Raw genomic sequence first — 47,300 nt, 5'->3', positions numbered from 1 at the left:
AAACGCTCAAGATCGAATCGGCTCATTCGCTAAGGGAATCAGCGATTTCCTTGCGTGGCAAGGGCCTGGGTAATTACGATTGTGTTTTCTTGAACTGGAATGCCGTCATTGCGCAAAGCGCTGGACGGCGGAGGTCAGTATGCCGGCCGACGAGGATTTCGAGCTGGCCAAACGCCATCCGGATCTGTCTCCGCCCAGCTGGCGGCTCGTCGAGATTGTCCCGGCGCGCATGCAGGCCGCAGTGTAGCCCAAAGCCAACCGGAGGTGGTCGCAGGCAGTCCGGGCGTCACCAGGCTACCCGGTTAGCCACCTCCGTGCCACGCAGATGAGAAGGAGGATGGAACCGCCTCCCGTGGTCCGATCCCGCTTCCCCAGCTTCTATTCCGCGGCGAGCGCCGTCACGCGGGCCGAAAGGGCATCGCAAACGTCATCGACGACGCTTTCGACGAGGGACCTGTCATCGCCCTCGCCCATCACCCGAATGAGAGGTTCCGTACCGGAAGGGCGGATCACCAGCCGGCCGTTCGCGCCGATCCGCTCACGTGCGGCCTCGATCACTTTCGTCATCCGGTCTTGCGCCAGGGGACTTGCCCCGGCGAAACGCACATTCTTCAAGATCTGCGGCACGGGCTCGAAGCGGTGACACACCTCGCTCACTCGTTTGCCCTGCTTCTGAACAGAGGCCAGAACCTGCAGCGCCGCCACGAGGCCGTCGCCGGTGGTCGAATGATCCGAAAGGATGATGTGACCGGATTGTTCGCCGCCGAGGTTGTAGCCGTGCTCCCGCATGTGTTCGAGCACGTAGCGGTCGCCCACCGCCGTCCGCACCATGCCGAGGCCGATGCTTTCGAGGTGCCGTTCGAGACCGAGGTTGGACATGATGGTGGTGACCAGGCCCGGCTTGGCCAAGCGTCCGTCGTCCTGAAGACTGGCGGCGATGACGGCCATCAATTGATCGCCGTCGATGATCTCGCCGCGCTCGTCCACCATGATCAGGCGGTCCGCGTCGCCGTCGAGCGCGATGCCGACATCCGCCCGCATTTCGCGGACCTTGTTCACGAGGGTCGCGGGCGCGGTCGAGCCGCAGTCGCGATTGATGTTGAGGCCGTCCGGTTCGACTCCGATCGAGAAGACTTCGGCGCCGAGTTCCCAGAGCGCTTCCGGCGCCACTTTATAGGCCGCGCCATTGGCGCAATCGACGACGATCCGCAGGCCGTCGAGCGAAAGGTTGCGGGGCAGGGTGCGCTTGGCGAATTCGATGTAGCGGGCGTGAACGCTCTCGATGCGCTTGGCCCGGCCGAGATCGGGCGATTTCGACAGCTTCGTGCCGAGCGGCGTGTCCAGCAGCCGTTCGATTTCGGCCTCCACCTCGTCGGACAATTTGAAACCGTCGGGACCGAACAGCTTGATGCCGTTGTCCTCGTAGGAATTGTGCGAGGCCGAGATCATGACGCCGATATCGGCGCGCATCGATCGGGTCAGCATCGCGACTGCCGGCGTCGGCACCGGGCCGAGCAGCATAACGTCCATGCCGACCGAGGTGAAGCCCGCCACCATGGCATATTCGATCATGTAGCCGGACAACCGCGTGTCCTTGCCGATCACCACGCGGTGCCGGTGATGTCCGCGTTGGAACAGGAGCCCGGTCGCCTGGCCGACCTTCATGGCGAGGTCTGGCGTGATCACGCCATTGGCGCGTCCGCGGATGCCATCCGTTCCGAAATACTTGCGACCCATCGTGTCGGCGTCCCTCAAATCAGGTGAGGCCTTCACCCTTTGCGAAAGATAGCAAGCGGTTCCGGCATCGGCCATTCACGATGCGTTACGGTGTTTAACAAGATCTTTCCACCCTTGATCACAAACGCCTGACCGCTCACATGGGGCTCAACCGCCCCATGGAGCCACCGATGTCGGATCATGCCATTCACCGCTTCTTCGGCGGTTCGCCTGCGGCCGTGCTGGCGCGGCTGATGTTTCTGTCGCTGGTCGTGGGTGCGGTCCTGATCTGGCTCGACATCAATCCCATGGCGCTATGGGATGCGGTGGAGCGTCTCGGCCGCCGCGTCTGGGCAATGGGCTTCGATGCCGTGCGCGACCTTGGCCGTTACTTTATGGCCGGTGCTCTGGTGGTTGTCCCGATCTGGCTTCTGACGCGCCTGTTCAGCTTCGGTAGCGGGCGCTGATCAGAACCGGAACGTGAGGTTCACCTGGCCGAAATGATCCGCCTGGGCTTGGGTCTTGAATTCCTTGCTGCGCTCGGTGAACGAGGCATCGAGCTTGACCCAATCCCGGTAGAACACGGAGCCGCCCGCCGACACATCCCCGACCCCGATATTCTTCTCGACCGAGCGGCTGTTCGTGAAGGAGTTGCCGTCCAGGAAGATGTTGTGGACGACCGCGCGTCCCTCGACCCCCGCGAACAGATACCAGCCGAAATCCTGTTCGAGGCGCGATGCGTCGAACCAGGCCGTCCCGCTCAAGGCCGGCCGAATACGGGCGATGCCGTAGTCGACGTTGAGGTTTTGCCCGATCCGGAAGGTCGCACCGGCCGAGACATAGGTCATGACATTGCCGGCCGTGAGGCCTGCCTCGGGGATGACCTCCGCCTCGACGCCTGCGAATCGTGTCTGCCAGATGCGCCACTTGCGCTCGTAGGTCACCATGAAGCCCGGCTCGTTGCGCAGCTGGTAGCGATAGCCGAGATCGAGGTTCTTGTTGTTGAAGCCGGCGATCGAGTGAAAGCTCTCCTGCGCCTCCTTGGCCAGCGAGTCGGGACCCACCACGCCGGCCAGGACCTCGAAATTCTCGAGCATCGTCCCGTTCGTGTCCTGCAGCAGGCTGCCGCCGGTGAACAGATAGCCCGCGAAGGGCCGGTCACGCGGATCGGGAACCGGATCATGGTACCGCGTCGGCGTGAAGATCGTCTGGCCGACCACCACGTCGAACTTCCGCTGCACGCCGGCGCCGGGCTGGAAGAAGGGAAGCACGCCCGAAAGGCCGTCGAACAGATGAGTGGTGAAATCCTCCGGCCGCACGGTCGGCGACAGATAGGTGATCATCGCGCCCTGCGTATAGTGACGGTCGAGACCGTCGGGCAGCAGGCCATCGTTCTCCTCGGTGAGCGTCAGCCGCCCATACTCATCCGCATGGGCCTGAGTCACAACAGCAAACAGGCCGCACGCCACGGCAGCCGCAAGGCTAAGCAGTATAGTCCTGCGGACGCGCGGCATCGAAGGAGAGGTTCTCTCAGCGCCGTCGTGCAACGCCGTCAACATCAAATCGAACATGGCGCGATGGTGGCGAAACAACGGCTTACTGGCAAGGCGAGCAAGGGTCTCACATCCCCCTCCCGGTGACGTTTTCGCAGAAGTGTGGGTTTGCAGCACTGGACGGGCGATCGCGCCCTCGGTGCTCCGCTTAGCGGGCCTGAATGGCGTAGATCGCCTCACGTCCGGTTCCTGCCGCCGAAATGACCAGGATCTTGACGCGGTCGACGCCCATGAAGCCCTTTTCGGACCGGTAGAACAGCTTGACGCCCATCACGCGACGCTTGTTGCAGGCCGAGCGGACGTTGCCGCGCGCGAAGGTCATGAAATCCCGGCCCTTGTCGGTCGTGACGGTGCCCCGGCTCGGGCCTTCGACGAGCCGCACGGTGGGCAATCCGGGTGTCGAACAATCGGGATTGACGCTGGCGAAGAAGTCGATCTGCTGATTGACGCCCGAGGGAACGATCCGGGCCTCCTCGGCACGAAGGGCGCCGCAGCCGAGCCACGCAAAGGCAACGAAGAAGACGGGACGATACAAATGTCGCGGAAACCGCATGAAACGCTCACTCGAACAAGAGGGTGCCGCGGCACCGATCATGCGCAAGCTTCTCATGATTCGGCCGCAGCCGCATGGCTTTTGACCTCGCTTCATGCCTCTGCGGCGGTGCCCAAGCCGCTCCAGCGCGTGGGCGATCTTTCGTCGAGCCCTCTTTGAGAACAGGCTTTCGCTGACCGAAGTCTCCCGTTATGAAGCAGGGCATCATAACGCGAACTTCACCGCCGTGACCATCGAGGCCGTTCTCTCTCTAAAAGGCGATGCGTTGCCGGCGGTCGGGCGCGAGCGCATTCGGCTGCTCGAAGCGATCGCACGGCATGGCAGCATTTCGGCGGGCGCCAAGGCGCGAGGCCTCACCTACCGGGCCGCCTGGCAAGCTCTTGACGGTATGGCGTCGCTCTTCGGCCGACCACTGCTGGCCACCCGGGCCGGCGGTGCGCGGGGCGGCGGATCGGTGCTGACCGACACGGGACGCAACGTCATTCTGGCCTACCACTGGCTCGATGCCGAGCTCGCGCAGCTGACGCGCCGGCTTGGCCGGGAATGCCCCGGGATCGGCATCGCGGCGCCGCGGCACGCCGCCATGCTGGTCAAGACAAGCGCCCGCAACGCATTGCCGGGCCGCATCGTGACGATCGACACCGACGGTTTCGTGGCCGAGGTCGTCACCGAACTCTCACCGACGGCCCAGGTCAGGGCGCGTGTAACGACCGACAGCCTGCACGATCTCGGCCTCCGCGCCGGCCGCGATGTGATCGTCATGATCAAGGCGACGCTCGTCGCATTGCGGTCCTGTCCGGAACCGCTCCGCGCGGGCCTGAACTGCGTGGCCGGGACGATCGCGCCTCAAGCCCACGGTGCAAACACCGCGCAGATCCGTCTCGATATCGGCGCCGGACTGCATCTGTCGGGCTCGCCCGGCACAGCGGCGGCGCGCGACCATGAGTTCGCCGAAGGCCATCCAGCCTGGGCGGTGTTCGAGGCCGCCCATGTCATCCTTGCCATCGACCATGTGGAAGACGACGCATGATATTCAGGATCCTCGCCGCCCTTGCCGTGGTGACCTTTGTGGCCGGCCCGGTTGACGCGGCGGAGACGAAAGTCGCGGTCGCGGCCAATTTCACCGAAGCCGCCAAGGAGATCGGGGTCGCGTTCAAACGCAAGACGGGAGACGATGCTCTCTTCAGCTTTGGCGCCACCGGCCAGCTCTACACCCAGATCACCCAGGATGCGCCCTTCGAGATCCTGCTGTCCGCCGACGACGAGCGGCCCAAGAAGGCGGTCGCGGACGGTTTCGGCGTCCCCGGTAGCGTCTTCACCTATGCGATCGGTAAGCTTGTCCTGTGGAGCAAGAGCCCCGATGTGGTGAAGGGCGAAGACACCCTGAAGACCGCGGGTTTCACCAAGCTGTCGATCTGCAACCCGGTGGCGGCCCCCTACGGGGCGGCGGCTGTCGAAACCATGAAGGCGCTCAAGCTCTACGACACGCTACAGCCCAAACTCGTTGTCGGCGCCAACATCACCCAGGCGTTCCAGTTCGTCGATAGCGGCAATGCGGAACTCGGCTTCGTGGCCCTCTCGCAGCTCAAGGGCAATGCGGGGGGATCACGCTGGATGGTGCCGCAGGATCTCTACAAGCCCATTCGCCAGGATGCGGTGCTGCTCAAGAAGGGCGCCGGCAACACGGCGGCGACCGGCTTCATGGATTTTCTGAAAGGGCCGGAGGCGCGCGCCATCATCGAGAAATACGGCTACGTGTTCGGGTCCGAGACCTGATCGCCCAATGGAGGGGTTGGCGCCGGACCTCTGGCCGCCGATCCGGCTGACCATCGAACTCGCGACCACGACGACGATCGTCCTCCTGATCGTCGGAACACCGATCGCCTGGTGGCTGGCACGCTCGCAAGCCTGGTGGAAGGAAGCCGTCGCGACCGTCGTGGCGATGCCGATCGTGTTGCCGCCGACGGTACTCGGATTCTACCTGCTGGTCGCGCTCGGACCTGAGGGTCTCGGCGGGGCTTTGTCGGGACTCACGGGCCGGCGAACCTTGGCGTTCACCTTCGAAGGACTGGTGATCGGCTCGGTGATCTATTCCATGCCCTTCGTGGTCCAGCCGATCCGCAATGCCTTCGAGGCCATGGGATCGCGGCCGCTGGAGGTGGCCGCAACCCTGCGGGCATCGCCGCTCCGCGCGTTCTGGACTGTCGTTGTGCCGCTGGCCCGGCCGGGGTTCCTCACAGCTGCGGTGCTTGGTTTTGCCCATACAGTGGGTGAGTTCGGCGTGGTGCTGATGATCGGCGGGAGTGTGCCGGGGCAGACCAAGGTGCTGTCGATCGCCATCTACGATTATGTCGAGACCATGCAGTGGCGCGAGGCGAGCCTGCTCTCCGGTGGAATGGCGCTCTTTGCCTTCGTGGTCCTGCTCGCCATGGCCCTGATCGAGAAGCGCGTGGCGCGGGTTGGCGTTTGAGCGATCCCGGAACGATCGCGGTGGGGTTTCGTGGAACCTTGGGCCGCTTCAGGCTCGATGCACGGTTCGAAACCCCGGCGCGAGGCGTCACGGCCCTGTTCGGGCCATCGGGGTGCGGTAAGACGACAGTCTTGCGCAGCATGGCCGGATTGCAGCGCTTTGCTGACGGGATGTGCCGGGTCAATGGCGAGACGTGGCAGGATGGCGCCCTGTTCCGTCCTCCTCACACACGGCCGATCGGCTATGTGTTTCAGGAGGCCAGCCTCTTCGCCCATTTGTCGGTGCGCGGAAATCTGCGCTTCGGCGCGCGCGGATCGGCGCGGTCCGGGGCCGGTCTCGCCTTCGACGAGGTCGTCGACCTGCTCGGCCTCGCGCCTTTGCTGGATCGCGCCCCACGGCACCTGTCGGGTGGGGAACGCCAGCGAGTGGCGATCGGCCGGGCCTTGCTGTCGCACCCGCGCCTTCTCCTGATGGACGAGCCGCTCTCGGCGCTCGATCGATCCTCGCGTGACGAGATCCTGCCCTTTCTCGAACGCTTGACCGCCCGTCTCGCCCTCCCGGTGATCTATGTCACGCATGACATGACGGAGGTGGAGCGGCTCGCCGAAACGCTGGTCGCGATGCGAGACGGCAGGGTTCAATCCGTCGGTCCTCTTCGCCAGTTGCAGAGCGACCCGGCACTGCCCTTCGCGCTCGCTCGCGACGCAGCGGTAACGCTCGACGCGGTCGTCGAAAGCTATGATGCCGAATACGGGCTCGCGACCCTGGTCGAAGGCGGACTGCGTCTTGTGGTTCCGTGCTCCGCCTTGCCGCTGGGGCAACGGCAGCGCCTGCGCATCGCGGCCGCGGATGTCAGTCTGGCACGGGTGCCGCCTCAGGGAAGTACCATCCTGAATATTCTTCCGGCCGAAATCCTATCGATCACGCCTGCCGGGGAACAGGCCATGCTGGTCGTCCTGCAACCTTCGTTGAATGGTCCCACCCTGCTGGCGCGGATCACCCGCTTGTCTTGGAAGCGTCTTGATCTCGTGCCCGGCGACCAATTGCAGGCTCTGATCAAGAGCGTCGCGCTCGCGCCGCGCTAGGACATGCCGGGTCTCGGCTCTAAAATTCGTCCCAGGTTTCGGGCGCGGGCGCCGCTTCGGCTTTGCGAACCGCGCCGGCTCGCCCCGTTCGCTTCAGCATCGGCGCTCCGGTTGGCAGGCTGTTCCGCGTCCTCATGACAGGCTCTTCGAACGATCGCCCTGACGGACCTTTCTCCCCTGGGACGACCCGGAAGCGGTCGATCAAACGACCGAGTTCTTCCGTTTCCCGGGCGAGGCCGTGGCTGGCGGCGGTGGTTTCCTCGACCATCGCGGCATTCTGCTGCGTGACCTGATCCATCTGGTTGACGGCCGTATTGACCTCCTGCAGAGCCGTGGCCTGCTCCTGGGTACTGACGGCGATCTCGGTCACCACAGTGTTGATCTCATTCACCTGGGCGATGATGCGCTCGAGCGCCTTTCCGGTTTCACCAACGAGGGTGACGCCCTGCCCGACCTGCTGGCTCGAAACCGAGATCAACGTCTTGATTTCCTTGGCGGCCTCAGCCGAACGCTGCGCCAGCCCCCGTACTTCGGACGCGACCACTGCGAAACCACGACCCGCATCGCCGGCACGCGCGGCCTCGACGCCCGCGTTCAAGGCCAGAAGATTGGTCTGAAACGCAATTTCGTCGATCACTCCGATGATCTGGCCGATCTGACGGGAGGAGGCTTCGATGGCGTCCATGGCTCCGACAGCTTGCGTCACGACGGCACCGGAATGTTCGGCATCGGCCTTTGCGGCGGCCACGACCTTTTGCGCGTGTTTCGAACCGTCCGATGTCTTGTTCACAGTGGCGGTGATCTCGTCGAGCGCTGCCGCTGTTTCCTCAAGACTGGCCGCCTGCTGCTCGGTGCGCCGCGAGAGATCGTCCGAGGCGGTCGAAATTTCAGTGCTGCCCGCCTTGATGGCGGATGCGTTGGCTATGACGATCTTCATGGCCTCCTGGAGTTCGGACAGGGCCGAATTGAAATCCGCACGCAAGGCTTCGTATTCGGGAGGGAAAGGTTCTCGGAGACGCTGAACGAGGTCGCCGCCCGCGAGCGCGCTGAGGCCCGCGGCAAGGTCGGCCACCACCTTCCCCTGCTGTTGCGCGGTTTTCAGGCGAGCGGCCTCGTTCTCGGCGCGGACCGCTTCGACCTGTCGACGACTTTCGTCGGCGTTCCGTTCGAGTTCCAGCTTCTCGGCCGCAGCTTCCTTGAAGACTTGGACGGCTTGCGCCATCTGTCCGATCTCGTCCTTTTGGTTGCGTGCCGGAACCTCCACGGTGTTCTCGCCAGCCGCCAACCGATGCATGACGTTCGTCATGGACGTGATCGGCCGGCTCACGGCCCGCATGATCAGCCAGGCCATCCCAAATCCAATGAGAACCGACAGAATACCGCTTGCCACAACGATGAACTGGATCTGGTCCATGGCTCGATAGCCCGCCGTGGTCGAGGCGTCCGACCAGGCCCCGAGCTTTCCGCGCAGTTTGTCATAGGACAGGTCCATCGGGCCCGTGTAGGCCGCATTGGCCGATGAACTCAGGGTTGCTGCGACCTGCGCCCGAGCGCTCGTGTCCGAGGCTAACTCGGCTTGCGGCAGCACAGCCTTGTGGATGTAGACGTCGATCTTGTCTTGATAGTCGACGAGATCTGGCAAGAGCGCAGGAGCGTCCTTGACCACAATGTCTTTCGCATGCTGCAGCCTTTGCTCGAGTGCTTCGACGCTGGCGATAATCTTGGGTTTGTCGGCCGCATTGCCTGTCATCACGAAGCGTCGAAGATTGGTCCGCGCCGCGTTTAGGTTTCCCCAAGCCAAGTCCAGATCATTGAGCGCGGTTCCGGACGTATCGTTGACGCGCTCGATCTCCGCCACCTGCCCGATCTTGAGATAGACAAAGGCAGAACTGGTCGCCACGACGACCAGGACGGCACCGAAACCGAACCCCAGCTTGCGGGCGAGGGGAAGATCTTTGAATGTCATCCGCGACGAGCCCTCGGATACCCAACACCTCGGATCAAGAAGACAAAGTGTTCTTGGAAAGTTGAGGGTCGTTCTCTGGCGTTGAACAAGGGGATTTGGATTGCAGTTTTCGCTGAATTTGCTTAACGCGACCTAGACACCGCGTGCGCCTGAAGCTTTCGGGGACCGGCGGAACCCGTTCCGGCCTCCTGTTCGCGGATCCCGCTAAGGCTTTGGCGCGACCTGAGCCGCCTTCACGAAACCGTCGAGGAAGCGTTGCGTGTCGATGGCCTGGACGATGGTGACCCTCTGCAGATCCATATTCTTCGGCGCGAGCGCCTCCGACCAGACATGGGCATGGCCGTAGTTGACGTCGGTGGACAAATCGACATCCATCATGGCGTCGACCGACTTCGTGACCAGCGTCGGGTCAAGCGCGATGGCTCCCGCCATCTCGTCCCAGAGCGGTAGCTCGATGAAATATTTGGACAGGTAGTCGGTCAGCGGCGTCTTTACGGATGCCACCTTGTCCATCAGGGCACGTGTCATCATCACGCCATTCGACACATTGCCGACCGCGATCATCTTGGGCCAGGGCGCCGTCAGCGTGATATGGGCGGCCTCGGGATCGAAGATGAAGTTGAAGTCCGAGGCATAATCGGCATTGCCGGTCACCGCCATCATGTTGGTGTCGATCAGCGCACCCATGAAGACAAGCGCTTTGGCGTCCGCCGCGAAGGTCGGGTCCATGCGGATGGCCAGAGCCAGATTGGTCAAGGGGCCGGCCGCGATGATCGTGACTTCGTGGGGATGCGCATGCACCTGGTGGATCAGGAAGGCCGCGGCCATTTCGGCCGAGGCTTTCAGGGTCGGGGCGCCTTCGGGCAGCGTCGGTACGGGGGGCTGCTCGGCCGACACTTTGTCGATGGAGCCGAGCGCGCCCCAGGCGCCCTTCCAGGGGATGGTCCCATAATGCTGTTCCCAGAGCCGCATGCGCCCGACGCTGTTGATCAGCGGATAAACGGCACCATCGACAACCGGCACATCGGTCCGCCCGGCGATTTCCAGAAGCCGACGCAGATGCGCCGATTCCTCGTTCTCCCATCCATCCCCCGTCACTACCGTCAGGCCGAGCACGGTGACGTTCGGTGCGGCCAGAAGCGGTAGCACCGCCTGCATATCGGTGGCGCCCGGACCTGCGAAATCATTGTCCATGATGACGAATTGCGTCGCGGCATCGGCGGCTCGTACGGCGCCGACCGAGACCGCAAAGCCGATCAGCACACCCGCAACCCATCCGTGTCGCCGCCATCGTGAAGAGATCTTGCGGCGCATGCGGTCGGGTCCTTCGTGGTTTCGCTTGGCCGATATTCGGCCGAATTCACGCCGGCCTGGCAAGCTTTTTTCCAGCGGAGGCCGCCCGGCTGCGGAGGAAATACACGCCGACAGGTTCGAACCGATCGATGAATCTCCCCGACTGCCGCTTACAATTGTCGCAGTCCGATGCCATATAAGGCTCAGGTCAAGATAAGCTCGCCCGTGTCGACAGCATCTGCCTCGATTGAGGCTCTGCAAAAAGACCGGAAATGAGCACCATGAAATTCCGTCCGTTGCACGACCGGGTCGCTATTCGCCGGCTTGAAGGCGAAGAAAAGTCCAAAGGCGGCATCATTATCCCCGACACCGTGAAGGAGAAGCCCCAGGAGGGCGAGATCGTCGCGGTTGGCCCTGGTGCACGTGACGAGACGGGCAAGATCAATCCGCTCGACGTCAGGACTGGCGACAAGGTGCTGTTCGGCAAATGGTCCGGCACCGAGGTCAAGATCGATGGCCAGGATCTCCTCATCATGAAGGAGAGCGACATCATGGGCGTCGTGGCCTGAGCCTGCGGTTCGATTCGATTTCCCTTTGAACTTCGGTTCAGGAGTACAACATGTCAGCTAAACTCGTCCGCTTTTCCGCCGATGCTCGTGATCGCATGCTGCACGGCGTCGATATTCTCAACAATGCCGTCAAGGTGACGCTCGGCCCGAAGGGCCGCAATGTCATTCTCGACAAATCCTACGGCGCGCCCCGCATCACCAAGGACGGTGTGACGGTCGCCAAGGAAATCGAACTCGACGACAAGTTCGAGAACATGGGCGCCCAGATGGTGCGCGAAGTGGCCTCGAAGACCAACGACACCGCAGGCGACGGCACCACAACCGCGACCGTTCTGGCGCATGCCATGATCAAGGAAGGCGTGAAATACGTCTCCGCCGGCATGAACCCGATGGATCTGAAGCGCGGCATCGATCTGGCCGTAACGGCGGCCCTCGACGATATCAAGTCCCGCTCGAAGAAGATCAAGTCTTCCGATGAGGTCGCCCAGGTCGGCACGATCTCGGCGAATGGCGATAAGTCGATCGGCGAGATGATCGCCAAAGCCATGCAGAAGGTCGGCAACGAAGGTGTCATCACCGTCGAGGAAGCCAAGACGGCCGAGACCGAGCTCGACGTCGTCGAGGGCATGCAGTTCGACCGTGGCTATCTCAGCCCTTATTTCATCACCAATGCCGAGAAGATGGTCGTCGAACTCGACGAGCCCTACATCCTGATCCACGAGAAGAAGCTCTCGTCGCTGCAGGCGATGCTTCCGGTGCTTGAAGCCGTCGTTCAGACCGGCAAGCCGCTGCTGATCGTCGCCGAGGATATCGAAGGCGAAGCGCTCGCGACACTCGTGGTCAACAAGCTGCGCGGTGGCCTCAAGGTCGCGGCCGTCAAGGCCCCGGGCTTCGGCGATCGCCGCAAGGCGATGCTGGAAGACATCGCGATCCTGACCAAAGGCCAGATGATCTCGGAAGAACTCGGCATCAAGCTCGAATCCGTGACCCTGGAGATGCTCGGCCGCGCCAAGCGGGTCCGCATCGAAAAGGAAAACACCACCGTCATCGACGGCTATGGCGAGAAGGCCGACATCGAGGGCCGCATCGCCCAGATCAAGGCGCAGATCGAGGAGACGACCTCGGATTACGACAAGGAAAAGCTCCAGGAGCGTCTGGCGAAGCTCGCGGGCGGTGTCGCGGTGATCCGCGTCGGCGGCTCGACGGAAGTCGAAGTGAAGGAAAAGAAGGACCGCGTCGACGACGCCCTGAACGCGACCCGCGCGGCCGTGGAAGAAGGCATCGTTCCTGGCGGTGGCACGGCGCTTCTGCGCGCCAAGCTCGCGGTCGCCAAGCTCAAGAGCGATGTTGCCGACGTGCAGGCCGGCATCAACATCGTGTCGAAGGCGCTTGAGGCCCCGATCCGCCAAATCGCCGAGAACGCCGGCGTGGAAGGCTCGATCGTGGTTGGCAAGATCGCCGAGAACGGTTCCGCGACGTTCGGCTACAACGCCCAGACGGAGCAATATGTCGACATGATCGAAGCCGGCATCGTCGATCCGGCGAAGGTGGTCCGCACCGCACTCCAGAATGCAGGCTCGGTCGCCGGTCTCTTGATCATGACCGAGAGCATGATCGCGGATGCGCCGTCCAAGGATAAGGCCGGTAGCGCGATGGGTGGCGGCGGTGGCATGGGCGGTATGGGCGGCATGGATTACTGATCAAACGTCGCCGGGGTGAGTTCTGCAAGCGAGGTGATCCATGGCAAGCCATCTGTATGAAGTCGGGGATGTCGTGTCCCTGAACTTCCACGAGGGACAATTCTTCTCGAAATTGAACCCCTTCACGGTGGAGGCCCAAATGCCTCACCTCGGCACCGACTTGCAATATCGCATCAAGAGCAAATCCGAGGCCTATCGCCGGGTTGTGGCCGAGCATCAGCTGAGTTCCTTCGGGTCTCAGCCCGGAACGATGCCCATCATCCTCATGGGCACGTCGCCGGCCGGACCGGCCGGCGCATGCGACGACGACCTCTCCGCCGCAGGGAGGCCGTAGTCGTGGCACTACTCAGGCGCTTCGGGCGAAAGCTCGCGATCCCGTCGACCCGTCAGATCCTGCATGAGTTTCATGTGTTTTCCGCCCAGGAAGACGCACGTCTCTCGGCTTTGAAAACCAAACGTCTTGCCGAGGCGCCGGAAGTGCTGCCGTCCTCCGGCGCGGCGCCTGACTGAGCCGCAACACGGAAACAAGGATCAAGAAAAGGAAAAAGCCGAAGGCAACTTCGGCTTTTTCGTCATGTCTCATCGAGTCCCAGGAAGCGCGCGTCACGGTGCGTGACGCTGCCGACCCTCAATGGGCCGCGAGAGCTTCCGGTGCCGCGGGCGTGATCGCGACGCTCTCACCGCAGCCGCAGGCTGATGTCTGGTTCGGATTCTCGAACACGAATCCCGACGACAGCTTGTCGCGCCGGAAGTCCATGCGGGTGCCGAGCAGGAACAGGATTGCCTTAGGGTCGATCAGCACACGTGCGCCCTTGTCTTCGACCACTTCGTCGTGCTTCTGCGGGGCGTCGGCGAATTCCATCGTATAGGACATGCCGGCGCAGCCGCCGTTCTTCACTCCCACCCGGAGGCCGAACAAGGGCTTGTCGGCATCTCCCACGATCTCGCGTATCCGATCCGCCGCTGCGTCCGACAGCGTCATGACCTTGAAGGATGACTTGCCAGCGGCCATTCCATTCTCCTCTTGGTGCCTGGCGATCACCGCCGGCATCTGTGATGTGGGTTGTCAGACACGACAGTGCCAGACTCGGACCGATTTCGCCACTGCCTCGCATCAAGTGACCGTCGATCATCGTCATGGGGTGGCTTATCCTCAACCATCAGCCGCTGCGAACCGGATCCGCGACCACCATCTCTGTATTAAAGCTTGGCAAGAAGCTTGCTTTGAAGCATGGCAAGCCAAATGTCCCTCACGAGAGGGCGGGGGAGCGATCGGCGCTTCCCACACAAAGGAGTTCGAGGCGGAGCGGGCTATGCAAGAGCGCAAAGCGAAATTCGGCATCGGCCAAGTCGTTCGGCACCGCCGCTACCCCTTCCGGGGCGTGATCTACGATGTCGATCCCGTCTTCGCCAACACCGAAGAATGGTGGCTTGCCATTCCTGAAAACCTGCGGCCCTCGAAGGATCAGCCCTTTTATCATCTCTTCGCGGAGAACAGCGACACCGAATACATCGCCTATGTCTCCGAGCAGAACCTGCTTCCGGACCGGTCGAGCGAACCTTTGCGGCATCCCCAGATCGACGACGTGTTCAACCGGTTGGATGATGGGTCGTACCGGGTGAAGACGGTCCCGGGCCATTGAAAACGGCGGCCCGAACGCCGCCGCCGATCTCGTCAAGATTGATGATTATTGCGCGGGAGCCGCGGGCTTGGCCGCAGGTGCGGCAGGTGCGGCGCCATTCTGCTGCTCAAGTTGCTGGCGTTGCGTCTTGGCCTTGTCCTCGAGCTGCTTCTGCAGTTCCTGCTGCATCTGCGCCTGCTTCTCCTGCAGCACCTTGGGGTCGATGGCGGGGCCGTCGAAGGCCTTGCCGAACCCGGACAGCGGCATGGTGAAGGTGAGTTCGTTGTTGGCCGAGTTCTTGAAGGAAACGTTGAGCGTCGTGCCCTTCTTCATGCTGTCGATCGTGGGTTGCTTGACCTTGGCTTCCGCGAAGCAGCCGTTGGGCATGCAGATCTCGAACGATCCCTCCAACTGGGCTCCCTTGTCGACCGAGAACCGGAAGCCCGGCCGGATCAGCAGGCCGACCGGCGTCAGGAGGCGAAACACCTTCTGGTCGTCGCCCTGGATGTCATAGACCGCCAGCGCGATGGCCGGGGGTTGATCCGCGGCCGTCGAGAAGTCGCGCGTCGTGTAGCAGATCTTCTTGCCGTTGCCCTGATCCTGTCCGCAGACCTTCACCCAATCCGAACCGGTCGATATCAGGTCGAGTTTGACGGGGCCCTGAGGCTGCTGGGCCGGCGCCTGGCCGGCAGCCGGCGCAGTCGCCGGTTTGCCCTGAGCGAGCGCCTGGCCCGTCATCCCGGCGAGAGCTAGGGCCGCGGTCAACCCCAAGCACGTTGAACGAAAATGCATTCTCGATCCTTCCTAGAAACTAAGGTGGCCAGCCAGGCGCGGCAGCCCCGTATCGGCCCCGATGATGCGGTCCACGCGGACACGCTGGGGAAATCGCGTGCTCATCAGCCGCCAATGCGGCGACAAGGTGGCGTTTCTCATAGCCTTTTGCCCACGGGCTGGCCAGAGCCCCGCAAAAGGCTTGCGCGAGCGCCCGGGGCGCGCCATGAGCATCCGGGATATGGCGAATCGCGGCTTCCCTGGCGTCTGGCTATTGGCCGCTCTGGCGCTTTCTTTCGGGTCGGCGAAGGCCGATGAGGCGATCGCGTCGCATGGCGCGCCGGCGCTGAGCGTGCCGTTTCCGGCTTTTCCCTTCATCAACGCCGAGGCGCCGAAGGGTGGGCATCTGTCGCTGTGCTTCCTCGGCACGTTCGACAGCCTCAATCCCTTCAACCTCAAGGCGGGCTCGACCGCGCAGGGGCTCATCGTGAACGTCTACGAGAGCCTGATGACGCGCTCGCCCGATGAGCCTTTCACGCTCTACGGCCTGATCGCATCGTCGCTCGACACGGATGAGGCGCGCAGTTTCGTGACCTTCCATCTCGATCCCGCGGCGCATTTCTCGGATGGGACGCCGATCCGGGCCGAGGACGTCCTGTTCACCTTCGAGCTTCTGAAGACGAAAGGCCGTCCGCAGCAGCGCGCGGCCTTCTCGCTGATCCATGCCGCGCAGGCGCTGGATCCGCTCACGGTGCGTTTCGATCTTCAGGGTCTCGATGATCGGGAAATGCCGCTGACGCTGGGGCTCATGCCGGTCTTGTCCAAGGCCCATACCGATCCTGCCCATTTCGACGACACGACGCTCGCACCGCCTGTGTCGAGTGGCCCCTACACGATCGCGTCGGTCGAACCGGGACAGAAGCTTCAACTGCGGCGTGACCCGAATTACTGGGCGAGGGATCGCGCGGTGCGGCGAGGCATGTTCAATTTCGACACGGTCGACCTCACCTATTATCGCGACGCCAATGGTCTGTTCGAAGCCTTCAAGGCGGGGCTTTGCGATTACCGCATCGAGACCGATCCCACCCGCTGGCTCACCGGCTACGACAGCCCGGCCGTGCGCGATGGCCGTATCGTCAAGCAGGCGATTCCCTCAGGGCTCCCGAAAGGCATGGAGGGTTTTGCGTTCAACACGCGGCGCCCGCTCTTCGCCGACATCCGTGTGCGCGAGGCGCTCGGCGAGATGTTCGACTTCGCGTGGTTGAACGGCAATCTGTTCGGCGGGCTCTACACGCGCACCGACAGCTTCTTCGCCGACAGCGAGCTCTCCTCGACGGGCCGCCCGGCCGACGCGCGTGAACGCGCGCTGTTGGCGCCGTTTCCCGACGCCGTCAGGCCCGACATCATGGCCGGGACATGGCGGCCACCGACGAGCGACGGGTCGGGACGCGACCGGCGCGCCGCCGAACGCGCCTTGGCGCTGCTCGGTCAGGCCGGCTATCGCCTCGATGGCAACAGGCTCGTCGGCAAGAGTGGCCAGCCGTTCAGCTTCGAGATCATGGTGGTCGACCGCCACCAGGAACGTCTCGCCTTGCTTTATGCCGACGATCTCAAGCGGATCGGCATCACCCTGACGGTGCGCACCGTCGACGAGGTGCAATACCAGCGACGGCGTCAGGCCTTCGATTTCGACATGATGTTCGGCACCTGGACGGCGTCGCCCTCGCCCGGCATGGAACAGAGGTCCCGCTGGGGCTCGGCCAGCGCCGCCCAGCAGGCCTCCTTCAATCTGGCAGGCGCACGTTCCCCCGCGATCGACGCGATGATCGGCGCCATGCTGGCCGCCCGAACCCATGAGGATTTCGTCGCGGCCGTGCGGGCTTACGACCGCGTCCTCCTGTCCGGCTTCTACATCATCCCGCTTTATCATACGAATGCGCAGTGGATCGCCTATGCGAGCAGACTGGGGCACCCCGATCGTTTTCCTCTGTTCGGCGTGAACAACGTCACCCCGAGCGAAACCTGGTGGAGGCGTCCATGAGGGCGGAACCTGATGATTCCCCGGCCCGGCAGGCGCTCGAACGCGGCGTCGTTACGGTCGATGTCGTGTCCGATGTCGTGTGTCCCTGGTGCTTCCTCGGCAAACGGCGCCTCGAAGCGGCGATCGCGCAAAGTGGGGAGCCGGTGGACATCCGCTGGCGACCCTTTCAACTCGACCCGACGATCCCGCCCGCCGGCCTTGACCGGGGCGCCTATGTCTCGGCCAAGTTCGGCAGTCTTGCGGCGCTCGATGCAGCACATGAGAAGTTGTCCGCATCCGGCGCCGAGGAGGGGATCGCCTTCGCGTTCGATCGCATCGCGCGTGCCCCCAATACGATCGATGCCCACCGGCTGATCCGCTGGGCGCTCTCGGCCGATCTGCAAGATGCCGTCGTGGAAGCCCTGTTCCAGGCCTATTTCGTCGAGGGCCGGGACATCGGCGACCGAAAGATGCTGGTGGGACTCGCGGAGGCGGCCGGTATGGATGCGACCCTGGTGCATCGGCTTCTTGCGAGCGGCGCCGATGAAGCTGATGTGCGCGACGAGATCGCGACGGCCGTCCGGCTCGGCGTATCCGGCGTCCCGTTCTTCATCTTCGCCGGCCGCTATGCCGTGCCGGGCGCGCAGACCGCCGAGGTGCTCGCCGCAGCCATCGCCAAGGCCCGCAGCGAGGGCCCCATGCGGGAAGGCGCATGACCGAACCGGGCGTCATGCGGTCCAGATCTCCGGGCTTCGACGAAGACATCACGCGGGCGGATCTGACGATGCGGAACGAGGTGGATTGATGGGACATGACCACGGTTCCCACGATCAAGATCACCACGAGGGGCACGATCACGCTTCCCATGATCACGCCGCCCACGGCCACGCGCATGGCGGACATGGTCACAGTCACGCACCGGCCGATTTCGGACGCGCCTTCGCGATCGGTGTGAGCCTCAACCTCGGTTATGTGGTGATCGAAGCGTTCTTCGGCGTCGCCTCGGGATCGATGGCGCTGCTGGCCGATGCGGGTCACAATTTGTCCGACGTGTTCGGCCTCGTCCTCGCCTGGATCGCCGCGACGCTCGCGAAGCGCCGGCCGACCGCGCAGCGCACCTACGGGTACAAACGCGGGCCGATCCTGGCATCGCTCGCCAATGCGGTCTTCCTCCTCGTCGCGACGGGCGCCATCGTCTGGGAGAGCACGCGCCGGCTGATCCATCCCGCGCCGGTGGTCGAATCGACGATCGTCTGGGTGGCGGTGATCGGTGTGCTGGTGAATGCCGGCACGGCCCTCATGTTCATGTCGGGCCGCAAGGATGACCTCAATGTGCGGGGCGCCTTCCTGCACATGGTCGCGGATGCCGCCGTGACGGTCGGGGTGATCGTCGCCGCGCTCGTGATCGGCTGGACCGGGTGGCTTTGGCTCGATCCGGTCGCAAGCCTCGCCATCTCGGTCGTCATCGTCGCCGGCACCTGGGGTCTGCTTCGCGACTCGTTCGCGCTTGCGATGGATGCCGTGCCGCCGGGGATCGATCCGCAGCACGTGCGCGACTATTTCATCGGCCTGCCCGGCGTCGACGAGGTGCACGATCTGCATATCTGGGGTTTGAGCACGACCGAGACCGCCGTGACGGCGCATCTGGTGCGTGCCGATGCTTCGGGTGACGGTCTTCTGCTGGAACGGATCGGACGCGAAACGCGCGACCGATTCGGGATTGGCCACGTGACGATCCAGCTCGAAACACCGGAAACCGCTTCACGCTGTGAACTGCGTTCCGATCACGTGGTCTGAGCGCCGGCCCGATCGCAGACCATTCAGGCGGCCGGCGGTCCCTTGCGCCCACGCTTCTTCTTCTCGGCACGCGGGAGTTCCGTGAAAGGAAGCTCCGAGCCTGCGTCCGGGTTCACGGGTGCAACGGCTTCGATCGGGGTGGCGAAACGAGCCTCTCCGGCCGCGCGAGCTTCGCCGGCCTTCTTGGCGGCCGAGGAGCCGCTTTCTGCCTTATCCACCTTGTCCACGAACTTGATTGCCATGCTGCCGTCCATCAGATCGGTCGTTCGGGAGACTGCTGCCTAGGCTTGTGACATGGTCACGTCCGGGCGGCAAACATCAGATCGCGGGTCTGGAAGGTCAGCCGTGTCAGATTTAAGCAGCGTCCGCTCATGTCCCGCCATTCTTATTGGACGAGGCAGCCTGCTTGTCGTTGCCCGCGGCCGTCTTGGCCTTGTCTTCCTCATCCTGCTTCTTCTCGTCCTCTTCCCTGATCTCCTTCACCTTCGCACCGTCCTTCAATGTGGCCGGGGGGTTGAGGACCACGCGCTCGCCTCCCTTCAAGCCATTGCGCAGGTCGAGGGTCGTTCCATTGTCCCGCGCGATGTCGACCGCGACCAGCTTGACGATATCGTTCTCGACGATGGCGATCCGGACGCCATGCTGGTCGAACATCAGGGCTTCGGCGGGAACGTTGACCTCCAGGTTCGCTCGCGGGACCGAGAACGTGACCGTCACATAGAGGCCCGCCCGGAGCGCTCCGGTTTCGTTCGGGACATCGACTTCCGTGGTCAGAGTGCGGGATGAGTAGAGCAGCGCCACCGAACTGCGGGTCACATGGCCCTTGAACTCTTGCTGCGGGCTCTGCGGCACCACGACTTTGGCGTCGAGCCCGTCGCGGATGCCGTCCGACACGCCTTGAGGCACCCGGACGATCACGCGCATGATGGCGTCTCGCACCACCGTGAACATCGGTGTTCCGGTACTGCTGTCCTGGTTGACCAGTTCACCCACATCGACGTTACGGGACGTGACCACCCCATCGAAGGGCGCCTTCACGGTCTCGAATGCCGTCAAGGCCGTCAAGCGGTCGATCGCGGCCTGCTGGGCCCTGATATTGGCCTCCGCAACCGCGACCCCGGCTTTGGCGGAATCGACATTCGCCTGTTGGGTTTGCGTATCGGCCTGGCGCTGATCCCTGTTCTGCTGCGTCTCGTAGCCCTGCTGGGTGAGCGTGTTGGCGCGGGCCAGATTGACTTGCGCGAGATTGACGGTGGCTTCGGCTTGGGCGACCTGCGCCTTGGCTTGCACCAGCGAGGCCCTGGTTTGGCCGATCTGAGCTTCCGCCTGAGCCAGTTGCTGGTCGAGATCGGGGGCCGAGATGTGGACGAGCATATCGCCCTTCTTCACGCGCGATCCGATGTCGACGGCGCGCTGATCGATGTAGCCGGTTGCTCGCGGGTAGATATTGGCCGTGTCCAAGGCCTGGGTCTCTCCGGGCAGCGTCAGCTCGATCGGCTTATCGAGCCGCTTGGCTTCCGTGGTCCGTAGCTCGACGGGCCGGGTCACCGTGTCGTTGGCCGTCTGCTTCGAGGATTCGTAGGATCGCCAATGGGTGTAACCTCCCCAGGCCACAAGCGCACAGATGATCAGTCCAGCGACCACGAAGACGCTTTTGGGCGGTGGCTTGGGTGGGTTTTCGTCCCCTTCGATGGGCTTTCCGTGATCGTCCGGCTTCGCGGCTGTTGATGACTCCTCTTTCGTGGGGGTCGGCGAGAGCTCGATAACGTCCCGTCCATCGTTGGGCCGGTCCGTCCCATGCCGCCTGGTTTCGGTTCGCGGAGCGGCAGCCTCGGATCGATCCCGCTCGCCGTGCACGCTCTGCGGCTCGTCAATCTCGGGTTCGGATTCGGGGGTGAGGCGTTCGGTCATCGGTAGTCCTCCACGCCTTTGAAGCGACCCTGCCGGAGCGTCGCGTACAGGAAGGGCACAAACAGCAGCGTGGAGCAGGTGCCGAAGGCCACGCCACCCAGCACCGCGCGTGCCAGTGCGGCATTCTGTTCACTGCCTTCGCCGATGCCGATGGCCATCGGCAGAAGTCCGACGAACATGGCGCCGGCCGTCATGAGGACCGGCCGCAGCCTTGTCTCACCCGCGGCGATCGCCGCCTCGACGGCGTTGCACCCGGTCTCCTCGCGATGCTCGCGGGCAAAGGTCACGAGGAGGATCGAGTTCGAACTCGCGACCCCGACACTCATGATGGCGCCGAAGAGCGACGGAATCGACAGGGATGTGTGCGTGACGAACAGGCTCGTAAGGATGCCGCAGAAAGCGATCGGCAGCGCCAGGATCACCACGAGCGGGTCGCCCCAACTCTGGAAATTGACGGCCATCAGCATGTAGACCACGACCATCGCGATGGCCAAGCCGAGTTCGATCCGCCCGAATGCGCTGTGCATACTCTCGATCTGGCCCCGGACCGTGATCTTGTCTGGAGCCGGGAGCTTTTTCTGCGCGTCTGCGACGATGCGGTCGATGTCTTTGCTGATTCCCCCCAGGTCGCGGTCCTGGGCGCTTGCGAATATATCGAGCGTATTCTGCGTATTGACGTGGCTTATGACGGTCGGCTGGGAATCACGCCGCATTGTTGCGACTGTGGACAGGAGTGTCAGAACGCCCGGCTGATCGGCCGCCTGCGCTCCGCCAGAGGACGCACCGGGAACGGAGGTGGTGCCGATCGGATCCATCGTGTTCAAGGATGTCCGAAAGATCGGCGTGTCGCTCAACGCCTGCAGGGAGTCGTTGCGCCATTCCGGCGTCTGCACCCAGAGTTGGTAGGGAATGCCCGTCTTCGGGTCGGCCCAGAAGTTCGGTTGGACCTGATAGCTGCCGGAGAGCGACACATTCATCGACTGCGCGATCTGTTGCTCGGTCAAGCCGATCTCGGAGGCGAGTTTGCGGTCGACGTCGACGAAGAGTTCCGGCGCATGCGTGATCTGGTGAAGATGCACATCGACGGCACCCCGTACGCCGCGCAGCTTGGCCTCGATCTCCCCGGCGACCTCAAGGTCCTTCTCGGTTTTGCGGCCGCTGACCTGGATGTCGATCGGTGTGATCGTTCCGAAATCCAGAATCTGCGTGATCATGTCGGAGGGCTGGAAGTAGAACATGACGTCCGGGAACTTCTGCGGCAGCACGTCACGCAGCCGCTTCATGTAGTCTAACGTCGACGCATGACCCTCTTTGAGCGAGATGATCATCTGTCCGTCATTGTAGGCCACGAAAGACCCGTCCCCGAACGCGAAATTGTAGTTGCTCGACGGCAAGCCGATATTATCGAGGATCAATTCGAGATCCTTCTTGGGGACGGTTTCGCGCACGACCCTTTCTACACGCGCAAAGACCTGCTCGGCCGTCTCGATCCGCTCCCCGTCTCGCGTCCGGATATGGAGTGTCATGCTGTCGCCGCTGACCTGCGGAAAATAGTCCTGGCCCGTGAAGACGAAGATGCCGGCCCCGAGAGCGAAGACAGCCGCGACCACCCCGAGGGTCGCGAGGCGGTGTGCGATCGTGGCCTGGAGCAGTCCGGCATATCCGCGTTGGAAGCGTGCGAAGCCGGCCTCAAACCGGCCATGGCCCCAGCGCATCCAACTTGATACGGCTCGGAACGCCGGCAAAGCCTGCCGGCCGGCCCAACGCAAGGGTTTCCCGACATGGCGCCATATGGACGACCATTGGCGTCGCATCCATCCGGGTTTGGGCTTCTCGATGGCCGCTGGCGATTCCTGTCTGTCCCGCTGCGGGCCCTCCTGGTGCTCGGCGCCGTATTTGCTGTCGAACTCCCGCTTGACCAGCACGTCGATCATGATGGGAACGAGTGTGCGCGACAGAAAATATGACGCCAACATCGCGAACACGACCGCCATGGCCTGCGGTGTGAAGAGATATTTTGGGGCGTCGGTCAGGAAAAAGACCGAGACGAAGGCCGAACAGATGGCAAGGGTCGAAATCAGCGCCGGCTTGGCAATGCCGGCAGCCCCTTCCACCACCGAATCGCGGAAGCTCTTGCCATTCTCCATCAGCCGATAGGTGTTTTCGATCGCCACGGTCGCGTCGTCGACCAGGATGCCGACCGCGAGGGCGAGCCCGCCCAGCGTCATGATGTTCAACGTTTCACCGAGCACGCTCAGCACAATGAGGGCGAACAGAATGGCGAGAGGAATCGATGCGAGCACGACGAGCGTGGATCGCCATGAACCGAGAAACAGTAGGATCATCAATCCCGTCAGGCCGGCCGCGATCAGCGCCTCGCGCACTACGTCGTTGATGGCGCCTGTCACGAACACCGATTGATCGCCGATCGGCGTGATCTCGAACCCTTTAGGGGCCGCGGCTCGGATCTGAGGAAGGAAGCTCTTGACGTTGTTGACGACTGTCAGGGTCGAGGCCTCACCGTTCTTGAGAATGGTCTCCAAGATCGACCGCAGGCCGTTGGTCCGCACGATGTTGAGCTGCGGGGGCGAGCCGTCACGCACGTTGGCGACATCGCGGACCAGCACCGGCGTCCCGCCCACGACCTTGACGGGCAGCTGGTTGAGTTCGTCGATCAACTGGGGCGAGGCATTGAGGCGGATCGGATATTGCAACTCGCCGATCTTGGCGAGCCCGGACGGCACGACGATGTTCTGCGACACGACCGCGTTGGTGACATCGAGCGGTGTGAGGCCATAGCCCTGCAGCGCCCGAAGATCGAGATCCACCATGATCTGCCGTGGCGCACCCCCGTAAGGCGATGGCAGGGTCGAGCCCGGCACCTGGGTCAGGGTCTGCCGGATCCGGTATTGCGCATAGTCGTAGATCGCCGCCTGGCTGGAGGTCTTGGACGAGAGGGCCAGCTGGATGACGGGCACGGAAGACGCGGAGAAACGCATCACGACGGGCGGTTGAACGCCGGGTGGCATCACGGCCCGGATCGAGTTCATGGCGGACACGACCTGCGTGATGGCGAGATCGATGCTGACGTTCTGCTGGAAATAGATCCGCTCGATCGCCGAGCCCGGTAGCGTCGTACTCTCCATCCGCTGGATATTGTTGACGTTGTTGGAGAGCGAGAACTCGCTGTAAGTGGTGATCCGCGACGCCATGTCGGTCGTGTTGAGACCGTTGTAGGTCCACACCACGACGACGACCGGAATGTTGACGTTCGGCAGAACGTCTTTTGGCGTGACGACGCTCGCGCCTATGCCGCCAAACAGAACGAGCAGCGAAATGACGTAAAACGAAATTCGATATTTCAGCGCGTAGAGGACGAGACCCATGCAGTAGCTCCGCGCCGACAACGCAAGCGTTGCCACTCTGTTTCATCGTAGGACGGAGTCGGGCAGGCGCTTGATGACGCAGCCTTTGCTCCGGCAAGCCCTTGGAATGCCGGATGCGCCCCGGTAAAGGCCAAAAGGAAATCAACCGGGGGGCGCCCTCTTGCGAGGCTCACATGCCGTGTCGACGCCTGTGACATAATCGACACCTGATCGCAGCACTCCACCGAAGGCGGGGCACTGATCTTGACCATGCTGCAATGCATGATACCTTTGTGACCGTAGCGCTCGCGCTACATGCCCTTCTTGGGCGTTTCCTCCCTAGACTTGGGCCGCCTTCGGGCGGCTCTTTTTTGTCCGGCCTATGAGGCTCACGGACGCAATGCAAAGCTGCGCCGAGCGAGGGGTTACGGTCCAATCCTTGATCAGCAACCAGGCTCCGCCGCCATCAACGATCGCTTCAGTTCTATCGATTAACGTTAGGTCATGACTAACAACGCTTGGGGGCGTTTCATGATCTCGGAAAGACGCGAGAAGTCCCGGCGGAGTGTTTCCGTGCCGGCGACGGTTGAGAGCGGTCGAGCGAAAGTCTCCGGAATTGTGCTCGATGTGTCTGCAAGCGGCGCCCGCGTTCGTCTGACCTCCTGTGCGTTCCTCCTGGACACGTGCACTTTGACGTCGTCGATCTTTGCTTCGACCATATCGAGCCGGATCGTTTGGCGTCGAGGCACGGAGATCGGCCTCTGTTTCAAATCGATGGTGCCGCATCGCGACCGCCTCAGTGCGAATCCGACGGGCGCCGGTGCGAGCGGCTGGTTCGGTCGTCGGCGCTAGATTGGCCCGTCGTCGATTTGACCAAGGTCTAGTTGCCGTCCAATGCTTGCCAGTCACACTGGAGCCGCCTTGGGAATGTTCGAGCCTTGGACCATCCTACAGGACTTCCTCCTCGCCTTTTCGGCCTTGTTCTCCATCGTCAATCCGCCCGGCTCGGCTTTCATCTTCGGTCAAGTGACAGCCGACCGATCGCACGTGCAGCGCCAGATCCTCGCGCGGCAGGTGGCCGTCTATGCCGCCGCCGTGATGCTGGTGGCGCTGTGGGGCGGCGTCTATGTGCTGCGCTTCTTCGGAATCACGGTTGATGCGCTGCGGATCGCAGGCGGCCTCGTGGTGGCGGTCCGGGCCTGGGAACTTCTGTCACAACCGGAGCGCAACGAGGCACGCAAGCAAGTTGAGGCGGCGGAGACATCGAACACGGACGACCTTGCCTTTTTCCCGCTCACCATGCCGTTCACGACCGGACCCGGCACGATCTCGGTCGCGATCGCGCTCGGCTCGAACGTGCCGGGAGATACGACCCGGCAGGTCGCCTACGTGATCGGAGCCTCCGTCGCGGCCCTCGCGGTCGCGATCCTGGTCTGGGTCAGCTACCGATCGGCCGACAGCCTGCTGGACTGGCTGGGAGTTGGACGTGTCCGGGTCCTGTCCCGCCTTTTTGCATTCCTGTTGCTATGCATCGGGACGCAAATCACCTTGAACGGGGCCACGACCGTCTTGCGCGCCGTACTTCATCCATAAGTCGAGTGGCGCCGAGGAAAACGCTCCGGACGAGTTTCTCGACGTATCTTTGGACGCGGCTCAGAGTCCGAACAGATCGGGTGTGTCGGGTATCGCGGACCGACACAATTGACGTCCAGCGCCGGCACTCTTCGACCTCGGGCCGACGTCCGCGCCGTAATCATGTCCCTCGATCGACAATAACTTGACTTTGGCCTCGAGCCCACCCGCAAACCCCGTCAACCCACCTGTGGCGCCGATCACGCGGTGACAGGGCGCGACGATCGACAGCGGGTTCCGGCCATTCGCGGCCCCGACCGCCCGCACCGCGTTGGGACGGCCGATTTCGCGTGCGATCTCGCCATAGGTCCGGGTTTGACCGTAGGGGATCCGCAGCAGCGCGGCCCAAACCTCCTTCTGGAACGCTGTTCCCCTGGGATCGAGCTCCAGTTGGAAGGACCTCCGAGTGCCACTGAAATATTCCTGCAGTTGATGGACGGCCTCCCGCAGAACAGGATGATCGTCATTCTCCAACGCCGCGCCGAGCGGCACCCGGCGCGGGTTGTCGCGAGTCCACAAGACGGCGGCCAATCCCTTGTCACTGGCCACGAGCTTCAGCCATCCGACCAGCGAGGCCATGGTGGTGCAAATGTAAGCCATTCTCGACTTTCTCGCGGCTGATGGGGTCTTGCGGAGCGCTGCAATGATCGGTTGGACGCGGAGGGCGCGCCAGCCTCGATCGGCGACCGTCCACGACTGTTTCGAAGACCTCCTTCCGTTCAACAGGCCGAGACCGCGATGCTCCTTCGGGAAAGGGGCTACGAGATTCCTTGAAAGGTCAATCAGTTGACGGCGTCGGTTCCTTCTTGAAGGTTGAGAATTTCTCGATCCAGGGGAAACATAAGTTAGGGCTGCGGCGTATTTGGACAAATCCTTTGTTCCTTACGAGAATGCAATGCCGACCTCAGCTGCAGCGAGCCCGAGGCAAAGCGGATTATGGCCGCTTCAATCGCTGAACTTCTTCATGGCCGACATGCAGGCCGGAATCGGGCCGTTCCTCGGCGTGTTTCTTCTGGCTCATGGCTGGCAGAGTGGCCTGATCGGCTCGGTGATGACCATTGGCGGCGTGGCCGGCATGATCATGACGGCACCCGCCGGCGCACTCGTCGATTCGACGAGCCATAAGCGCCTCTATGTGATCGTGCCCGGCATCTGTACGGTCCTGGCCTCCACCATCATTCTGCTCTCCCAAAGCTTCTGGCTCGTCGCCGCATCCCAGGTCGCGACCGCCATCGCGGGGGCCGCCATCGGGCCAGCCGTTACGGGCATCACGCTCGGTATGGTGCGTCAGGCCGGCTTCAATGGACAAAACGGCCGCAACCAAGCCTTCAACCACGCCGGCAATATGGTGGGTGCCGGCCTGTCCGGTTACCTCGGGTGGAAATTCGGTTTCGCGGCCGTGTTTTGGCTCGCCGCTCTCTTCGGTGCGATTTCGATCGTGTCGGTCCTGCTCATTCCCGCCGATTCGATCGACAATGACGAAGCGCGGGGACTGAAACGGGGCAGCACGGACGACGCCGACAAGGGTCAGGCCAGCGGCTTTCGCGTGCTTCTCGAATGCAAGCCGCTGCTGATTCTCGCGGGGGCGCTGGCCTGCTTCCATCTCGGCAACGGCGCCATGCTGCCGCTCTATGGACTGGCGGCGGCCGCCTCCAAACAGGCCAATCCAGCGAGCTTCGTGGCGATCACCATCGTGATCGCGCAGGCCACGATGGTCGTGGTGTCGCTCTTGGCGATGCGGATGGCGGAGAAAGAGGGCTATTGGCTTGTCCTGTTGATCTCGTTCCTGGCACTCCCGCTCCGTGGTCTGATCGCGGCCCATATGGATAGCCATTGGGGCGTGTATCCGGTGCAGATGCTCGATGGCATCGGCGCCGGGCTTCAGAGTGTCGCGGTCCCAGGTCTCGTCGCCCGCATCCTTAACGGGACCGGTCGGGTGAATGTCGGCCAGGGGGCGGTGATGACCGTGCAGGGGCTCGGTGCCTCGCTCAGCCCCGCCATCGGTGGTTGGATGGCACAAGAGATCGGCTATGGCCCGATGTTCACCATTCTGGGGAGCTTTGCGCTCGTTTCGATCGCGCTTTGGGTGGGCTTTGCCTCCACCCTGAAGCCTGCCTGTGCCGGAACGCCGGACGACGGGATGCCAACCGCCGCACCCGCAGGGGCTTCGGCATGAGCGAGAAACCCATGACCGCGGGTGTCCTCGCCTTCGCACACATCGGCGATTTGCATCTGACGGACGCGAAGCAGCGCAACTTCACCGACTTTCTGTCGATCGTCGCGCAGATCGAGACGCAGTGCGGGGCGAGCTTGGACTTCGTCGTCCTGCCTGGTGACAACGCCGACAACGGCTTGCCCAGCCAATACGCGCTCGCGGCAACCGCCCTCAAGATGTTGAGTCTCCCGGTTCATGTCATTCCCGGCGACCATGACATGGAACAGGGCAGTCTCACGGCTTTCTACGCCGGCCTCGGCAGCGATCCATTGCCAAAAGCCGTGACCGTTCAAGGCACCCGCTGCCTGTTCCTCGATATCAGCGGACCTGGGGGAGGCGGACCGGATTTTAGGTTGGGGAGCGACCAGCTCGCCTGGCTCGAACGCGAACTGAGGGATGCAAAACTGCGGCAGCAGACGAGTGTCGTGTTCACCCATACCTACCCGGACGATCTGCGAGGCGAAGGCGAGACGGAGGCGATGAACGGCCTTTTGGCCGGCTATGATGTCGCGCTCGTGGACCTTGGTCACACGCATTATAACGAGCTCGCCAACGATGGGCGGACCGTCTTCGCCGCCACACGCTCGACCGGCCAGATCGAAGAGGGGCCGGTCGGTTATTCGATCGCGACGCTTGACGCCGGCCAAGTCAGCTGGCGCTTCAAGCCGCTCGACGACGCATTTCCCTTCGTCATCATAACGGCCCCCGCGGACCATCGTCTGCTGCGGGAGGGAAACGGTTTGCTCGATCGGAGCTGCACGGTGCGGGCCTTGGTGATCGGCCGCGAAGCGATCCGAAGCGTGTCCTGCCGTACCGAGGATGGGTCTTGGATCGCCATGAGCCAGGCGTCAGGCGAGCGGGTATGGACCGCGGAACTCGCGATTCCGACGGATCGGCTGGTGACCATCGAGGTCCAGGCCGTCGACGCGACCGGCCGTCCGGGCCAGCATGCCATCCGGGCCGCCACGACCTCCTATAGCGCGCCCACCCGGGCTCGTCTGGGGAGCGACGCCGCCTCGATCGGTGCCTGGCCCGAGAACGGCATTTTCGGCACGCAGCTCGGGCCCAATCGGAACGGCGCAGCCAGTTCCTGACCGACCCGCTAAACCCCTTCCCTTTGAAAGTGGATTATGTCGCCCCCCATTCTGACTTGGATTATCGCCGCCGTGGCCACGGCGGGCGTCATCTTGCGTCCGTTCAACTGGCCCGAGGCCGTCTGGGCCGTCGCCGGCGCCTGTCTTCTCGTGGCGCTCAAGCTGCTTTCGCCGGGCGACGCGCTGTCGGGGATCGCCAAGGGCACGGACGTCTATCTATTCCTCATCGGCATGATGCTGCTGGCTGAGATCGCCCGCCAGGAGGGCCTGTTCGATTGGCTTGCCGCCGTTGCCACCCGAAAGGCAAAGGGCTCGGCCACGCGCCTGTTTCTGCTGATCTACGCGGTCGGAACCATCGTCACGACGTTCCTGTCGAATGACGCCACCGCGGTGGTGCTGACACCCGCCGTCGCGGCGGCCGTCAAGACCGCCAAGGCCGATCAGCCACTGCCCTATCTGCTGATCTGCGCCTTCATCGCCAACGCGGCGTCGTTCGTGCTGCCGATCTCAAATCCCGCCAATCTCGTGATTTACGGCAGTCATATGCCTCCCTTGCTGCAATGGCTGCCGCGCTACCTCTTGCCCTCGGTTTTGTCGATCGCGGCAACTTATTTCGTGCTGCGCTGGACCCAGCGCGATGCGCTGCAACAAACGATTGAAGCCGACGTGCCGGTGCCCGAACTTTCGGGCGGCGGAAAGACCGCGGGGTTCGGGATCGTGGCGACGGCGATTGTGCTCATCGTCTCATCCGCCTTCGACATCCAATTAGGTCTTCCGACCGCGATTGCCGGGGCCGTGACCGCCGCGGTCGTTCTCATCTCCCAAAGGACATCGCCCTGGACCACCGTGAAGGATATCTCATGGGGTGTCCTGCCCCTCGTCGCCGGCCTTTTCGTGCTCGTCGAGGCGCTCGACCGGACCGGTTTGATCGCGCGTCTGAGCCAGCTTCTCCATGATGCGGCCCAGGCATCGGCAAACGAGACCGCCTGGGGCGCTGGCGTGATTCTCGCCGTCGCCACGAACCTGATGAACAACCTGCCGGCCGGCCTCATCGCCGGCAGTGCCGTCCAGACCGCCCATGTGCCCGAGCAGGTTACAAGTGCCGTTCTGATCGGTGTCGATCTCGGGCCGAACCTCTCGGTCACCGGGTCTCTCGCCACGATCCTCTGGCTCACCGCATTGCGCCGCGAGGGTCAGAATGTCAGCGCCGGCACCTTCCTGAAGCTCGGCTGTTTCGTCATGCCACCCGCCCTTCTGCTGGCGATCGCCGCCGCCGTCCTCGTCTGATCCCGAACGGAGAAGCCTTTCCATGCAGAACATCAGCGCCGCCTGGCTCTATCCCATCATCCTCGTGGCCGGGGCCCTCCAGGCCTGGGGCCCGCCAATGAACGGTGTCTTGCGCAATGCGCTGAGCAACCCCTGGCTCGCGAGCCTCGTGTCGTTCCTGCCGATCGTCGCTTTTCTGGTCGTCCTGATGTTTTGCGCGCCGCGCCCGCTACCGACACTTGAAGGCATCAGTGGGATGCCATGGTGGGCGCCGCTTGGCGGTCTGGTCGGAGCGTTCGCGGTGGTTGCGGGGCTGATGTTCGTCGACAAGGTGGGAGCGGGCGCCTTCGCGGGCCTCACCATCACGGCCAATATCCTGATGTCGCTCATTATCGACAAGTACGGCTGGTTCGGCACCGAGGTGCATCCGCTCGGGGGGTGGCGGATGCTCGGCGCCGTTCTGATGGTCAGCGGGATCGCTTTGATCGCCAAGTTCTGACGTACGGGCCGCCGCCACATGAAAAGGCCGTGAGATGGAAGCGTCTGCCTCGAAACCTATCATTTGAGCGTGGATGGGTTGATTGTGACAAAGACATGAAGGCAGGTGCCGCGATCAAACGAAACGAAGAGGATCTGCATGACGAGCGCTTTCAACCATCCGCTCGCTCGAGACGCCAAGGTATGGGAAACAAGCGGCACAGTCGGACCTGTAGGCCGGATTTTGGTGATCATCACGACGCTCCAGCTCGATAAGACCCACAAGTCCTATAAGGCCGACAAGGTCGAGCGTCTTTCGGATGCTGCGAAAGCCTGGGTTCTGGAACATGCCTTGGAGGCCAGCGACTTCCTGCTGATCAACCGGCCGAAAGACTGGGACTAGTCTTGTAGATCTTTGATTAGCTCAAGTCTTGGTCGCAGGCTACAGGCGGTTCATTATGAGCCGTGATCGGCGAGGTTGGTCTCATCGTGACGTTGAATGCGTAAGCGATCCTCGTCGCCGCCGAGTTCAAACAACCGCCAGCGATTTTACTTCGCCGGGAGAGGCCGGCCCAGCTTGCGGCTCTTCAGAGGCTTCGCCGAAGCGCCGACCACGCCCAGCCGGTCCACACAGGCCCGCAGGACGTCGGTCATCATGTGACGATCCTGGATCGGTTCCAGCCGCTCGAAGGGGATCGGGTCGCCGATCGTCACGGGAAGTACGGTGCCGATCTTGGTCTTCACTTCGTGAAAGATGAGAGACAGGCGCAGCGTCAGGCTGATGTGGCTGGCCATTTGAAACAGGCGGCCGTTCTGCCCCGCGAAGTGGATCGGAACCACCGTGGCGCCGGAGCGCTGAATGAGCTGCGCCGTGAAAGGCTGCCAGGGTGCGTCGACCGCGCGGCGACGGCCCAGCCGGTCCGGGGTGGTCGAGATCCCGCCTGCCGGAAACACGACGACGCAGCCGCCTTCGGCCAAATGCTGGCGCGCCGCAGCGCGCGAGGCAAGATTCGTCTTTTGCGCCTCGGGCGTTTCAGAGAAATCGACCGGCAGCAGATTGGGGCGCGCTCCGGGCGCCCGCAACAGCAACGAATGGGTCAGCACCTTGAAGTCGGGCCGCACCTGCTCCACGAGCCAGGAGATCACCACCCCGTCAAGCACGCCATAGGGGTGGTTGGCGACGATGACGACAGGACCGGTGCGCGGGATTCGGGCAAGCGCGGCGCGGTCGAACTGCACGTCGAGATCGAGCAGTCTGATAGCTGACTGCCAGAAGCTGACGCCGACAGGCATATGCGCGAAATGATCGCGATAGAGACGCTTGAGGGCGCGTCGGCCGGTGGCGGCCTCGACCACATTGATGAGGCCCCGCTTCAACCGCGGCGAAGCAGGATCGGCATAGCTGAACACGACGTCATCCATCGATTCTCTCTACACGTTCTGAATGACAGAGCGATGAAGAAACGGGGAAGACCTTCTATCCAGAAAGCACAATGATTACTGACAGGGCACGTCGTTTCGGGCTCATGCCATGAGAGGCTTCCTCAGACCTCCCCCAGGGCATGACCCAGGATCGTGAAGGCTTGCGCGAATTCGTCGTCCGTGATGGTCAACGGCGGACATAGGGTGACAACCGTGCCGCCACCCAATTTGAAACTGAGTCCCCTCGTCAGGCAGGCGTAAAGCAGCCGATCGGCGCGGGCCTCGGCGTCCGGCCCGCCGATCTCCAGCCCGAAATAGCAGCCGAACCCGCGGACGTCGCGCACGCCGGCATGGCGGCCTTTCAAATCCTCCAGCAGGTCGAGCCCCACGCGGCCCAGTTCGCGGGCGCGGGCGACCAGATTTTCCTCCGCGATCACGTCGAGCGTCGCGAGCGCGGCCGCGCAGCCGACCGGGCTTTTTTCATGCGTGTAATGACCCAGCGCCGCCTGCGGGGCGCAATCGAGGCGCGCATCCGCCATGATGGCCGCCATGGGCATTACGCCGCCCCCCAAGCCCTTGCCGATGACTAGAACGTCCGGCGTGGCGCCTGCCTGTTCGCAAGCGAACATCGTGCCGGTGCGGGCGAGGCAGCTTGGGATTTCATCGAAGATGAGCAATGCGCCATGGCGGGTGCAACTGTCGCGAACACGGGGCCAGAAGCCTGGCGGTGGCGGCTCGACCGTGGTCCAGCGCATCGGCTCGGCGATCAGAGCCGCGACATCGCCCTGGATGGCCAGGGTATAATCGACATAATCGGCAAGCCGCTCGAACGGCCGGTCGTCGCCGAACAGGCGGGCCGCGAGGTGCAGCGGCGGCAGGTGTTCGGCACCCGGCATCATCGGCCCGAGGTCGCGGCGGAACAGCGCTTCGCCGCCGATCCCGATCGTGTCGAGGTTCGCACCGTGAAAGGCGTCCCAGAACGACAAGGTCTTGTGCCGCCCGGTCGCATAACGTGCGAGTTTCAGGGCCATGCCGATGGCGGCGGCGCCGCTCGGCGCGAACAGCACTTTTTCGAGGCCGCCCGGGGCGAGACCGGCCAGCCGCTGCGCGAGGTCGATGGCCGCACGATTGGTGTAGCGCCGCGGACAAAACGGCAGCGTGTCGAGCGCCGCCTTGACGGCCGCGACCACGCGCGGATGGCCGTGGCCGAGCTGATGCACACTGTTGCCGTGGAAATCGAGAATGCGGCGTCCTTCGACATCCGTCAGCCAGGCGCCCTCCGCGCGCTCGATCACATCGAGGCAGGGTGTCGATAGAGACTGATGGAGGAACCAGCGCTCGTCCGCGTCGAGGAGGGCTTGCGTCTCCGCGTCGAGCTGCGCCCGCCAGGCCGCGCGCCGTGGCGATCGGTTGACATCTCCTTCGCTCGACGCGGGATCGCCCGCCGCCGGTTCAGTCGCGGTGGCAGAGTTACGAAGCTCAGGCATCCTGCGACCTCGGTGAGACAGGCTCGGGCAAAGAGCAGGCGAGCATGACTCAAACGTGACATCGATCAACCGGGGCGGTGAACGGATCCTCGTCGCCCGAAGACAGTTGGGCGATTGACACGCGGCCGCCTCCCGGTACTGACGAGGCCTGACGCCAAAGATGGTCGGTTCACGACCACGGATGCTGGGGGGAACACGATGCTGATCGGTATAGACTGGGGTGGCACCAAGATCGAAGGTGTCGCGCTCGACCGGGATGGCCGCGAATTGGTGCGGGTTCGCGAAGACACCCCCCGGCACGATTATCAGGGGTGCATCCGTCTCATTCGCGACTTAATCGCCCGCATCGAGCGGGAGGCGGGCCAGACGGGCAGTATCGGGATCGGCATTCCGGGGTCACTCGAACCCCGTTCGCGCCTGGGCAAGGGGGCGAGTTCGACCTGGCTGCTCGGCCAGCCTGTCGAACGGGATCTGCGCGAGGCTCTCGGCCGCGAGATCCGGGTCGAGAATGACGCGGATTGCCTGGCTGCCTCGGAGGCGGTCGACGGCGCCGGGGCGGGGTTCAACGTGGTGTTCGCCGTGATCCTGGGCAGCGGCGTCGGGGCCGGGATCGCGGTCGGCGGCCGCGCCCATCATGGCCCGAACAACAGCGCGGGCGATTGGGGGCACAATCCTTTGCCCTATCCGACTGTCAGCGAGATCCCGGGTCTGCCATGCTATTGCGGCAAGACCGGCTGCAACGAGACCTGGTTCTCGGGGCGCGCCTTCGAGGCCGAATATACCCGGCATACCAATACAAGCCTGAAGGCGTCGGAGATCCTGGCGCTCATGCGCCGGGGCGATCACCTCGCGCGTCTCCTCTGGAGCCGCTACGTGGACCGTGCCGCACGCGGCCTGTCGGTCGTGGTCAACACGCTCGATCCCGACGTATTCGTGATGGGCGGCGGCATGTCGAATGTCGACGAGATCTATGTCGACCTGCCGGTCGCTCTCGCCAAATACACCTTCTCCCCGGTCTTCGAGACCCCGATCCGCAAGGCCGTCCATGGCGATTCGAGCGGCGTACGCGGCGCCGCCTGGCTGTGGAAAGAGCCATGAGCGGGCGGCAACGACAAAGCAACGAGGAGCCAGCCATGGATGAGATCTCCCTCCAGCGCCGGTTCGACTTCGGATCGCGCCTGATCGCGGAAGCCGGTGCCCTGGCCATGGGCTATTTCGCCCGGCTGGACACGCTGGTGGTCAAGAGCAAGGGCCAGCAGGACATGGCGAGCGAGGCGGATCTCAATACCGAGATCCTGATCAGGGACCGCCTGAAGGCCGAGTTTCCCGAGGACGATTTCCTCGGCGAGGAGACGGGTCGCGGCGATCTCGTCGGCGCCCGCGGCATCTGGGTGGTCGACCCGATCGACGGGACCCAGCCTTTCATCAGCGGCATGAGCGGCTGGTGCGTGTCGATCGCCTTCGTGGCCGAGGGCGAGATCGAGATGGGGTTCGTGGCGAGCCCGGCGCGGGGCGAAGTTTTCATCGGCCGCCGAGGGCACGGCGCGACCTTGAACGGCAGGCCCATCCGGGTGAGCGGCGCCGGCAAGCTGACCGAGGGCATCGTCGGGGTCGGGTATTCGCCGCGGGTGCGTCCCGACGACTTCCTTCCCATGTTCGGCCGGCTGCTCCGGGCCGGCGCCATGTTCTATCGTGAAGGATCCGGTGCTCTGACGCTCTGCTCCGTCGCCTGCGGCCGGTTGATCGGCTATGTCGAGCCCCACATCAATTCGTGGGATTGCCTCGGGGCTCTCGCGGTCATCCAGGGCGCCGGAGGGCAGATCTCCGACTTTCTGGAGAATGACGGCCTGTGGAACGGAAATCGCCTGATCGCCGGTCCCCCAGCGCTCTACCCCGCGCTCGAAGCCGTCTTCGACGATGTGTCCTGAAGCGGGCGCGCAGGACGAGAGCGGGTTGGTGCGGTCAAGGCCGGACCGGAGCGCGACCATGTGCGGCTTGCGGGCCGCCTCAAATCACTCACTTTGAACGCCTGGACTCCTGCAGATCCACTCGCGTCGATCTTGTCCGATACGCGTGGGCGATGCTGTCGGAACGCCGCGAGAACCGAACACCATGGCCAAGACCTTGAAGATCGTCGGCATTATTCTGTTTCTGATCGGCGCCTTGTGGGCGTTCCAGGGCTTGGGAGTGGTGGGCGGTAGCTTCATGACCGGTGAGCGGCAATGGCTGATCATCGGCGTCATCACCGCGGTCGTCGGCATCGTGATGGTCCTATGGGCCAACCTTCGCCGGGCCTGAGTCCGTCGCAGTCCATATGGGGCGCGCAATGTTCGAAGCGCACCGATGAACGTCGGGGCAAAGGGTCTTGTGGCCTGTCTGGTCGCCGCGAGCCTTGCGGCTGCAATCTATGTCTTGGTCGGCCTACATGATGTGATCGCCACACCCCCCGGCCGTCAGGCTTCCGGGGCGGATGCCGCGGCAGACCGGGAGGTAGGTGGCGTGCCTGATGTGTCGGTGCTGCTTCGGACGGCCGATCCCGCTCATGGCGCCCGCATCTTCGGACAATGTGCGGCCTGCCACTCCATTGGCCGTGGCGGTCCGGACCTCGACGGACCCAACCTCTATGGCGTCCTCGGCGGCCCGGTCGGGCGCCGCCGCAGTCGATACGCCTACACGGCGGCCCTCCGTCAAACCGGAGGCATATGGGATTTCGGCAGAATGGATGCCTGGCTGGCACATCCGCGCAAGGTCGTCCCGAGCACCAGCATGTCATTCGCAGGCTTGCCCGACGCACGGGACCGGGCCGACGTCATCGCCTACATCAACGCGCAAGGCTCCAACCTACCCATCCCGTGACGGCCCGGAGGGGCGGAGTGCTCCTGGCGTCGACGGGCTTGCCGGAGGAGCCGGTTCATTCCGTCGGCTGCCGTCCCGTCCAGGCCGCCGCGACAACAATCCCACGCGAGCCGGAACGCCTGAGAGCATCAGCGATTGTCGAGGTGCTTCTTCGACCTGGAGATCTCGATGGCCAATAGCCCCGGCAAAGCGCCGCAAGGTGCCGCAACGCCCTGGTGGGCGGCGGTGATGTTCGGCGTTGCAGTGGCGGTTCTCGCCAAGCGGCCGGTGCGGCAACGCGGGGTCGCGGTCGGGACCGGGGAGCCACGACGGGCGCTTCGACCGAATGCCGGCAGTCCCGAGGATGCCTCGGGTCGCATGGCCGACACACCCTCGCAGTTCACGGCGCGGAGCTGGCGCGACATTCTTTGGCGTGTGTATGGAGAGATCGCCGACGACCGCGTGCTCGCGGTCGCGGCCAGCGTCACCTTCTATGCCTTGTTGGCGCTGTTTCCGGCCATTGCGGCTCTCGTCTCGCTCTATGGCCTTTTTTCCGATCCGGCGACGATCGCCAAGCAGCTCGATACGCTTTCGAACTTTCTCCCGAGCGGCGCTCTGGAGGTGATCGGCGAGCAGATCAAGAGGATCTCGTCGAAACCGCATGGCTCACTGGGCTTCGGCTTTCTGGCCGGGCTCCTGGTCGCCCTCTGGAGCGCCAATGCCGGTGTCAAGGCTGTGTTCGATGCCCTCAACATCGTCTACAAGGAAAAGGAGAAGCGCGGCTTCATTCAATTGAACGCCACTTCTCTCCTGTTCACGATCGGAGCGCTGGCCATTCTCCTCGTGGCGCTCGGCGCGGTCGTGGTGATCCCGGTCGTCCTCAACTTCGTCGGATTGGGCTCGACAGTGGAGACGCTGATCAGCGTGGCGCGCTGGCCCGTTCTCCTCCTGATCATCGCCGGTGCCCTGGCGATACTCTATCGCTTCGGACCAAGCCGGACGAAGCCACAATGGCGCTGGGTGACCTGGGGAAGCGGTTTCGCCGCAATCGCATGGCTGGTCGGCTCGATGTTGTTCTCCTGGTACGTCAGTAAATTCGGCACATACAACGAGACCTACGGATCGCTCGGGGCGGCGGTGGGGTTCATGACCTGGATCTGGATCTCCAGCACGATCGTCCTGCTCGGTGCCGAGATCAACGCCGAAATGGAACATCAGACCGCGAAGGACAGCACGACGGGCGGTGGCAAGCCTCTTGGAACCCGTGGCGCCACCATGGCCGACAGGGTCGCGGGCCAAGCGGCTGGCTCGACGTAGCTGTTAAGCGGGTCGAGCCGGACGCGAGGTGTCAGTTCCTGTCGTCGGGCAGGTTCGGCAGCGGCATGATGTCGATGCCATCCTCGATCAGGGCGCGGACATCCTCCGGCGAAGCCTCGCCGCGGATCGCTCGCTGTTCGATCGCCCCCTCGTGCATCTTGCGCGCCTCTTCCGGGAAGGCCTGACCCACATCCTGGGAGTTCTTCACCACATGGTCGCGGAACTCGCGCATCAAGGCACGCAACTTCTGCGCCTTTTCATCGAGGAGGGCGACGGGCGCCGTGTCGACACTCGCGGTCGGCTCGACCGTGGGGGCGGGAACCATATCGGTTGACTTGCGGCGGCTGGTGACGACCGAGGGCGCCATCAGGCTCTTGGAGACCGAGACCGAGCCGCAGATCGGGCAGCTGACAAGCCCGGCCAGGCTCTGGTCGTCAAAGGCTTGGCTGTCTCGAAACCAGCTCTCGAAATCGTGGTCGCTGTCGCATCGGAGGGAATAACGAATCATAAGATGGGTGCTAACCTCAGGCCGCGAGAAGCTGGTCGAGACGTCCGGCCCGATCGAGCTCGTAAAGGTCGTCGCATCCGCCGACATGGTGCGTCCCGATGAAGATCTGGGGCACGCTGGTGCGGCCATCGGACCGCTCGGTCATGGCTCTTCGCTCCGCCGGCTTGCCGGTCACATCGATTTCCGTGAAGGCCACGTTCTTCTTCCGCAACAGGTCTTTCGCGGCGTGGCAATATGGGCAGGTCGAGGTGGTGTAGATCGTGACGGGGTCCATGAAATCCGGCCTATCGAAGTGGTAGACCTTATAGTGGCATCGTCAACCGGCTGTCACAACCCGGGCGAACACAAGAACATCGACGGTGGCGGCTCCGTCCCGCAGCAGGACGCGGGACGCGGCGTTGACGGTCGCGCCCGTGGTGAGCACATCGTCGACAAGCACAACCCGGCGGCCTCGGAACCGTCCGGCTGCGGCAGGCGCGACCCGGAAGGCGCCCTGGATGTTTTCGGCGCGCTGCGCCCGGGTCATGCCGACCTGGCTGAGCGTTGCCTTCACGCGCACGAGCCCATCGAGATCGAGCGGTTTTTTCGCGGCGCGGCTCACGCTCCGCGCCAGTTGCGCCGCCTGATTGAAGCGTCTCCGCCACAGGCGGCGGGCATGCAGGGGGATCGGCACGACCACATCGGCCTCGTCGAGAAGGCTCGCGCCGGCCTGCGCCATCCACAGGCCCAGCACCCGCGCATAATCCGGGCGATCGCCATATTTCAGCCGGTGAACGAGAGCCTGGGCCGGCCCCTCGTCGAAACACGCGACCGCGCGGGCTCGCCGATACACCGGGGGGTTCGCAAGCGCCTCCGGAGATAGAAGGCCCGGGCCGAGATCGACCGGCAGGGGGGTACCAAGCCGGTCGCACACGGGCGGGGTCACGAACCTGAGTCGTGTCCAGCAAGCGGCACAGAGGCCGCCCGAGGCAGCGGTGGGCCCGGAACAAGCCATGCATCCTGGCGGATAGACGAGATCCAGCAGGGCGCGGCCAAAAGAAAGAGGTGCCTGCGCCAAACTCTTGCCGACACGGTCGGCTGCGCGCCGGCTCGGCAAAGCGACAGGCCCGGCAACCGGCACATAGATCTGTCCGACGCCGTCATCAGCCATGCGTCGACTCCGTCATCAATTTGCCCCGTAGAAAAGCTACGGAAGTGGCTGGACAGCCGCGGCGGTTAACTTTCCATTAACCGAACCGCGCGTTAAGACTTTTGTGAAACTTTCTTTCGCCGCTCTATGAGCCGGCGAGCAGGGCGGGTGCGGATGAGGGTTCTGAATGTCGGCCGGCGCGCGGCCCTGACTGCAGTCGCATTGTGCGTCGCCGCTGTCACACACGCACAGGCCAACCCGGCCCTCGTGGTCGATGTCGACTCGGGGCGCGTCCTGTATGAGACGCAGGGAACCGCCCCCTGGTTCCCGGCTTCGTTGACGAAGCTGATGACGACCTATGTGGCATTGAGCGCGGTGCGCGAAGGCCGGATCACGATGGATACGCCGTTGATGGTGTCGCCGCGGGCAGCGAGCCAGGCCCCATCCAAGATGGGGTTCCGGCCCGGCACGCTCGTGACGCTCGACAATGCGCTCAAGATGCTGATGGTGAAATCGCCCAACGACATCGCGGTGACGATCGCGGAAGGCATCGGCGGTTCGGTTGAGGATTTCGCCGAGCTGATGAACACGTCCGCGGCCCGGCTCGGGTTGCATGAATCGCATTTCGTCAATCCCAACGGGCTACCCGACCCGAACCATTATTCCTCGGCACGCGACATGGCGTTGATCGCGCGGGCGCTGCTCCGGGAATTCCCCGAGGAACGCGGCCTCTTCAACATTGGCGTGCTGGCCTTCGGCAACCAGATGATCAACAATCACAACGGGATGCTGGGGCGCTACCCGGGCGTCGACGGGATGAAGACCGGCTACACCTGCTCGGCCGGCTACAATGTGGTCCTGAGTGCCGAACGCGACGGCAGGCGCCTGATCACCGTTGTGCTAGGGGCTCCTTCGACCCTGACGCGCACCCAACGGGCCGCCATGCTGTTCGACCGTTACTTCGCCGACACGTCGAGCGACCAAGGTCAATTATCGAGCCTCGCATCCGGTCCGCCGACCGCGCCGCCGGATCTGCGCCCCACCATCTGCGGGCGGGGTCGCGCGAGCGCCATTGCCGAGGCCGAGGCCGAGGATGCCGCCACCGTGGCCGGGAGCGGGGACGCCTCGGGCGCGGTGGAGCGGGTCGGGACATCACCGGTGACGGCCGGCCCGAGTGTCATGTCGCTGCCGCGCATGGCCTTCACGCCCGTCCGCGTCTTCGTCGGTCCGGTTGACGGATGGACAGGGCCGATCGCCAAGGCGAAGGATATGGCCCTGCCGCCCGTGAGCGTGGCCAGTGCCACGGCCCGCAGCCAGGCCGCCTCGCTGGCGCCCATGCCCCCGCTGAGCGGCCCGACCGAATCGCCGGCTCCAGCGCCGTTGGCGCTCGTTGGCGCGGTGGCGCCACCGCCAGCCGCCGCGGCCGCCAACGCCTTCGTGCGCAAGACCAAGAGCCTCAGTTTGGCGGTGGCGACACCGAAGCACCGGCCGCATCCGCTGAAGCGGGCCGCAAAACTCCCCCCGACCAAGACGATCAGTATATTGGCAAAAACCCCGGGCCCCGCGAAAGCCGCCGCCCCCGCGGCCAAACCGCATAAGGCCGCGGCCAAACCGCATAAGGCCGTGGCCAAGCACCCGGTGGGCGGCAAGACGGCCGCGAAGTGACGCGGCAAGACGGCCGTGAAGTGACAGCGGAGGCCACGCGGCTGCAGCGGCGACCGCCGCCGCCGATCCCGATCCTGGTTCTGACGGGCTTCCTGGGCGCCGGAAAGACGACGCTCCTCAATGGCTGGATCCAATCCGGCGCCTTCGCGGATGCCGCCGTCATCATCAACGAGTTTGGTGAGATCGGCATCGACCATCTCCTGGTCGAAAAGGCCGAAGGCACGATGTTGACCCTGTCATCGGGCTGCCTCTGCTGCTCGGTGCGCGGCGACCTGATGGCGACGCTCGAAGACCTGATCCGCCGCCGCGACAATGGCCACGTGACGCCGTTCAACCGGCTGGTCATCGAAACCACGGGCCTCGCCGACCCGGCGCCGATCCTCAACACCCTGATGCTGCATCCCTATCTGCCGATGCGCTATCGCATCGACGCGGTCGTGACCGTCGTCGATGCGCTGCATGGCGCGGCGACACTCGACGCCCATGCGGAGGCGCGGAGCCAAGCCGCCGTGGCCGATACATTCGTGCTCACCAAGACGGATCTCGTCCCTGAATCTGAGGCGGCTGCGATCCTGCTGGCACGGCTGCGCGACCTCAATCCCGTGGCCCGCCTGCTGGATGCTGCGCGAGGCGAGGCGACGGCCGAGTCCGTTCTTCAAGCCGGGCTCTACGCCCTCGACGAGGGGCCGGGCCGTCCGCGCCGCTGGCTCGATCCGGACGTCTACAGGGCGCCGCATGACCATCATGAGCATGACGGTCACGACCATGCGCCGGGCGCGCATCATCATCACGACGGGATCGCTTCGACCTGCGTGACCAGCGACGGTCCGCTCGACCCGATCGCCTTCGGGCGGTTCGTCGATCTCGTGCGCGGCACGCACGGGGCGAAGCTCTTGCGTGTGAAAGGCCTCGTCGCGCCGACCGACGATCCTGACCATCCGCTGGTCATTCACGGCGTGCAGCATTTCTTCCACCCGCCCCACCGCCTCGACGGCTGGCCGGACGCGGACCACCGCTCCCGCCTCGTGTTCATTCTGCGCGATCTCGACCCGATCGTCATTGAACGCCTGTGGCTCGCCTTCTTCGGGCCGTTGGCGCCCGACAGGCCGGATGCGGCGGCGATGATGGAAAGCACGAGAGATAGCGCGGGCGGGCTCCTGGCCTGATGATCGCCGGCTCCGGTCAGACCCAAGGCGTTCGCCCGATGCTGTGAAGGGCCTGACTTGCGTGGCGATCGAGCGCTGAGCAGGAGTCGGTCAGTGCTCATCCCGGTCGAGGTAGTCTCGGAGGCGATCCTTGAAATGCCCGACCACTTCCGCGTGCTCGAAGAACGAACAGATCGGCATCAGGACCCAACGCTGCCCTTCGCTGCCGAATTTGACGGCGGCCAACTGTTCCGAGGTGATCGGAGCAACAAAAAAATAGCTCCCTGGCCGACTCTCAGATTGGCTCGGGTAACGCCTGGTCCATAGAAAGGTAGCCGGATCGAGAGCGATGCCGAACTCCTCCTCGACCTCGCGGCAAACACACGCGATCGGAGATTCGTCCCCTTCTCGTCCTCCACCCGGCAAATCCCACAAACCCGGGAAGGGAATACTGGGTTTGTTGTCACGCAGGTAGGCGACGAGGCTGGATTCGTGCAGAAGGGCGATTTTCGCACCTGTGAAAGCCGCACCATCCCACATGATGTTCGCCAATGATTCATCAGGCATATCTACGAGCGCTATATGGCCTTCCTGGGCGCGTCCAGACCGAAGCGCTTCCACATCTTTCGAGTCTCATGGCGTGGAAGCCGCTGGCTCCCGCGATCACGAAGTGGATGGCTCCAAATAGGAGCTGACCCGCTGAAAGCCGGCCGGCGTGAGGCAACGCGTTAAAGTGACTGCGCTCCCAAGCGTGCTCCCCGCTGACGTCAGCTCGCATTTTTGTGTATGTGTCCTTGAGCCGACCCCGAGAAGTCGGCGCTGACTTGAGTCAGGTGAGGCCGGTGTCGATTATCCAACGCGCGACGAACGAACTGCTCTATCTGCGGGGCGCTCTGCGGACCCTGCGCCGCGCCACCCCGATCGCCAAGACACCCACCCGCACGGTGCGGGATTTCATCGAGGAGATCGCCCAGAAATTCGGCGATCGGCCGGCGCTGGTATCGGATCGCGGCACGCTCACCTACCGGGGCCTCAACGCGCTCGCGAACCGCTATGCCCGTTGGGCGAAACAGCAGGGGATCGGACACGGGGACGTGGTCGCCCTGATGCTGACGAACCGTCCGGACTTTCTCGCGATCTGGCTGGGGATCGCCAAGGCGGGAGGCGCGACCGCGCTCATCAATACCAACCAGACCGGTGCAGCCCTGGCGCATTCCGTCAAAGTGGTCGGCGCCCGCTGGGCTATCGTCGAGGCAAGTCTGATGCCGGCCTTCCGGACCAGCGAGGCCGGCTTCGGACAACTCGTCGACGTGCATGTCTATGGCGCGGGTGAAGACCGGCTTCCTCGCGTCGACGAGGCCGTCAAGGCGTTTGGCGAAGACGACCTGCCGCCGGAGGCCCGCGTGCCGCTGACGATCGATGACAGATGCGTCTACGTCTACACGTCCGGTACCACCGGGCTGCCGAAGGCCGCCAATATCAACCACTATCGCGTCCTGCTCGCCATGCAGGCCTTCGCGGGCGTCTCGGGCGCCAAGGCCAGCGATCGCCTCTACACCTGCCTGCCGATGTATCACACCAACGGGGGCGTTCTGGCCCCCGGCTCCGTGCTGGCCGTCGGCGGCACCTGCGTGATCCGCGAGCGCTTTTCGGCCCGCGAGTTCTGGTCCGACATCGTCCGCCATGAATGCACGATGTTCATCTATATCGGCGAGCTCTGCCGATACCTCGTCAATTCCCCGCCTCACCCCGATGAGCGTCGCCACCACATCCGTCTCTGCTTCGGCAATGGCCTGCGGCCCGACGTCTGGCTGCCCTTCCGCGATCGCTTCCGCATCCCGCGCATCGTCGAATTCTACGGCGCCACGGAGGGAAACTCGACCCTGTTCAACTTCGACTCGACCCCCGGCGCGGTCGGCCGTATTCCGGGTTGGGCGGAGAAGAAATTCCCGATCCGCATCATCAAGTTCGACGTCGAGGCCGAGGCGCCGGTGCGTGACGCCAAGGGGCGCTGCATCATCTGCGCGCCCGACGAGCCTGGCGAGGCAATCGGCCAGATCCTGAACGACCCCGAGCGCCCAGCCAATCGTTTCGAAGGCTATGCCGACCGCACCGCGACCGAGAAGAAGATCCTGCGGGATGTCTTCGAGCCCGGCGATATCTGGTTTCGCACCGGCGACCTGCTGCGCAAGGACCGGCTCGGCTATTACTTCTTCGTCGACCGTGTCGGCGATACATTCCGGCGCAAGGGCGAGAATGTCGCCACATCCGAGGTCGCGGAGCAGCTGACATCGTTCCCCGGTGTCCGGGAGGCGACCGTCTACGGCGTCGCGGTTCCCGGGATCGACGGCAAGGTCGGCATGGCGTCGCTGGTGGTCGCCGATGTGGCGAGCTTCGACGCGAAGGCCTTCTACGCCCATTGTGCGACGCTTCTGGCCGATTACGCGCGGCCGGCCTTCGTTCGGTTTCCTCAGGCCCTCGACATCACGGGCACCTTCAAGCAACGCAAGGTGGAACTCGTAGCGGAGGGCTTCGACCCCGCCCGCACGGACGACCCGATCTTCGTGGTCAATCACGGCGCCAAGACCTTCGACCGCATCGATCCAGAGACCTACGGGCGCATCATCGCGGGCGCGATCCGGCTTTGAGGGAGGCGATCCGGGTCGCGTGTCTCGATGCCACCGAGGTAGCGGCGCATGTGCAGGCCTGGGCCGACCTCTCGCGTCGATGCCTCGAACCGAGCGTCTTCAATGAACCGGGTTTCGCATTGCCGGCCGCGCGCTTCATTCCAAGCCGCCGCCGTCCACGGTTCCTCTTGGCGTGGGACGAGAGCGACCCCGTCCGACTGATCGGCCTTTGCTGCATCCTCGAGCCGGTCCCCTTCTGGCCGGTCGCGGCTTGGCTTCACCCTCAAGCGACCGCCGCCTTTCCGCTGCTCGACAAGGTCGAAGCACCTCGGGCGCTCGCAGCCTTGCTGGATTGGACGCGGCGGCGCCCGTGGCGCCTCCCGGGCTTTCTGGTGCAAGGGGTGCCGGCCGATGCCGAGACGGCTCGCTTGTTTCGTACACTTCCCCACTGGGACACGATGGAGATCGAACGGCGCAGCCGAGCCGTTCTGCGGGCCGGCGACCCTTTGCCGAGCCCGGCCGGAAAGGAGTTTCGGCGCCAGGCGCGCCGCCTCGCCGAGCAGGGTGCCTGGATCGAAAGCATCGGGTCGCCAGAGACCGCGATGGGGGAAGCGCTCGACGATTTTCTACGCCTCGAGGCCGAAGGCTGGAAGGGTCGACGCGGTACAGCATTGGTGCAATCCGCCTGTCTCGCTCGCTTCGTGCGGAGCATGGTGCTGGAGTTGGCGGTTTCCGGCAGCTGCCGTATCGACCGGCTCGTTGTCGACGGTCGTCCGGTTGCAGCCGGTATCGTGCTGCGAAGCCAGTCTCGGGCCTATTTCTGGAAAACCGCCTATGACGAGGCCAGTGCCCGGTTATCGCCTGGTCTCCATCTCGCGGACGCCATCGGTCGCATACAATTGGAAGATCGCGAGATGATCCTCACCGATTCCTGCGCCATCCCGGATCATGCGATGATCGATCGGCTTTGGCCGGGTCGGATCAATGTGGTGGACCTGCTGGTGGGGCAGAGAGGTGGTTTTCCACCCACCTTTCGTGCCGCCGGCCGAATGGAGCGGATGCGCCGCCGCTTTCGCAGTTTCGGAAAAAAACTGCTTGCAGCGGCCTGGCGACGCAGGCCGCGCTGACGTGTCTGCCGCAATCCTGACCACTCTCGGCCATGATCGCCAATCGGTTTTCCGGGTCGTCTTACCCCGGTCGCCTGTCACATACGCTTGTGTCCCCCCCAACCTGTATGGTACGCAACCGCCGCTTCCTGAGACGCGGCTGTGCCTGAAACAGCAGCAGATCTATGACCAATCCTTGACCGGAACCGGGTGAGCATGCTGTGAACAGCATGCGTCCGCGGCGAGGATGTCACAACAAGAGCGAGGACACGTGGCCAACGAGGAGACCATCGCGACGGGAATGGCGGGGCGCTATGCGTCCGCCTTGTTTGCGTTGGCTCGCGACTCGCGTTCGATCGACCGGGTCGCCGAAGACCTCGATGGCTTCTTGAAGATGGTGAACGAGAGCGACGATCTGCGCCGTCTCGTGCGCAGTCCCGCCTTTTCGGCCGAAGATCAGGTTCGGGCCCTCGGTGCCGTGCTGGAGCGGGCGGGGGTGAGCGATCTCACGGCCCGCTTCCTCAAGCTCGTCGCATCGAAGCGTCGGCTTTTCGCCGTTGAGAACATGATCCGGGATTTCGCCGCGCTCAACGACAATGACAAAGGTGTCACTCGGGCGCACGTGACCGTCGCCGAGCCGCTGTCCAACCAGCAATGGTCGGAACTGCAGGACTCGCTTTCGACGATCAGCGGGGCCAAGTCCGTTGCTATGGACGTCTTCATCGATCCCGATCTGCTCGGCGGCATGGTGGTCAAACTCGGCAGCCGCATGATCGATTCGTCGCTTCGCACGAAGCTCAATTCCCTACGCACCCGCATGAAAGAGGTCGGTTGATGGATATCCGCGCGGCTGAAATTTCCGACATCCTCAAGCGCGAGATCGAGAATTTCGGCACCGAAGCCGAGGTCACGGAAGTCGGCCAGGTTCTGTCGGTCGGTGACGGCATCGCCCGCGTCTACGGCTTGGACAACGTTCAGGCCGGC

The 47,300-nt window shown here is 63.8% G+C and carries 48 protein-coding genes (1 of these 48 cut by a window edge); 31 read left to right on the top strand and 17 right to left on the bottom strand.

The window, feature by feature from the left end:
* Positions 1–378 precede the first annotated feature (378 nt).
* Entirely contained in the window at positions 379–1,737 is a 1,359-nt protein-coding gene (gene glmM, locus M8523_RS13270; RefSeq protein WP_282585347.1) for a phosphoglucosamine mutase, read from the bottom strand.
* Between the two features lie 170 nt (positions 1,738–1,907).
* Here glmM and M8523_RS13265 point away from each other — a divergent pair, with 170 nt between their 5' ends.
* Complete coding sequence (locus M8523_RS13265) at positions 1,908–2,183, top strand: DUF6460 domain-containing protein (protein WP_282585346.1); 276 nt, start codon at positions 1,908–1,910, stop codon at positions 2,181–2,183.
* Here M8523_RS13265 and M8523_RS13260 read toward each other — a convergent pair whose 3' ends face one another.
* Together M8523_RS13260 and M8523_RS13255 are read right to left on the bottom strand one after the other, a co-directional pair.
* On the bottom strand, positions 2,184–3,230 hold the full coding sequence (locus M8523_RS13260) for a lipid A deacylase LpxR family protein (protein WP_282585345.1): 1,047 nt from the start codon (positions 3,228–3,230) through the stop codon (positions 2,184–2,186).
* A 187-nt stretch (positions 3,231–3,417) separates the two neighbouring features.
* Positions 3,418–3,822 (bottom strand): hypothetical protein, encoded by a 405-nt coding sequence (locus tag M8523_RS13255; protein WP_282585344.1) that lies wholly within the window; start codon positions 3,820–3,822, stop codon positions 3,418–3,420.
* A 226-nt stretch (positions 3,823–4,048) separates the two neighbouring features.
* Here M8523_RS13255 and M8523_RS13250 point away from each other — a divergent pair, with 226 nt between their 5' ends.
* From M8523_RS13250 to modC, 4 genes are read left to right on the top strand one after another with little or no spacing between them, the layout of a single operon-like run.
* Positions 4,049–4,852, top strand: a complete 804-nt coding sequence (locus M8523_RS13250) for a TOBE domain-containing protein (RefSeq protein WP_282585343.1) — start codon at positions 4,049–4,051, stop codon at positions 4,850–4,852.
* Positions 4,849–5,598 (top strand): molybdate ABC transporter substrate-binding protein, encoded by a 750-nt coding sequence (modA, locus tag M8523_RS13245; protein WP_282585342.1) that lies wholly within the window; start codon positions 4,849–4,851, stop codon positions 5,596–5,598. Before M8523_RS13250 ends, modA begins: the two co-directional genes overlap by 4 nt.
* A gap of 7 nt (positions 5,599–5,605) precedes the next feature.
* Positions 5,606–6,292, top strand: a complete 687-nt coding sequence (gene modB, locus M8523_RS13240) for a molybdate ABC transporter permease subunit (RefSeq protein ID WP_282585341.1) — start codon at positions 5,606–5,608, stop codon at positions 6,290–6,292.
* Complete coding sequence (modC, locus tag M8523_RS13235; protein ID WP_282585340.1) at positions 6,289–7,377, top strand: molybdenum ABC transporter ATP-binding protein; 1,089 nt, start codon at positions 6,289–6,291, stop codon at positions 7,375–7,377. Before modB ends, modC begins: the two co-directional genes overlap by 4 nt.
* A gap of 19 nt (positions 7,378–7,396) precedes the next feature.
* On the opposite strand, the gene M8523_RS13230 is transcribed toward modC, so the two are convergent.
* Positions 7,397–9,343 (bottom strand): methyl-accepting chemotaxis protein, encoded by a 1,947-nt coding sequence (locus M8523_RS13230; protein ID WP_282585339.1) that lies wholly within the window; start codon positions 9,341–9,343, stop codon positions 7,397–7,399.
* Between the two features lie 204 nt (positions 9,344–9,547).
* The gene (locus M8523_RS13225; protein ID WP_282585338.1) at positions 9,548–10,657 is read right to left on the bottom strand and encodes a nucleoside hydrolase; all 1,110 of its coding nucleotides are present in this window, start codon (positions 10,655–10,657) and stop codon (positions 9,548–9,550) included.
* Between the two features lie 260 nt (positions 10,658–10,917).
* Here M8523_RS13225 and M8523_RS13220 point away from each other — a divergent pair, with 260 nt between their 5' ends.
* From M8523_RS13220 to M8523_RS13205, 4 genes are read left to right on the top strand one after another with little or no spacing between them, the layout of a single operon-like run.
* Positions 10,918–11,205, top strand: a complete 288-nt coding sequence (locus tag M8523_RS13220; RefSeq protein ID WP_282585360.1) for a co-chaperone GroES — start codon at positions 10,918–10,920, stop codon at positions 11,203–11,205.
* 50 nt (positions 11,206–11,255) lie between these two features.
* Positions 11,256–12,905, top strand: coding sequence for a chaperonin GroEL (gene groL / locus M8523_RS13215; protein WP_282585337.1), 1,650 nt, complete (start codon positions 11,256–11,258; stop codon positions 12,903–12,905).
* A 40-nt stretch (positions 12,906–12,945) separates the two neighbouring features.
* Positions 12,946–13,239 (top strand): hypothetical protein, encoded by a 294-nt coding sequence (locus tag M8523_RS13210; protein WP_282585336.1) that lies wholly within the window; start codon positions 12,946–12,948, stop codon positions 13,237–13,239.
* A gap of 2 nt (positions 13,240–13,241) precedes the next feature.
* Positions 13,242–13,415 carry a hypothetical protein gene (locus M8523_RS13205; RefSeq protein WP_282585335.1) on the top strand — a complete coding sequence of 58 codons (174 nt, stop codon included), beginning with the start codon at positions 13,242–13,244 and terminating at the stop codon, positions 13,413–13,415.
* Positions 13,416–13,533: 118 nt separating this feature from the next.
* Here the strand turns inward: M8523_RS13205 and M8523_RS13200 are convergent, their stop codons facing one another.
* Entirely contained in the window at positions 13,534–13,917 is a 384-nt protein-coding gene (locus tag M8523_RS13200) for a HesB/IscA family protein (protein ID WP_282585334.1), read from the bottom strand.
* A gap of 301 nt (positions 13,918–14,218) precedes the next feature.
* Between M8523_RS13200 and hspQ the strand changes: the two genes are divergently transcribed.
* Entirely contained in the window at positions 14,219–14,548 is a 330-nt protein-coding gene (gene hspQ / locus M8523_RS13195) for a heat shock protein HspQ (protein WP_282585333.1), read from the top strand.
* 45 nt (positions 14,549–14,593) lie between these two features.
* Here the strand turns inward: hspQ and M8523_RS13190 are convergent, their stop codons facing one another.
* Positions 14,594–15,319, bottom strand: a complete 726-nt coding sequence (locus M8523_RS13190) for an invasion associated locus B family protein (protein WP_282585332.1) — start codon at positions 15,317–15,319, stop codon at positions 14,594–14,596.
* A 205-nt stretch (positions 15,320–15,524) separates the two neighbouring features.
* On the opposite strand from M8523_RS13190, the gene M8523_RS13185 reads away from it, so the two are divergent.
* The 3 genes from M8523_RS13185 to M8523_RS13175 all read left to right on the top strand — a co-directional run bounded on the left by M8523_RS13185 (position 15,525) and on the right by M8523_RS13175 (position 19,115).
* Positions 15,525–17,339 carry an extracellular solute-binding protein gene (locus M8523_RS13185; protein WP_282585331.1) on the top strand — a complete coding sequence of 605 codons (1,815 nt, stop codon included), beginning with the start codon at positions 15,525–15,527 and terminating at the stop codon, positions 17,337–17,339.
* Positions 17,336–18,034 carry a DsbA family oxidoreductase gene (locus tag M8523_RS13180; RefSeq protein WP_282585330.1) on the top strand — a complete coding sequence of 233 codons (699 nt, stop codon included), beginning with the start codon at positions 17,336–17,338 and terminating at the stop codon, positions 18,032–18,034. Before M8523_RS13185 ends, M8523_RS13180 begins: the two co-directional genes overlap by 4 nt.
* Positions 18,035–18,122: 88 nt before the next feature.
* A complete protein-coding gene (locus M8523_RS13175) occupies positions 18,123–19,115 on the top strand; it encodes a cation diffusion facilitator family transporter (protein ID WP_282585329.1) in 993 nt (330 codons plus the stop codon).
* A gap of 23 nt (positions 19,116–19,138) precedes the next feature.
* Here the strand turns inward: M8523_RS13175 and M8523_RS13170 are convergent, their stop codons facing one another.
* The 3 genes from M8523_RS13170 to M8523_RS13160 form a co-directional block, all read right to left on the bottom strand.
* Complete coding sequence (locus tag M8523_RS13170) at positions 19,139–19,357, bottom strand: hypothetical protein (protein WP_282585328.1); 219 nt, start codon at positions 19,355–19,357, stop codon at positions 19,139–19,141.
* Between the two features lie 127 nt (positions 19,358–19,484).
* Positions 19,485–21,026 (bottom strand): efflux RND transporter periplasmic adaptor subunit, encoded by a 1,542-nt coding sequence (locus tag M8523_RS13165; protein WP_282585327.1) that lies wholly within the window; start codon positions 21,024–21,026, stop codon positions 19,485–19,487.
* Positions 21,023–24,412 carry an efflux RND transporter permease subunit gene (locus tag M8523_RS13160; protein WP_282585326.1) on the bottom strand — a complete coding sequence of 1,130 codons (3,390 nt, stop codon included), beginning with the start codon at positions 24,410–24,412 and terminating at the stop codon, positions 21,023–21,025. The genes M8523_RS13165 and M8523_RS13160 overlap by 4 nt, the downstream gene beginning before the upstream one ends.
* 483 nt (positions 24,413–24,895) lie before the next feature.
* Here M8523_RS13160 and M8523_RS36740 point away from each other — a divergent pair, with 483 nt between their 5' ends.
* Both M8523_RS36740 and M8523_RS13155 read left to right on the top strand, forming a co-directional pair.
* The gene (locus M8523_RS36740; RefSeq protein WP_428350457.1) at positions 24,896–25,243 is read left to right on the top strand and encodes a PilZ domain-containing protein; all 348 of its coding nucleotides are present in this window, start codon (positions 24,896–24,898) and stop codon (positions 25,241–25,243) included.
* A gap of 75 nt (positions 25,244–25,318) precedes the next feature.
* Positions 25,319–25,984, top strand: a complete 666-nt coding sequence (locus M8523_RS13155) for a MarC family protein (RefSeq protein ID WP_282585325.1) — start codon at positions 25,319–25,321, stop codon at positions 25,982–25,984.
* A 60-nt stretch (positions 25,985–26,044) separates the two neighbouring features.
* On the opposite strand, the gene M8523_RS13150 is transcribed toward M8523_RS13155, so the two are convergent.
* Positions 26,045–26,623 (bottom strand): methylated-DNA--[protein]-cysteine S-methyltransferase, encoded by a 579-nt coding sequence (locus M8523_RS13150; RefSeq protein ID WP_282585324.1) that lies wholly within the window; start codon positions 26,621–26,623, stop codon positions 26,045–26,047.
* Between the two features lie 295 nt (positions 26,624–26,918).
* Between M8523_RS13150 and M8523_RS13145 the strand changes: the two genes are divergently transcribed.
* The 5 genes from M8523_RS13145 (at position 26,919) to M8523_RS13125 (ending at position 31,478) form a co-directional block, all read left to right on the top strand.
* Positions 26,919–28,199 carry an MFS transporter gene (locus tag M8523_RS13145; RefSeq protein ID WP_282585323.1) on the top strand — a complete coding sequence of 427 codons (1,281 nt, stop codon included), beginning with the start codon at positions 26,919–26,921 and terminating at the stop codon, positions 28,197–28,199.
* Positions 28,196–29,332, top strand: a complete 1,137-nt coding sequence (locus M8523_RS13140) for a metallophosphoesterase family protein (protein ID WP_282585322.1) — start codon at positions 28,196–28,198, stop codon at positions 29,330–29,332. The genes M8523_RS13145 and M8523_RS13140 overlap by 4 nt, the downstream gene beginning before the upstream one ends.
* A 36-nt stretch (positions 29,333–29,368) precedes the next feature.
* Positions 29,369–30,619 carry an arsenic transporter gene (locus M8523_RS13135; protein WP_282585321.1) on the top strand — a complete coding sequence of 417 codons (1,251 nt, stop codon included), beginning with the start codon at positions 29,369–29,371 and terminating at the stop codon, positions 30,617–30,619.
* A 22-nt stretch (positions 30,620–30,641) separates the two neighbouring features.
* On the top strand, positions 30,642–31,097 hold the full coding sequence (locus M8523_RS13130) for a DMT family transporter (protein ID WP_282585320.1): 456 nt from the start codon (positions 30,642–30,644) through the stop codon (positions 31,095–31,097).
* Between the two features lie 138 nt (positions 31,098–31,235).
* Positions 31,236–31,478 (top strand): hypothetical protein, encoded by a 243-nt coding sequence (locus M8523_RS13125; RefSeq protein WP_282585319.1) that lies wholly within the window; start codon positions 31,236–31,238, stop codon positions 31,476–31,478.
* A gap of 146 nt (positions 31,479–31,624) precedes the next feature.
* Here M8523_RS13125 and M8523_RS13120 read toward each other — a convergent pair whose 3' ends face one another.
* Together M8523_RS13120 and pbfA are read right to left on the bottom strand one after the other, a co-directional pair.
* Complete coding sequence (locus M8523_RS13120) at positions 31,625–32,497, bottom strand: lysophospholipid acyltransferase family protein (RefSeq protein WP_282585318.1); 873 nt, start codon at positions 32,495–32,497, stop codon at positions 31,625–31,627.
* Positions 32,498–32,619: 122 nt separating this feature from the next.
* Positions 32,620–33,984 (bottom strand): (R)-1-hydroxy-2-aminoethylphosphonate ammonia-lyase, encoded by a 1,365-nt coding sequence (pbfA, locus tag M8523_RS13115; protein WP_282585317.1) that lies wholly within the window; start codon positions 33,982–33,984, stop codon positions 32,620–32,622.
* Between the two features lie 198 nt (positions 33,985–34,182).
* On the opposite strand from pbfA, the gene M8523_RS13110 reads away from it, so the two are divergent.
* The 5 genes from M8523_RS13110 to M8523_RS13090 all read left to right on the top strand — a co-directional run bounded on the left by M8523_RS13110 (position 34,183) and on the right by M8523_RS13090 (position 38,136).
* On the top strand, positions 34,183–35,082 hold the full coding sequence (locus M8523_RS13110) for an ROK family protein (protein WP_282585316.1): 900 nt from the start codon (positions 34,183–34,185) through the stop codon (positions 35,080–35,082).
* Positions 35,083–35,117: 35 nt separating this feature from the next.
* The gene (locus tag M8523_RS13105) at positions 35,118–35,912 is read left to right on the top strand and encodes an inositol monophosphatase family protein (RefSeq protein WP_282585315.1); all 795 of its coding nucleotides are present in this window, start codon (positions 35,118–35,120) and stop codon (positions 35,910–35,912) included.
* Positions 35,913–36,096: 184 nt separating this feature from the next.
* Positions 36,097–36,282, top strand: coding sequence for a hypothetical protein (locus M8523_RS13100; protein WP_282585314.1), 186 nt, complete (start codon positions 36,097–36,099; stop codon positions 36,280–36,282).
* A 45-nt stretch (positions 36,283–36,327) separates the two neighbouring features.
* The gene (locus M8523_RS13095; protein WP_282585313.1) at positions 36,328–36,840 is read left to right on the top strand and encodes a c-type cytochrome; all 513 of its coding nucleotides are present in this window, start codon (positions 36,328–36,330) and stop codon (positions 36,838–36,840) included.
* Between the two features lie 168 nt (positions 36,841–37,008).
* On the top strand, positions 37,009–38,136 hold the full coding sequence (locus M8523_RS13090) for a YihY/virulence factor BrkB family protein (protein ID WP_282585312.1): 1,128 nt from the start codon (positions 37,009–37,011) through the stop codon (positions 38,134–38,136).
* A 31-nt stretch (positions 38,137–38,167) separates the two neighbouring features.
* Here the strand turns inward: M8523_RS13090 and M8523_RS13085 are convergent, their stop codons facing one another.
* The 3 genes from M8523_RS13085 to M8523_RS13075 are packed head-to-tail and all read right to left on the bottom strand — an operon-like array spanning position 38,168 to position 39,794.
* On the bottom strand, positions 38,168–38,644 hold the full coding sequence (locus tag M8523_RS13085; protein WP_282585311.1) for a DUF1178 family protein: 477 nt from the start codon (positions 38,642–38,644) through the stop codon (positions 38,168–38,170).
* 16 nt (positions 38,645–38,660) lie between these two features.
* Positions 38,661–38,918, bottom strand: coding sequence for a glutaredoxin 3 (gene grxC / locus M8523_RS13080; protein WP_282585310.1), 258 nt, complete (start codon positions 38,916–38,918; stop codon positions 38,661–38,663).
* Positions 38,919–38,960: 42 nt separating this feature from the next.
* Positions 38,961–39,794, bottom strand: coding sequence for a ComF family protein (locus M8523_RS13075; protein ID WP_282585309.1), 834 nt, complete (start codon positions 39,792–39,794; stop codon positions 38,961–38,963).
* A 153-nt stretch (positions 39,795–39,947) separates the two neighbouring features.
* On the opposite strand from M8523_RS13075, the gene M8523_RS13070 reads away from it, so the two are divergent.
* The gene (locus tag M8523_RS13070; RefSeq protein WP_282585308.1) at positions 39,948–41,438 is read left to right on the top strand and encodes a D-alanyl-D-alanine carboxypeptidase family protein; all 1,491 of its coding nucleotides are present in this window, start codon (positions 39,948–39,950) and stop codon (positions 41,436–41,438) included.
* A complete protein-coding gene (locus tag M8523_RS13065) occupies positions 41,435–42,604 on the top strand; it encodes a CobW family GTP-binding protein (protein WP_282585307.1) in 1,170 nt (389 codons plus the stop codon). The genes M8523_RS13070 and M8523_RS13065 overlap by 4 nt, the downstream gene beginning before the upstream one ends.
* Before the next feature lie 90 nt (positions 42,605–42,694).
* On the opposite strand, the gene M8523_RS13060 is transcribed toward M8523_RS13065, so the two are convergent.
* Positions 42,695–43,150 carry an NUDIX hydrolase gene (locus M8523_RS13060; RefSeq protein ID WP_282585306.1) on the bottom strand — a complete coding sequence of 152 codons (456 nt, stop codon included), beginning with the start codon at positions 43,148–43,150 and terminating at the stop codon, positions 42,695–42,697.
* Positions 43,151–43,425: 275 nt separating this feature from the next.
* Between M8523_RS13060 and M8523_RS13055 the strand changes: the two genes are divergently transcribed.
* From M8523_RS13055 to atpA, 4 genes are all read left to right on the top strand, one after another.
* Complete coding sequence (locus M8523_RS13055) at positions 43,426–45,231, top strand: long-chain-acyl-CoA synthetase (protein ID WP_282585305.1); 1,806 nt, start codon at positions 43,426–43,428, stop codon at positions 45,229–45,231.
* Complete coding sequence (locus tag M8523_RS13050; RefSeq protein WP_282585304.1) at positions 45,228–46,337, top strand: GNAT family N-acetyltransferase; 1,110 nt, start codon at positions 45,228–45,230, stop codon at positions 46,335–46,337. The genes M8523_RS13055 and M8523_RS13050 overlap by 4 nt, the downstream gene beginning before the upstream one ends.
* 250 nt (positions 46,338–46,587) lie before the next feature.
* Positions 46,588–47,151 (top strand): F0F1 ATP synthase subunit delta, encoded by a 564-nt coding sequence (locus M8523_RS13045; protein ID WP_282585303.1) that lies wholly within the window; start codon positions 46,588–46,590, stop codon positions 47,149–47,151.
* On the top strand, positions 47,151–47,300 hold the beginning of the coding sequence (gene atpA, locus M8523_RS13040; RefSeq protein ID WP_282585302.1) for a F0F1 ATP synthase subunit alpha. The gene runs 1,380 nt beyond the window's last position; 150 of the gene's 1,530 nt are visible here — the first part of the coding sequence; it begins with the start codon at positions 47,151–47,153; the stop codon falls past the right edge of the window. Before M8523_RS13045 ends, atpA begins: the two co-directional genes overlap by 1 nt.

Origin of the sequence: Lichenifustis flavocetrariae, assembly GCF_026130545.1 — a bacterium.
GTDB lineage: Bacteria > Pseudomonadota > Alphaproteobacteria > Rhizobiales > Beijerinckiaceae > Lichenihabitans > Lichenihabitans flavocetrariae.
The sequence above is the reverse complement of the archived record's forward strand: the minus strand, read 5'-3'. Positions and strand labels throughout refer to the sequence as shown.

Bases quoted from the DNA above. Each gene is read 5' to 3' on its own strand.
- M8523_RS13070 (WP_282585308.1), top strand. From the start codon at position 39,948: ATGAGGGTTCTGAATGTCGGCCGGCGCGCGGCCCTGACTGCAGTCGCA.
- M8523_RS13095 (WP_282585313.1), top strand. From the start codon at position 36,328: ATGAACGTCGGGGCAAAGGGTCTTGTGGCCTGTCTGGTCGCCGCGAGC.
- M8523_RS13110 (WP_282585316.1), top strand. From the start codon at position 34,183: ATGCTGATCGGTATAGACTGGGGTGGCACCAAGATCGAAGGTGTCGCG.
- groL (WP_282585337.1), top strand. From the start codon at position 11,256: ATGTCAGCTAAACTCGTCCGCTTTTCCGCCGATGCTCGTGATCGCATG.
- M8523_RS13060 (WP_282585306.1), bottom strand. From the start codon at position 43,150: ATGCCTGATGAATCATTGGCGAACATCATGTGGGATGGTGCGGCTTTC.
- M8523_RS13145 (WP_282585323.1), top strand. From the start codon at position 26,919: ATGCCGACCTCAGCTGCAGCGAGCCCGAGGCAAAGCGGATTATGGCCG.
- M8523_RS36740 (WP_428350457.1), top strand. From the start codon at position 24,896: ATGACTAACAACGCTTGGGGGCGTTTCATGATCTCGGAAAGACGCGAG.
- M8523_RS13255 (WP_282585344.1), bottom strand. From the start codon at position 3,822: ATGCGGTTTCCGCGACATTTGTATCGTCCCGTCTTCTTCGTTGCCTTT.
- M8523_RS13180 (WP_282585330.1), top strand. From the start codon at position 17,336: ATGAGGGCGGAACCTGATGATTCCCCGGCCCGGCAGGCGCTCGAACGC.
- pbfA (WP_282585317.1), bottom strand. From the start codon at position 33,984: ATGCCTGAGCTTCGTAACTCTGCCACCGCGACTGAACCGGCGGCGGGC.
- M8523_RS13120 (WP_282585318.1), bottom strand. From the start codon at position 32,497: ATGGATGACGTCGTGTTCAGCTATGCCGATCCTGCTTCGCCGCGGTTG.
- M8523_RS13135 (WP_282585321.1), top strand. From the start codon at position 29,369: ATGTCGCCCCCCATTCTGACTTGGATTATCGCCGCCGTGGCCACGGCG.
- M8523_RS13230 (WP_282585339.1), bottom strand. From the start codon at position 9,343: ATGACATTCAAAGATCTTCCCCTCGCCCGCAAGCTGGGGTTCGGTTTC.
- M8523_RS13100 (WP_282585314.1), top strand. From the start codon at position 36,097: ATGGCCAAGACCTTGAAGATCGTCGGCATTATTCTGTTTCTGATCGGC.
- M8523_RS13075 (WP_282585309.1), bottom strand. From the start codon at position 39,794: ATGGCTGATGACGGCGTCGGACAGATCTATGTGCCGGTTGCCGGGCCT.
- M8523_RS13190 (WP_282585332.1), bottom strand. From the start codon at position 15,319: ATGCATTTTCGTTCAACGTGCTTGGGGTTGACCGCGGCCCTAGCTCTC.
- hspQ (WP_282585333.1), top strand. From the start codon at position 14,219: ATGCAAGAGCGCAAAGCGAAATTCGGCATCGGCCAAGTCGTTCGGCAC.
- M8523_RS13185 (WP_282585331.1), top strand. From the start codon at position 15,525: ATGAGCATCCGGGATATGGCGAATCGCGGCTTCCCTGGCGTCTGGCTA.
- modB (WP_282585341.1), top strand. From the start codon at position 5,606: ATGGAGGGGTTGGCGCCGGACCTCTGGCCGCCGATCCGGCTGACCATC.
- M8523_RS13105 (WP_282585315.1), top strand. From the start codon at position 35,118: ATGGATGAGATCTCCCTCCAGCGCCGGTTCGACTTCGGATCGCGCCTG.
- modA (WP_282585342.1), top strand. From the start codon at position 4,849: ATGATATTCAGGATCCTCGCCGCCCTTGCCGTGGTGACCTTTGTGGCC.
- M8523_RS13165 (WP_282585327.1), bottom strand. From the start codon at position 21,026: ATGACCGAACGCCTCACCCCCGAATCCGAACCCGAGATTGACGAGCCG.
- M8523_RS13140 (WP_282585322.1), top strand. From the start codon at position 28,196: ATGAGCGAGAAACCCATGACCGCGGGTGTCCTCGCCTTCGCACACATC.
- M8523_RS13085 (WP_282585311.1), bottom strand. From the start codon at position 38,644: ATGATTCGTTATTCCCTCCGATGCGACAGCGACCACGATTTCGAGAGC.
- grxC (WP_282585310.1), bottom strand. From the start codon at position 38,918: ATGGACCCCGTCACGATCTACACCACCTCGACCTGCCCATATTGCCAC.
- M8523_RS13125 (WP_282585319.1), top strand. From the start codon at position 31,236: ATGACGAGCGCTTTCAACCATCCGCTCGCTCGAGACGCCAAGGTATGG.
- M8523_RS13220 (WP_282585360.1), top strand. From the start codon at position 10,918: ATGAAATTCCGTCCGTTGCACGACCGGGTCGCTATTCGCCGGCTTGAA.
- M8523_RS13200 (WP_282585334.1), bottom strand. From the start codon at position 13,917: ATGGCCGCTGGCAAGTCATCCTTCAAGGTCATGACGCTGTCGGACGCA.
- M8523_RS13225 (WP_282585338.1), bottom strand. From the start codon at position 10,657: ATGCGCCGCAAGATCTCTTCACGATGGCGGCGACACGGATGGGTTGCG.
- M8523_RS13150 (WP_282585324.1), bottom strand. From the start codon at position 26,623: ATGGCTTACATTTGCACCACCATGGCCTCGCTGGTCGGATGGCTGAAG.
- M8523_RS13210 (WP_282585336.1), top strand. From the start codon at position 12,946: ATGGCAAGCCATCTGTATGAAGTCGGGGATGTCGTGTCCCTGAACTTC.
- M8523_RS13090 (WP_282585312.1), top strand. From the start codon at position 37,009: ATGGCCAATAGCCCCGGCAAAGCGCCGCAAGGTGCCGCAACGCCCTGG.
- M8523_RS13265 (WP_282585346.1), top strand. From the start codon at position 1,908: ATGTCGGATCATGCCATTCACCGCTTCTTCGGCGGTTCGCCTGCGGCC.
- M8523_RS13160 (WP_282585326.1), bottom strand. From the start codon at position 24,412: ATGGGTCTCGTCCTCTACGCGCTGAAATATCGAATTTCGTTTTACGTC.
- M8523_RS13175 (WP_282585329.1), top strand. From the start codon at position 18,123: ATGGGACATGACCACGGTTCCCACGATCAAGATCACCACGAGGGGCAC.
- M8523_RS13155 (WP_282585325.1), top strand. From the start codon at position 25,319: ATGTTCGAGCCTTGGACCATCCTACAGGACTTCCTCCTCGCCTTTTCG.
- M8523_RS13170 (WP_282585328.1), bottom strand. From the start codon at position 19,357: ATGGCAATCAAGTTCGTGGACAAGGTGGATAAGGCAGAAAGCGGCTCC.
- glmM (WP_282585347.1), bottom strand. From the start codon at position 1,737: ATGGGTCGCAAGTATTTCGGAACGGATGGCATCCGCGGACGCGCCAAT.
- M8523_RS13130 (WP_282585320.1), top strand. From the start codon at position 30,642: ATGCAGAACATCAGCGCCGCCTGGCTCTATCCCATCATCCTCGTGGCC.
- M8523_RS13260 (WP_282585345.1), bottom strand. From the start codon at position 3,230: ATGCCGCGCGTCCGCAGGACTATACTGCTTAGCCTTGCGGCTGCCGTG.